General features: G+C 64.5%; 86 protein-coding genes and 1 pseudogene (2 of these 87 running past the window's edge). 74 read left to right on the forward strand and 13 right to left on the reverse strand.

Going from position 1 to position 50,681, the window contains the following annotated elements:
- The 56 genes from ASE48_RS19730 to ASE48_RS32805 all read left to right on the forward strand — a co-directional run.
- On the forward strand, positions 1-153 hold the 3' portion of the coding sequence (locus ASE48_RS19730) for a hypothetical protein (RefSeq protein ID WP_057168830.1). 147 nt of this gene lie to the left of the window's left edge; the window shows 153 of its 300 coding nt (coding positions 148-300); the start codon falls outside the window, past its left edge; the stop codon is at positions 151-153.
- A gap of 1 nt (position 154) precedes the next feature.
- Positions 155-403, forward strand: a complete 249-nt coding sequence (locus ASE48_RS19735; protein WP_057168831.1) for a hypothetical protein — start codon at positions 155-157, stop codon at positions 401-403.
- Positions 400-558, forward strand: a complete 159-nt coding sequence (locus tag ASE48_RS32775; protein WP_156409285.1) for a hypothetical protein — start codon at positions 400-402, stop codon at positions 556-558. Before ASE48_RS19735 ends, ASE48_RS32775 begins: the two co-directional genes overlap by 4 nt.
- Positions 558-923: a hypothetical protein gene (locus tag ASE48_RS19740; RefSeq protein WP_057168832.1), complete on the forward strand. Its 366-nt coding sequence runs from the start codon at positions 558-560 to the stop codon at positions 921-923. Before ASE48_RS32775 ends, ASE48_RS19740 begins: the two co-directional genes overlap by 1 nt.
- Positions 924-1,281: 358 nt before the next feature.
- Positions 1,282-1,539: a hypothetical protein gene (locus ASE48_RS19750; protein ID WP_156409286.1), complete on the forward strand. Its 258-nt coding sequence runs from the start codon at positions 1,282-1,284 to the stop codon at positions 1,537-1,539.
- A gap of 5 nt (positions 1,540-1,544) precedes the next feature.
- A complete protein-coding gene (locus ASE48_RS33700; protein ID WP_268766318.1) occupies positions 1,545-1,673 on the forward strand; it encodes a hypothetical protein in 129 nt (42 codons plus the stop codon).
- Positions 1,673-1,888 (forward strand): hypothetical protein, encoded by a 216-nt coding sequence (locus ASE48_RS19755; protein WP_057168835.1) that lies wholly within the window; start codon positions 1,673-1,675, stop codon positions 1,886-1,888. Before ASE48_RS33700 ends, ASE48_RS19755 begins: the two co-directional genes overlap by 1 nt.
- 117 nt (positions 1,889-2,005) lie before the next feature.
- A complete protein-coding gene (locus tag ASE48_RS19760; protein WP_057168836.1) occupies positions 2,006-2,473 on the forward strand; it encodes a SprT-like domain-containing protein in 468 nt (155 codons plus the stop codon).
- Between the two features lie 127 nt (positions 2,474-2,600).
- A complete protein-coding gene (locus ASE48_RS33165) occupies positions 2,601-2,765 on the forward strand; it encodes a hypothetical protein (RefSeq protein ID WP_200962211.1) in 165 nt (54 codons plus the stop codon).
- Positions 2,765-2,920, forward strand: a complete 156-nt coding sequence (locus ASE48_RS32780; protein ID WP_156409287.1) for a hypothetical protein — start codon at positions 2,765-2,767, stop codon at positions 2,918-2,920. Before ASE48_RS33165 ends, ASE48_RS32780 begins: the two co-directional genes overlap by 1 nt.
- A complete protein-coding gene (locus ASE48_RS19765; protein ID WP_057168837.1) occupies positions 2,917-3,135 on the forward strand; it encodes a hypothetical protein in 219 nt (72 codons plus the stop codon). The genes ASE48_RS32780 and ASE48_RS19765 overlap by 4 nt, the downstream gene beginning before the upstream one ends.
- A complete protein-coding gene (locus ASE48_RS19770; RefSeq protein ID WP_057168838.1) occupies positions 3,132-3,380 on the forward strand; it encodes a hypothetical protein in 249 nt (82 codons plus the stop codon). Before ASE48_RS19765 ends, ASE48_RS19770 begins: the two co-directional genes overlap by 4 nt.
- Positions 3,377-3,616 carry a hypothetical protein gene (locus ASE48_RS19775; protein ID WP_057168839.1) on the forward strand — a complete coding sequence of 80 codons (240 nt, stop codon included), beginning with the start codon at positions 3,377-3,379 and terminating at the stop codon, positions 3,614-3,616. The genes ASE48_RS19770 and ASE48_RS19775 overlap by 4 nt, the downstream gene beginning before the upstream one ends.
- Before the next feature lie 2 nt (positions 3,617-3,618).
- Positions 3,619-3,801: a hypothetical protein gene (locus tag ASE48_RS19780; RefSeq protein WP_057168840.1), complete on the forward strand. Its 183-nt coding sequence runs from the start codon at positions 3,619-3,621 to the stop codon at positions 3,799-3,801.
- 244 nt (positions 3,802-4,045) lie between these two features.
- Positions 4,046-4,555 carry a hypothetical protein gene (locus ASE48_RS19785; RefSeq protein ID WP_057168841.1) on the forward strand — a complete coding sequence of 170 codons (510 nt, stop codon included), beginning with the start codon at positions 4,046-4,048 and terminating at the stop codon, positions 4,553-4,555.
- A gap of 14 nt (positions 4,556-4,569) precedes the next feature.
- Positions 4,570-4,962: a hypothetical protein gene (locus ASE48_RS19790; protein WP_057168842.1), complete on the forward strand. Its 393-nt coding sequence runs from the start codon at positions 4,570-4,572 to the stop codon at positions 4,960-4,962.
- Positions 4,959-5,777 carry a RecB family exonuclease gene (locus ASE48_RS19795; protein WP_057168843.1) on the forward strand — a complete coding sequence of 273 codons (819 nt, stop codon included), beginning with the start codon at positions 4,959-4,961 and terminating at the stop codon, positions 5,775-5,777. Before ASE48_RS19790 ends, ASE48_RS19795 begins: the two co-directional genes overlap by 4 nt.
- A gap of 28 nt (positions 5,778-5,805) precedes the next feature.
- Positions 5,806-6,630: a BRO family protein gene (locus tag ASE48_RS19800; protein WP_057168844.1), complete on the forward strand. Its 825-nt coding sequence runs from the start codon at positions 5,806-5,808 to the stop codon at positions 6,628-6,630.
- Between the two features lie 44 nt (positions 6,631-6,674).
- Positions 6,675-6,989, forward strand: coding sequence for a hypothetical protein (locus tag ASE48_RS19805; RefSeq protein ID WP_156409288.1), 315 nt, complete (start codon positions 6,675-6,677; stop codon positions 6,987-6,989).
- A complete protein-coding gene (locus tag ASE48_RS19810) occupies positions 6,986-7,378 on the forward strand; it encodes a hypothetical protein (RefSeq protein WP_057168846.1) in 393 nt (130 codons plus the stop codon). Before ASE48_RS19805 ends, ASE48_RS19810 begins: the two co-directional genes overlap by 4 nt.
- Positions 7,375-7,641, forward strand: coding sequence for a hypothetical protein (locus ASE48_RS19815; RefSeq protein ID WP_235571352.1), 267 nt, complete (start codon positions 7,375-7,377; stop codon positions 7,639-7,641). The genes ASE48_RS19810 and ASE48_RS19815 overlap by 4 nt, the downstream gene beginning before the upstream one ends.
- A 20-nt stretch (positions 7,642-7,661) precedes the next feature.
- Entirely contained in the window at positions 7,662-7,898 is a 237-nt protein-coding gene (locus ASE48_RS19820) for a hypothetical protein (protein ID WP_057168847.1), read from the forward strand.
- Positions 7,898-8,698: an AAA family ATPase gene (locus tag ASE48_RS19825; protein ID WP_057168848.1), complete on the forward strand. Its 801-nt coding sequence runs from the start codon at positions 7,898-7,900 to the stop codon at positions 8,696-8,698. The genes ASE48_RS19820 and ASE48_RS19825 overlap by 1 nt, the downstream gene beginning before the upstream one ends.
- A 3-nt stretch (positions 8,699-8,701) precedes the next feature.
- Entirely contained in the window at positions 8,702-8,884 is a 183-nt protein-coding gene (locus ASE48_RS32785) for a hypothetical protein (protein WP_156409289.1), read from the forward strand.
- A complete protein-coding gene (locus ASE48_RS19830) occupies positions 8,881-9,270 on the forward strand; it encodes a beta-sandwich lipoprotein (protein WP_235571355.1) in 390 nt (129 codons plus the stop codon). The genes ASE48_RS32785 and ASE48_RS19830 overlap by 4 nt, the downstream gene beginning before the upstream one ends.
- 88 nt (positions 9,271-9,358) lie before the next feature.
- Positions 9,359-9,598, forward strand: a complete 240-nt coding sequence (locus ASE48_RS19835) for a hypothetical protein (protein WP_057168849.1) — start codon at positions 9,359-9,361, stop codon at positions 9,596-9,598.
- A 91-nt stretch (positions 9,599-9,689) separates the two neighbouring features.
- On the forward strand, positions 9,690-9,851 hold the full coding sequence (locus tag ASE48_RS32790; protein ID WP_156409290.1) for a DUF7429 family protein: 162 nt from the start codon (positions 9,690-9,692) through the stop codon (positions 9,849-9,851).
- Between the two features lie 73 nt (positions 9,852-9,924).
- The gene (locus tag ASE48_RS32795) at positions 9,925-10,068 is read left to right on the forward strand and encodes a hypothetical protein (protein WP_156409291.1); all 144 of its coding nucleotides are present in this window, start codon (positions 9,925-9,927) and stop codon (positions 10,066-10,068) included.
- A 16-nt stretch (positions 10,069-10,084) separates the two neighbouring features.
- Positions 10,085-10,513 carry an endonuclease VII domain-containing protein gene (locus tag ASE48_RS19840; RefSeq protein ID WP_235571356.1) on the forward strand — a complete coding sequence of 143 codons (429 nt, stop codon included), beginning with the start codon at positions 10,085-10,087 and terminating at the stop codon, positions 10,511-10,513.
- Between the two features lie 19 nt (positions 10,514-10,532).
- Positions 10,533-10,730 carry a hypothetical protein gene (locus ASE48_RS19845; RefSeq protein WP_057168851.1) on the forward strand — a complete coding sequence of 66 codons (198 nt, stop codon included), beginning with the start codon at positions 10,533-10,535 and terminating at the stop codon, positions 10,728-10,730.
- On the forward strand, positions 10,708-11,091 hold the full coding sequence (locus ASE48_RS33845) for a CHC2 zinc finger domain-containing protein (RefSeq protein WP_082614314.1): 384 nt from the start codon (positions 10,708-10,710) through the stop codon (positions 11,089-11,091). The genes ASE48_RS19845 and ASE48_RS33845 overlap by 23 nt, the downstream gene beginning before the upstream one ends.
- Complete coding sequence (locus ASE48_RS19850; protein WP_442928740.1) at positions 11,018-11,551, forward strand: toprim domain-containing protein; 534 nt, start codon at positions 11,018-11,020, stop codon at positions 11,549-11,551. The genes ASE48_RS33845 and ASE48_RS19850 overlap by 74 nt, the downstream gene beginning before the upstream one ends.
- Positions 11,552-11,554: 3 nt before the next feature.
- Positions 11,555-11,794 (forward strand): hypothetical protein, encoded by a 240-nt coding sequence (locus ASE48_RS19855; RefSeq protein ID WP_057168852.1) that lies wholly within the window; start codon positions 11,555-11,557, stop codon positions 11,792-11,794.
- Positions 11,791-12,069 (forward strand): glutaredoxin domain-containing protein, encoded by a 279-nt coding sequence (locus ASE48_RS19860; RefSeq protein WP_057168853.1) that lies wholly within the window; start codon positions 11,791-11,793, stop codon positions 12,067-12,069. The genes ASE48_RS19855 and ASE48_RS19860 overlap by 4 nt, the downstream gene beginning before the upstream one ends.
- Positions 12,070-12,462 carry a hypothetical protein gene (locus ASE48_RS19865; RefSeq protein ID WP_057168854.1) on the forward strand — a complete coding sequence of 131 codons (393 nt, stop codon included), beginning with the start codon at positions 12,070-12,072 and terminating at the stop codon, positions 12,460-12,462.
- Positions 12,459-12,944, forward strand: coding sequence for a DUF6378 domain-containing protein (locus ASE48_RS33170; RefSeq protein ID WP_200962214.1), 486 nt, complete (start codon positions 12,459-12,461; stop codon positions 12,942-12,944). Before ASE48_RS19865 ends, ASE48_RS33170 begins: the two co-directional genes overlap by 4 nt.
- Entirely contained in the window at positions 12,941-13,708 is a 768-nt protein-coding gene (locus tag ASE48_RS19875) for a metallophosphoesterase family protein (protein WP_057168855.1), read from the forward strand. The genes ASE48_RS33170 and ASE48_RS19875 overlap by 4 nt, the downstream gene beginning before the upstream one ends.
- 152 nt (positions 13,709-13,860) lie before the next feature.
- On the forward strand, positions 13,861-14,544 hold the full coding sequence (locus ASE48_RS19880; RefSeq protein WP_057168856.1) for a hypothetical protein: 684 nt from the start codon (positions 13,861-13,863) through the stop codon (positions 14,542-14,544).
- On the forward strand, positions 14,541-14,753 hold the full coding sequence (locus ASE48_RS19885) for a hypothetical protein (RefSeq protein ID WP_057168857.1): 213 nt from the start codon (positions 14,541-14,543) through the stop codon (positions 14,751-14,753). The genes ASE48_RS19880 and ASE48_RS19885 overlap by 4 nt, the downstream gene beginning before the upstream one ends.
- Entirely contained in the window at positions 14,750-14,944 is a 195-nt protein-coding gene (locus ASE48_RS19890) for a hypothetical protein (protein ID WP_057168858.1), read from the forward strand. Before ASE48_RS19885 ends, ASE48_RS19890 begins: the two co-directional genes overlap by 4 nt.
- Positions 14,944-16,968 (forward strand): ribonucleoside-triphosphate reductase, adenosylcobalamin-dependent, encoded by a 2,025-nt coding sequence (nrdJ, locus tag ASE48_RS19895; protein WP_057168859.1) that lies wholly within the window; start codon positions 14,944-14,946, stop codon positions 16,966-16,968. The genes ASE48_RS19890 and nrdJ overlap by 1 nt, the downstream gene beginning before the upstream one ends.
- An 11-nt stretch (positions 16,969-16,979) precedes the next feature.
- Positions 16,980-17,549: a hypothetical protein gene (locus ASE48_RS19900; RefSeq protein WP_057169012.1), complete on the forward strand. Its 570-nt coding sequence runs from the start codon at positions 16,980-16,982 to the stop codon at positions 17,547-17,549.
- Between the two features lie 116 nt (positions 17,550-17,665).
- A complete protein-coding gene (locus tag ASE48_RS19905) occupies positions 17,666-17,878 on the forward strand; it encodes a hypothetical protein (protein WP_057168860.1) in 213 nt (70 codons plus the stop codon).
- Positions 17,868-18,239, forward strand: coding sequence for a hypothetical protein (locus tag ASE48_RS19910; protein ID WP_057168861.1), 372 nt, complete (start codon positions 17,868-17,870; stop codon positions 18,237-18,239). The genes ASE48_RS19905 and ASE48_RS19910 overlap by 11 nt, the downstream gene beginning before the upstream one ends.
- Positions 18,239-18,430, forward strand: coding sequence for a hypothetical protein (locus ASE48_RS19915; protein WP_057168862.1), 192 nt, complete (start codon positions 18,239-18,241; stop codon positions 18,428-18,430). The genes ASE48_RS19910 and ASE48_RS19915 overlap by 1 nt, the downstream gene beginning before the upstream one ends.
- Entirely contained in the window at positions 18,430-18,996 is a 567-nt protein-coding gene (locus ASE48_RS19920; protein WP_057168863.1) for an RNA ligase family protein, read from the forward strand. The genes ASE48_RS19915 and ASE48_RS19920 overlap by 1 nt, the downstream gene beginning before the upstream one ends.
- Positions 18,993-19,196, forward strand: coding sequence for a hypothetical protein (locus ASE48_RS19925; RefSeq protein ID WP_082614301.1), 204 nt, complete (start codon positions 18,993-18,995; stop codon positions 19,194-19,196). Before ASE48_RS19920 ends, ASE48_RS19925 begins: the two co-directional genes overlap by 4 nt.
- Before the next feature lie 15 nt (positions 19,197-19,211).
- Positions 19,212-20,999, forward strand: coding sequence for a DNA polymerase (locus ASE48_RS19930; RefSeq protein ID WP_057168864.1), 1,788 nt, complete (start codon positions 19,212-19,214; stop codon positions 20,997-20,999).
- A gap of 446 nt (positions 21,000-21,445) precedes the next feature.
- Positions 21,446-21,772 (forward strand): hypothetical protein, encoded by a 327-nt coding sequence (locus ASE48_RS19935; RefSeq protein ID WP_057168865.1) that lies wholly within the window; start codon positions 21,446-21,448, stop codon positions 21,770-21,772.
- Positions 21,769-21,996: a hypothetical protein gene (locus ASE48_RS19940; RefSeq protein WP_057168866.1), complete on the forward strand. Its 228-nt coding sequence runs from the start codon at positions 21,769-21,771 to the stop codon at positions 21,994-21,996. Before ASE48_RS19935 ends, ASE48_RS19940 begins: the two co-directional genes overlap by 4 nt.
- Before the next feature lie 31 nt (positions 21,997-22,027).
- Positions 22,028-22,207 (forward strand): hypothetical protein, encoded by a 180-nt coding sequence (locus ASE48_RS19945; protein WP_057168867.1) that lies wholly within the window; start codon positions 22,028-22,030, stop codon positions 22,205-22,207.
- Positions 22,185-22,598, forward strand: coding sequence for a hypothetical protein (locus tag ASE48_RS19950; RefSeq protein WP_057168868.1), 414 nt, complete (start codon positions 22,185-22,187; stop codon positions 22,596-22,598). Before ASE48_RS19945 ends, ASE48_RS19950 begins: the two co-directional genes overlap by 23 nt.
- Entirely contained in the window at positions 22,595-22,804 is a 210-nt protein-coding gene (locus ASE48_RS19955; protein ID WP_057168869.1) for a hypothetical protein, read from the forward strand. Before ASE48_RS19950 ends, ASE48_RS19955 begins: the two co-directional genes overlap by 4 nt.
- Positions 22,804-23,013, forward strand: a complete 210-nt coding sequence (locus tag ASE48_RS19960) for a hypothetical protein (protein WP_057168870.1) — start codon at positions 22,804-22,806, stop codon at positions 23,011-23,013. The genes ASE48_RS19955 and ASE48_RS19960 overlap by 1 nt, the downstream gene beginning before the upstream one ends.
- Positions 23,010-23,171: a hypothetical protein gene (locus ASE48_RS32800; protein ID WP_156409292.1), complete on the forward strand. Its 162-nt coding sequence runs from the start codon at positions 23,010-23,012 to the stop codon at positions 23,169-23,171. The genes ASE48_RS19960 and ASE48_RS32800 overlap by 4 nt, the downstream gene beginning before the upstream one ends.
- Positions 23,172-23,258: 87 nt before the next feature.
- The gene (locus ASE48_RS32805) at positions 23,259-23,441 is read left to right on the forward strand and encodes a hypothetical protein (protein WP_156409293.1); all 183 of its coding nucleotides are present in this window, start codon (positions 23,259-23,261) and stop codon (positions 23,439-23,441) included.
- Positions 23,442-23,548: 107 nt separating this feature from the next.
- On the opposite strand, the gene ASE48_RS19965 is transcribed toward ASE48_RS32805, so the two are convergent.
- The gene (locus ASE48_RS19965; protein WP_057168871.1) at positions 23,549-23,971 is read right to left on the reverse strand and encodes a DUF2637 domain-containing protein; all 423 of its coding nucleotides are present in this window, start codon (positions 23,969-23,971) and stop codon (positions 23,549-23,551) included.
- Positions 23,972-24,079: 108 nt separating this feature from the next.
- On the opposite strand from ASE48_RS19965, the pseudogene ASE48_RS19970 reads away from it, so the two are divergent.
- The 3 genes and pseudogenes from ASE48_RS19970 to ASE48_RS19980 all read left to right on the forward strand — a co-directional run.
- Positions 24,080-24,466: pseudogene (locus tag ASE48_RS19970) on the forward strand (short-chain dehydrogenase); the annotation flags it as partial.
- 36 nt (positions 24,467-24,502) lie between these two features.
- The gene (locus ASE48_RS19975; RefSeq protein WP_057168872.1) at positions 24,503-25,297 is read left to right on the forward strand and encodes a hypothetical protein; all 795 of its coding nucleotides are present in this window, start codon (positions 24,503-24,505) and stop codon (positions 25,295-25,297) included.
- A gap of 129 nt (positions 25,298-25,426) precedes the next feature.
- Positions 25,427-25,819, forward strand: a complete 393-nt coding sequence (locus ASE48_RS19980) for a nuclear transport factor 2 family protein (protein ID WP_057168873.1) — start codon at positions 25,427-25,429, stop codon at positions 25,817-25,819.
- Between the two features lie 64 nt (positions 25,820-25,883).
- Here ASE48_RS19980 and ASE48_RS19985 read toward each other — a convergent pair whose 3' ends face one another.
- Positions 25,884-27,281, reverse strand: coding sequence for an RNA polymerase sigma factor (locus ASE48_RS19985; RefSeq protein ID WP_057169013.1), 1,398 nt, complete (start codon positions 27,279-27,281; stop codon positions 25,884-25,886).
- A 207-nt stretch (positions 27,282-27,488) separates the two neighbouring features.
- A complete protein-coding gene (gene ppgK / locus ASE48_RS19990; protein WP_057169014.1) occupies positions 27,489-28,271 on the reverse strand; it encodes a polyphosphate--glucose phosphotransferase in 783 nt (260 codons plus the stop codon).
- Between the two features lie 54 nt (positions 28,272-28,325).
- On the opposite strand from ppgK, the gene ASE48_RS19995 reads away from it, so the two are divergent.
- On the forward strand, positions 28,326-29,168 hold the full coding sequence (locus ASE48_RS19995) for an inositol monophosphatase family protein (protein WP_057168874.1): 843 nt from the start codon (positions 28,326-28,328) through the stop codon (positions 29,166-29,168).
- 1 nt (position 29,169) lies between these two features.
- Here the strand turns inward: ASE48_RS19995 and cei are convergent, their stop codons facing one another.
- Positions 29,170-29,823 carry an envelope integrity protein Cei gene (gene cei, locus ASE48_RS20000; RefSeq protein ID WP_057168875.1) on the reverse strand — a complete coding sequence of 218 codons (654 nt, stop codon included), beginning with the start codon at positions 29,821-29,823 and terminating at the stop codon, positions 29,170-29,172.
- Positions 29,824-29,997: 174 nt separating this feature from the next.
- Between cei and ASE48_RS20005 the strand changes: the two genes are divergently transcribed.
- A complete protein-coding gene (locus ASE48_RS20005; RefSeq protein ID WP_057169015.1) occupies positions 29,998-30,300 on the forward strand; it encodes a DUF4193 domain-containing protein in 303 nt (100 codons plus the stop codon).
- Between the two features lie 9 nt (positions 30,301-30,309).
- Here the strand turns inward: ASE48_RS20005 and ASE48_RS20010 are convergent, their stop codons facing one another.
- A complete protein-coding gene (locus ASE48_RS20010) occupies positions 30,310-30,798 on the reverse strand; it encodes a DUF3093 domain-containing protein (protein WP_057168876.1) in 489 nt (162 codons plus the stop codon).
- A 25-nt stretch (positions 30,799-30,823) separates the two neighbouring features.
- Between ASE48_RS20010 and dut the strand changes: the two genes are divergently transcribed.
- The gene (gene dut / locus ASE48_RS20015; protein WP_057168877.1) at positions 30,824-31,288 is read left to right on the forward strand and encodes a dUTP diphosphatase; all 465 of its coding nucleotides are present in this window, start codon (positions 30,824-30,826) and stop codon (positions 31,286-31,288) included.
- Positions 31,264-32,001, forward strand: coding sequence for a DUF3710 domain-containing protein (locus ASE48_RS20020; protein ID WP_057169016.1), 738 nt, complete (start codon positions 31,264-31,266; stop codon positions 31,999-32,001). The genes dut and ASE48_RS20020 overlap by 25 nt, the downstream gene beginning before the upstream one ends.
- Here ASE48_RS20020 and ASE48_RS20025 read toward each other — a convergent pair.
- Positions 31,998-32,699: an alpha/beta hydrolase gene (locus ASE48_RS20025; protein WP_057168878.1), complete on the reverse strand. Its 702-nt coding sequence runs from the start codon at positions 32,697-32,699 to the stop codon at positions 31,998-32,000. The genes ASE48_RS20020 and ASE48_RS20025 overlap by 4 nt on opposite strands.
- A gap of 120 nt (positions 32,700-32,819) precedes the next feature.
- Between ASE48_RS20025 and ASE48_RS20030 the strand changes: the two genes are divergently transcribed.
- Together ASE48_RS20030 and ASE48_RS20035 are read left to right on the forward strand one after the other, a co-directional pair.
- Positions 32,820-33,191 carry an OB-fold nucleic acid binding domain-containing protein gene (locus ASE48_RS20030; protein WP_057168879.1) on the forward strand — a complete coding sequence of 124 codons (372 nt, stop codon included), beginning with the start codon at positions 32,820-32,822 and terminating at the stop codon, positions 33,189-33,191.
- 83 nt (positions 33,192-33,274) lie between these two features.
- Entirely contained in the window at positions 33,275-33,865 is a 591-nt protein-coding gene (locus ASE48_RS20035; protein WP_082614316.1) for a DUF3159 domain-containing protein, read from the forward strand.
- Here ASE48_RS20035 and ASE48_RS20040 read toward each other — a convergent pair.
- Both ASE48_RS20040 and ASE48_RS20045 read right to left on the reverse strand, forming a co-directional pair.
- Entirely contained in the window at positions 33,853-34,518 is a 666-nt protein-coding gene (locus ASE48_RS20040; RefSeq protein ID WP_057168881.1) for a potassium channel family protein, read from the reverse strand. The two genes, ASE48_RS20035 and ASE48_RS20040, sit on opposite strands and share 13 nt — an antisense overlap.
- Entirely contained in the window at positions 34,518-35,189 is a 672-nt protein-coding gene (locus tag ASE48_RS20045) for a potassium channel family protein (protein WP_156409294.1), read from the reverse strand. The genes ASE48_RS20040 and ASE48_RS20045 overlap by 1 nt, the downstream gene beginning before the upstream one ends.
- 111 nt (positions 35,190-35,300) lie before the next feature.
- Here ASE48_RS20045 and ASE48_RS20050 point away from each other — a divergent pair, with 111 nt between their 5' ends.
- Positions 35,301-37,295 carry an APC family permease gene (locus tag ASE48_RS20050; protein ID WP_057169017.1) on the forward strand — a complete coding sequence of 665 codons (1,995 nt, stop codon included), beginning with the start codon at positions 35,301-35,303 and terminating at the stop codon, positions 37,293-37,295.
- Positions 37,292-38,488, forward strand: a complete 1,197-nt coding sequence (locus ASE48_RS20055; RefSeq protein ID WP_057168883.1) for a class I SAM-dependent RNA methyltransferase — start codon at positions 37,292-37,294, stop codon at positions 38,486-38,488. Before ASE48_RS20050 ends, ASE48_RS20055 begins: the two co-directional genes overlap by 4 nt.
- Here ASE48_RS20055 and ASE48_RS20060 read toward each other — a convergent pair whose 3' ends face one another.
- Both ASE48_RS20060 and ASE48_RS20065 read right to left on the reverse strand, forming a co-directional pair.
- Complete coding sequence (locus ASE48_RS20060; RefSeq protein ID WP_057169018.1) at positions 38,489-39,754, reverse strand: HNH endonuclease; 1,266 nt, start codon at positions 39,752-39,754, stop codon at positions 38,489-38,491.
- A gap of 63 nt (positions 39,755-39,817) precedes the next feature.
- A complete protein-coding gene (locus ASE48_RS20065; RefSeq protein WP_057168884.1) occupies positions 39,818-40,363 on the reverse strand; it encodes a TetR/AcrR family transcriptional regulator in 546 nt (181 codons plus the stop codon).
- A gap of 55 nt (positions 40,364-40,418) precedes the next feature.
- On the opposite strand from ASE48_RS20065, the gene ASE48_RS20070 reads away from it, so the two are divergent.
- From ASE48_RS20070 to dxs, 3 genes are all read left to right on the forward strand, one after another.
- Positions 40,419-40,718 carry a hypothetical protein gene (locus ASE48_RS20070; RefSeq protein ID WP_156409295.1) on the forward strand — a complete coding sequence of 100 codons (300 nt, stop codon included), beginning with the start codon at positions 40,419-40,421 and terminating at the stop codon, positions 40,716-40,718.
- A gap of 61 nt (positions 40,719-40,779) precedes the next feature.
- Complete coding sequence (gene nhaA, locus ASE48_RS20075) at positions 40,780-42,051, forward strand: Na+/H+ antiporter NhaA (protein ID WP_057168886.1); 1,272 nt, start codon at positions 40,780-40,782, stop codon at positions 42,049-42,051.
- Between the two features lie 27 nt (positions 42,052-42,078).
- Positions 42,079-44,001: a 1-deoxy-D-xylulose-5-phosphate synthase gene (gene dxs / locus ASE48_RS20080; RefSeq protein ID WP_057168887.1), complete on the forward strand. Its 1,923-nt coding sequence runs from the start codon at positions 42,079-42,081 to the stop codon at positions 43,999-44,001.
- A gap of 33 nt (positions 44,002-44,034) precedes the next feature.
- Here the strand turns inward: dxs and ASE48_RS20085 are convergent, their stop codons facing one another.
- Genes ASE48_RS20085 through ASE48_RS20095 form a run of 3 tightly spaced genes read right to left on the reverse strand, consistent with a single transcriptional unit; the run spans position 44,035 to position 46,419 of the window.
- The gene (locus ASE48_RS20085) at positions 44,035-44,529 is read right to left on the reverse strand and encodes a phosphate-starvation-inducible PsiE family protein (RefSeq protein WP_057168888.1); all 495 of its coding nucleotides are present in this window, start codon (positions 44,527-44,529) and stop codon (positions 44,035-44,037) included.
- Positions 44,530-44,572: 43 nt separating this feature from the next.
- Positions 44,573-45,838 carry an HRDC domain-containing protein gene (locus ASE48_RS20090; protein WP_057168889.1) on the reverse strand — a complete coding sequence of 422 codons (1,266 nt, stop codon included), beginning with the start codon at positions 45,836-45,838 and terminating at the stop codon, positions 44,573-44,575.
- Positions 45,838-46,419 carry a DUF3000 domain-containing protein gene (locus ASE48_RS20095; protein ID WP_057169019.1) on the reverse strand — a complete coding sequence of 194 codons (582 nt, stop codon included), beginning with the start codon at positions 46,417-46,419 and terminating at the stop codon, positions 45,838-45,840. Before ASE48_RS20095 ends, ASE48_RS20090 begins: the two co-directional genes overlap by 1 nt.
- A gap of 79 nt (positions 46,420-46,498) precedes the next feature.
- Between ASE48_RS20095 and hemE the strand changes: the two genes are divergently transcribed.
- The 4 genes in view from hemE to ASE48_RS20115 are tightly spaced (at most 52 nt apart) and all read left to right on the forward strand, a layout consistent with a single transcriptional unit that may run on beyond the window.
- The gene (gene hemE, locus ASE48_RS20100) at positions 46,499-47,548 is read left to right on the forward strand and encodes a uroporphyrinogen decarboxylase (RefSeq protein ID WP_057168890.1); all 1,050 of its coding nucleotides are present in this window, start codon (positions 46,499-46,501) and stop codon (positions 47,546-47,548) included.
- Positions 47,545-48,900, forward strand: coding sequence for a protoporphyrinogen oxidase (locus ASE48_RS20105; RefSeq protein WP_057168891.1), 1,356 nt, complete (start codon positions 47,545-47,547; stop codon positions 48,898-48,900). Before hemE ends, ASE48_RS20105 begins: the two co-directional genes overlap by 4 nt.
- Positions 48,901-48,904: 4 nt before the next feature.
- Positions 48,905-49,597 carry a hydrogen peroxide-dependent heme synthase gene (gene hemQ, locus ASE48_RS20110; RefSeq protein ID WP_057168892.1) on the forward strand — a complete coding sequence of 231 codons (693 nt, stop codon included), beginning with the start codon at positions 48,905-48,907 and terminating at the stop codon, positions 49,595-49,597.
- Between the two features lie 52 nt (positions 49,598-49,649).
- Positions 49,650-50,681 carry the 5' portion of a putative bifunctional diguanylate cyclase/phosphodiesterase gene (locus ASE48_RS20115; protein ID WP_082614303.1) on the forward strand. Its footprint extends 1,302 nt past the window's final position, so the window shows 1,032 of its 2,334 coding nt (coding positions 1-1,032); the start codon lies at positions 49,650-49,652; its stop codon lies beyond the right edge, outside the window.

Genomic DNA, 50,681 nt, shown 5'->3' on the forward strand with positions numbered 1-50,681 from the left:
GAGTACGAATGGCACGGCCCAGAGGGCCGCTACGTCCTGTGGTTCGACGTGAACGTAGACACCACCTACAAAGGCGCGGCTGTCTCGCAGCGCGACTACCTGAGCCACGATCGCGTAGCTGTGAACCACCCATTCACCGGAAGGAAGGCGTGACATGCCCGTCAAAACCGCTCGACTCCTGACCAACTCGGCTACCTATGCGACGGCTCTCAAGCCGGGTGATCACATCATCTTCGAAGGTGTGGCACAGCAGGTAGATTCGGTCACCTACGCCCCGGTCACGTCGGAGGTGGTGTTCTCGACCATCGCACGAGGCTCCAACGGCTCGACCGTCAAGGGGACACATCGTGTCTCTGCTCACGAGAGCTTCCGCAAGATCGAGATCGCGGACGTGGTCCGGTGAAGAAGGTAACGACCGTCACCGTGTACATCGACGGTGCCCGAGAGGGCAACCTCGACACTCCGCTGTTCCACCTGCAGCTCAAGGAGTTGATCGACGGGTTCCTACCCTCTGACGGCATCACCATGATCAGCGCCATCGAAGAGAGTGAGGTCTGATGCGAGTCTTCGTGTACGTCAACCTGCACCAGACACGCCGGAACGGCGACACCTGGTACTCGGTACAAGCCTTGGAAGGAGACTTCAAGGGGCGTGTGCGCCACCACAGCGGGCACGTCCTGCTCGGAGGTGTGAAAGGTGTGGTTCGGCCGGCTGGCCGTCAGCGTGTGCTCACCGAGGGCAGGAAGAACGTCCATGCAGGCATGGTGGGCGAGCTGATCTCGCTACTGCCTCAAGACTTCACAGGCTCGAAGATCACGTACAACCCCTACAAGTACAGCAGCTTCGTTCACTTCGTGACCGAGGCACCGTTCGTAGGCGCTGACCGCGTCTACCTCTCGGACGCTGGCGTCCGCGCAGCTTGACACACACCACCTAACGAAGGGCAAGACATGAGCCGACTAGACATCGAGGGCCGCGTCTATCTCTCTGAGAAGACCGGTCCCGAATACGAGGTGCCATGCCAGTGGTTCGCCAAATGTGAGAACCCGGCGAACGGCCTTCGCTCCCATCCGATACTCACCCAGGTTCCGACCTGCCAACGGTGCGACGACAAGATCGCACGGATCAACGGAGAAGCCGGATGATCACTGCCGCAGATCTCAAGGCAAGGCGTGAAGAGATTGACCTCAAGGAGAGTCGAATGCCCTTCCGAGCTGCCAACGTTCGTCCACGACGACCGATGACCCCGTACACCCACTCTCGACCTCGCTAGGAGATCTCATGCACAAGGCACCAGGGTATGCAATGGCCGCTGTCATGGCGGTGTGGTCGTTCGGCGCCACGATGGCGCTGGGCGAGCTGTACGTCGCTACCGCAGAGGCTCGAAGCCAAGTCGTGACGGTCGACGGTGTCGACTACCCGGTGTGCTCCGAAGAGGACTGCTCCGATCAGGTTGGGCAAGTAGGTGTCTGGATCTCTCCCCGAACTGGGGAGCACTGGCTGTCGCTCGGTGAGCACAGCATTCACATCGAGAGGTGAAGTCCATGAACGAACGTCTACAGGCGCGGCTGGAACTGCGCCGCTCGAATGCTGCTGTGCGGCACAAGAACAAGGCACGAGCCTTGAAGCGCCCCGGCAAGGGGAATCGTCACAACTGGAAGAAGGATTCATAATGCTCCGCAATCTGTTCGCTGCCCTGATCACCGCTGGCGCGGTGCTCGCTCCCACCTCTCTGATCGTCGCTCCGGTGACTCAGGCGGCGCCCTGCCGCGTGATCCCCGCTCCGGGCTGTGATTCCACCATCCAGCCCAACGATCCGATGAAGCCCAAGGAGGCGAAGCAAGGCAAGAAGAGCCCGCGTTCTGCGGGCAACCCGTCGGCTCGATAGCCGACAGCCCTAACGGTTGCCGGATGGTTCTCCACTGAAAGAGGTGGAGCCGTCGCGGTGGCGCGTTCGATTCGCGCCGGGGCGCTATCAGATTCCCAACGACACAAGGAGATTCCGATGACCGCCATGATGACCCGCACCGAGCACATGACGATGGCACAGGCCAGGGGAGAGGCTCGAGCGTTGCTCGCCGAGCATGGGCTCGTGGGATGGACCCTGGTCTTCGACAACGCGAAGAAGCGTGCAGGCCAGTGCAACTACCGAGCCAAGACCGTATCGCTGTCGCGGTACCTGATGGCGACTCGCTCGGCTGACGAGACTCGGATGACCCTCACCCACGAGGTCGCCCACGCTCTCACTCCCGGCCACCACCACGACGCGGTGTGGCAGCGCAAGCATCGCGAGCTGGGTGGCAACGGACACCGTTGCTTCCAGATGGAAGGCGTGGATCCCAAGGCTCCGTGGATTGGCACCTGCAGCAAGGGAACCGAGCACGCCCGCTACCGCGCTCCGAAGTCGCTCACCGGCTGGTCCTGCAAGTGCAACAACTCGGCGAAGCATCCGCTCACCTGGGCTCGACGGTGACGATCAAGGCGAAGTGCAAGCACTGCTCATGGAAGGCGAAGTCGCAAGGCTCCGTGTTCCTCTACGTCGCGATGCACGCGCACCGCGATGCCACCGGCCACAAGGTCAAGCTCAAATAGGAGATGTGATGGACGAGACGATGTACGTGGTCGTGGACTACGACGGACAGAAGTTCCCCTACCTCGCTGAGGGTTTCAATGACGCGCTGCAGAAGCACAGCGATGCGACCGATGCGATGCACGAGGTCGAAGGCATCTTCGGCTACGGCAGCACCCGCGTGGGGTTGATCTGATGGACCCCGACGAGGCACTGCAGATGCTGCTGGCACTCGCCACCAGCGACCTCAAGGAGTTCGGCGATGAGGTACACGAGATGGCCAACCTGGCTCTCGCCCTTGACGGCTGGCTCCGTAACGGAGGATTCCTCCCGAAGGCGTGGCAGCGATGAACATCGAAGACATCGCGAAACTGCAGGCGGCTCTGGAGCGTTGGGACGCGATCATCGAGACGAGGGATCGATTCATCGCGAAGAACGATGACCCGAAGAACTTCCAGCCGCTGTGCGGCTGGGAGGACTACGACGAAGCTCTGACCGACTTCAAATCTGACCTCGTCGACGCAGGCGAGCAACTGGCACAAGCAATCAAGGAGATCCTCGGATGACGCAGACCATCTTCGACTTCGAAGACATCGAAGAGCTTGTCAAGAGCCCTGACCGGGCGAACCGCGTCCACCGCGCAGCGTGGGCGCTCGACCACTACGTGATCCTCTCGGGTCGAGATGTGATCGAGACCGGGATCTCTGACCTGATGGCTGATCTCCTGCACCTGGCCGAGGCGGCTGACATGGACATCGACAGCTTGATCGACTCTGCCCGCACCAACTACGACGAGGAGCGAGACGAGTGAAGGTCAAGGTCGTCACCCTCACGGTCGAGTACTACGACACTCTCGAGACGAGCGTCCACAACGATTCGGCCGGCGCCGTAAAAGAGCTTCGAGAATGGTTTCACTCGAAGCACACTCAGCTTGATCTTGACTTCACCCAGGCCGAACTCGACGCGATGAGCGTCGATGATTTCCGAGAGATGTTGGAGAACTACTCGGTGTCCAACTACATCGCTGAACATGAACTGGAGGTATAGACATGTACGTAGACGACATCTTTGACAAGGACGAACTGTTGGGCCTTCAGGAGGAGGTTCAGCTCAACCTCGACGCCAACCCTGGCAACGAACAGTCACAGTGGGACATGGAAGACATCACCCAGCGCATCAACCAGTTGACGCGTGAGGTAATTTCGCCTGAGCAAGTCTTGGAGGCGAGCTAGCGGTACATCTGTATGGGGTAGCTCACACGACACTCTGAGAGTTTGCTTATGTAACTATCACCACACTATGTTTCAAAAACGCACTGCCCAGTCCCCGCAGCGCACACTCCAACCAACACCCGGTGTCAGACCCCAGCTTTAGGGTTAAGACGCAGCCCAATGAATTGAGAGTTGCCTTGACAAGCACCTACAATCCACCTTGACAAAGTTGGAACAACTGAATCCTTACTCATGGAGGTAAAACATGAGCGGCAAAAACCACAGAGCCCCGCTGGTTTTCAGCGTGGTTGAAGACTTGCGAAGAAGGGGATACAACCAGTCACAGATAGCAGAGATGCACGGGGTAACCCGGCAGGCAGTTTCGTGGCAGAAGAAGACATACGGAGGATCCTTGACCCCACGCCAGATCGTTCAGAAGGCGTGGCCTTGGAAGACCTCCGATGCCCACGGTAAGTCGAAGGCTTACCAGCATCTTCGTAACCACGGTGAGTTCATGGCGACCGGTGGCCGTGACATGAACGAAGACAAGATAAATCGCCTCAAGTCGTGGTGGCAGAAGCTGCGCGACGAGAACGTGGTACTCGAATTTGACCCGAGCATCCCGCCGATCCCCGGCGTGAGCCCTCACGGCGGTTTCAGGTACGTCCCCCGACTGGCGTCGGATGGGGATCTCCTGATCCGGGTCAACGAGCACACCGATCTGTCGGACGAGGGAGAGATGATCTGGTGCTGGCCACCAGACAGCTCTGAATAGAACAGGAACAGATCGTGCCGCTTTCCCACATTGCGAGTCTCTTCGACGGAGTCCACTTCGAACCGGCCGAGGAGATCGTTGACCGGCCAGGGTGGCTGTTGGCGCAGAAATGCAAGTTCTGGTCGGAGTCAGATCCGACTCAACAAGGGACGATGCTTTTTGTGTACCGCAGCCCCCTGATGCCCTGTACACACAAGTGGTACCAGCCTGTAGCAGCCGAACTGCTTGCAGCAGAGAAGATCAACATCCTCGCCGACATGCAAGTCGTGGACGAGGGCATGATGCACGGCTCAGGGCAAAGCCTCATCGTCGGAATAGTCGGCCACGACTTCGTAGGTCCGCACACAGTCGATGAAGCTGTCGCCATTATCGCCGATGCCTACAGCACAGAAAGCGAGGTTGCATGACGGTTGGTAAATCCCTACCGCTGCGCTCGGTGAGCCAGATCAACTCGTTCACCCGGTGCCCGATGGCCTACAAGCTGTCCCGAATCGACAAGGTGTGGCCTCGACCGGCCGCATGGCTCCCTCAGGGAACCGCATTCCACGAGGTCGCAGAGCTCGTCGAGATCTGGGAAGGCTACGGCTTCCCCCTGACCCTCGAAGAGGCGCAGGACATGTTCCGTGTCTTCTACGCCCGCGACATCAACGCGCTGACCGAAGAGACCCCGAACTTCGACTTCTGGTCGTGGTCTGGTCCCTACAACGGCGAGCGAGATACCGAGCGCCGCTACGAAGTTGGGCTCGAACAGGTGGAGAAGTTCTTCGTCTGGCGAGCCTTGAAGGGCCAGGACATCTGGGTCGCACCGGATGGCACGGAAGCGATCGAGCTGGACTTCAAGATCGAGCTCGACGGCATCATCGTCCGAGGATTCATCGACGCTGTCGTGGTGGTCAACGGGGAGCTGCGCGTCCGTGACTACAAGACCGGCAACACGCCGGGCGACGACTTCCAGCTGGGCGTCTACGCCCTGGCGGTCGCGATGAAGTACGGCGTGGAGGCCCCGAAGACCGGGGACTACTACATGGCCGGCAAAAAGGGCAAGAAAGTCGTGGTCACGCACCCATTCGATCTGACTGAGTGGACGCGAGAGAAGATCACGGCGAAGTTCCACGAGGTCGAATTGCTCATCCAGGCAGGCGATTTCGAGGCACTCCCAGAGGCTGACAAGTGCAAGTTTTGCGATGTCAGCTTCTCGTGCCCTGTTTTTAACGCGCAGTAACTTGACACCCACCAACAAGAGAGAAGACATGACCAACACCATCGAGCAGTTCCGCTTCCAGTCCATCCCGTCCGTCGCAGACGGCGGCACCGTCACCGACGTTCAGCTCCGCACCTTGTCCATCGACGGGGAGCCGTGGTTCATCACCCGCGACGTGCTCGACGTGCTCGGTCTCAGCCGCTCGTCCAGCTCCCTGCTAGACCCCTCTGACAAGGGGGTACACAGTGTGGACACCCCCGGTGGCCTGCAGGATTACTCCGTCATCAACGAATCCGGGCTGTACGCCTTGATCCTCAAGAGCCGGAAGCCTGAGGCTGCAGTGTTCAAGCGTTGGGTCACCGCCGAGGTGCTCCCGACCATCCGCAAGACCGGCGCCTACGTCGACCCGGCGAGCGAGCTGGCGCAGAAGATCGCGACCGGCGATGTGGAAGCGATGATGGCTGGCTTCGCGATCGCTCTGCAGACCGCCCAGGACGCTCGTGCGGCCCTGGTCGTGGCAGAGGCTGAGAAGGTCGTGCTGGAAGCCAAGGTCGAGGGCGACGCCCCGTTCGTGAAGGCGGCTATCGAGTTCTTTGACGAGGAAGCCATCTACTCGCTGCGCGACTCGGCGCGGAAGCTCGGCGTCCCGCCGCTGACGTTCAACGACATCCTGCGGTCGTGGGGCTGGATCGATGAGAGCAGCACCGCTGCCAAGTCGTACTCCGTCTCCAACGGCTTCGCGGTGAACCGCGTGTGGATGCACCCCGGCTCGGGAGCAGCCACCACTCAGGGCCGGCTCACCAACAAGGGCATCGAGCGTGCAGCCATCAAGCTGCAGAAAGAAGGCACCTGGACCGGTTACGCCAAGGTCTAGCTTGACTCCCACCCGCATACATCTACTTATATGAGCGAGGAGATATGGCCGCTAAACCGATCAACGGGGTCATGACACCTCGGGGGCTCGCCTTCCTGAAAGAGGGCGTCGGGTACGTCGTACCTGGCGCTGACTACTGGGTGGTCGAGATGGATGCGCTGGACAGGCTGAACGGCCCGTCAGTGCATTGGTTCCCCTCCGAGGTCTCCTCGCTCCTGTTCGCAGTAGGAGAGCGGGACAGAGCCGCTGAGCACGTCTGGCACGACATCCACGGAGCGACCCACACGGGTGTGGATCGTGCCATCAAAGTCCGTCATCCCGACGGCACCTACACCAACTTTGAGAAAGAGAACCGATGACCAAGATCGCCGCTACCGCACTGCTGGAGACCGTCCTCGAGCTGGGCAAGGAAACGCCCGACCAGAAGGCGGGCTGCACCTACTTCAACGACGACAGCACTCCGTGCTGCATCGTCGGACACGGCTTCGCCAAGCACGGCTTCGGCGCCGACACCCTCTCTGTCCTCGGCGATACCTACCACCGCAGGTGGGCTTCGTTAAACCACAGCACCGGGGTGACTCACCACTTCATCAAGGATCACGTCGTGTCGGTGCACAACGACGCCGACGACAAGGCGCTGTCCGCTCTCGCGGACATCCAGAACAAGCAGGACCGTGGGGCTACCTGGGCCGAGGCGGTTGACCCGTCGATCACGTACACCGCCATCGTCGCCAAGTACGACCAGTGACCAAGACCGATCTGGGAGATCCAGACAACCCGAGGGACTGGGATCCGAACCACAAGACGCTGAAGTACCGGTGGGCTCCTCACGAGACCGCTGGCGTCCTGCGGATGCAGCGAGCTGGCTACAAGGGCAAGCAGATCTTGGACATGTTCCCTCGGCTGAAGGGCACCAAGCTGATGCGTGAGCTGCAGAACGCGATGGACGCGGAGTCCACCGCGAACGAGGCTCGTCGCCCTATCCACGATGCTCGCATCTCGCGGACTTGACACCCACCAAGGAGGCTTCAGTGCCTGAGATCAAGATCGCAGAAGAGCTGAGCGGACAGCACATCGGACGTGAGATCCAGTTCCCCTGGAAGTTCCCGCGTTCGGCGGTAGAAGCCAACGTCTGGGGGGAGCTGCGAGAGGTTCACCACGACGCAGGAGACGAGATCGTGGTCTGGCTGGCCAGTCTGAGCGAGGACATGGGCGGGGAGAAGTCTGAGTTCGTCGTTCGACGAGGTACGAAGGTCACGGTGGTCTGATGTACACACCACGGCAGTCGCTCTACATTCGCGGATCGGCCGGTGACCCGCTCCCTCAAGTCTGGGATGCCATCGAGCAGAAGGGGACCACGTTGCGGCGTGGCCAGCTCGTATTGTGTTGCGCCGGTCCAGGTACCGGCAAGTCAGCGTTCGTGCTGGCGTACGCACTGAAGTCGAAGGTACCGACGCTGTACTTCAGCGCCGATTCCGATGCCTTCACCCAGGCTTCGAGATCGGTGTCGGTCCTCACCGGATGGACGCAGGAGCGGTCGACGGTTGCGGTGATGGAAGCCAACATCGGGCCTGTAGCAGAAGAATTGGATGCCATTCCGATCCGGTTCAACTACAAGGCGTCACCTTCGCTCACCACCATCGAAGATGCGATGAGTGCGTACGACGCGCTGTACGAGGACTACCCGGCTCTGGTGGTCGTAGACAACATCACCAACGTCATCACAGACAGCGATGACGGAGACCCGTTCTCGGGGCTCGAGGGGCTGATGGACTACCTCCACACGATGGCTCGTGACACCGGCTCGTGCGTGATAGGGCTGCACCACGTCACAGGTCCGTACAACGACGGCGACAAGCCAATTCCGTTGTCGGGCATCAAAGGTCAGATCGGGCGTGTGCCCGAGATGATCCTCACGCTCCACAGGGTGTCGGAAGGTTACGGCTCTGACTCCCTGAGGGTCTCCACGGTGAAGAACCGTGGGGGAAAGTCCGACCCGTCGGGTCAAGACTTCGCTGAACTCGAATTTGAGGGCAGCACAATGCAAATCAAAGATTACGGAAAGTAGCCAATGCCTTTACTCGCAGTCGTTTTCGTCGTGTTCCTCACGCTCAAGCTCGGTGTGGCAGACACCGTCGTGGAGTCCTGGTCCTGGTGGACCGTCACCTCGCCCCTGTGGGTACCGGCGGCTATCACGCTGGTCTTCTGGGTGGTCGGTACCCTCCTCGTCGTCGCGTTCGGTGACAAGAAGTGAATCGCATCCAGAAAGCAGTCGCAGCAGTAGCTTTCAGCGCCGCTGCCTTCGGCCTCGTCGGTTGTTCGGATGCCGAGGTGGCGTCCAGCAACCTGTCCAAGCAGGCTGACAACTTCGAGATCTCGCGGAACATCGTGTTCTTCAACGGGATCACGGACAAGTACCTGCTGCAGATCAAGGGCTACTGCTCGGTCGAGCCCGACACCGCTGCGCAGAAGCTCGACGTGACCTGCAAGGTTCCGGGAGGCTTCAAGAAGCACTTCCTGGGCCTGTCGGACAACGTCAGCTACTTCGTGGAGCAGGTCGATCCGGGCACGGTGAGCACCGACTTCTACGAGGTCAACTTCAAGCCGTCGGTCATCATCCCCGACTTCGAAGTCCGCTAGTGAACTCTCCCTCGACGGGGCGCGCATGTCGAGGGGTGATCTACAACGCGCACTCAAACTTGACACCCACCAACGGAAGAGAGATCCAATGACCACCCCCAACGCCATGCCGAAGAAGTCCCTCATCGCGGTTCACCAGCACATCCTGGGCAGCCTGCTGGCCCTTCGGCCGGCATCGTGGGTCCACAAGACTCTCGTCCCGGCCACCTCCACCTCGAAGGAGACCGTGGTCAAGACCACCATCTCCCACCAGGAGCTGCGGTTCCCGTTCGCTCAGAACGTCTCTGAGCAGAACATCGACATCGCCGCGAAGCGGTGGTCTCGTTGAGGTACTTCATCCTGCCTCTGTGGACTGCAGCCAGTTTCGTACTGGGCGTCTACGCGGGAGCATCCACCGGGCAGTTCTACGGATTCGACGTATGAAGCTGACACTCAACCTCTTCGGCTACGAGGTAGCCACCGTGGAGCTGCAGGACCGGACGCCGGTCAGCAGCATCGGCGCACCGGCGCCCCGGCCATCCCTGCTCGACATAGGGATCAAGAAGGTCTCAGGCTTCTGGGTCGATCGGATGCGGAGTTGATCAACATGGTCATCGGCGGCGGGTTCGCTGTCCTGCTGGTGGGAGGCACCTGGCTAGTCGGAGAGGTCATCAGATGGGCTATGCGCTAACCATCAACGACTGGATGGCGGTGTTCTTCGGAATCTCGCTGCTGCTCACAGGTTTGAACGCCTGGCTCGACTACGTCGAGGAGGGTGAGCGTGTCGCGAAGGAGAGCGAAAGCGACTACGCGTCCTGACTCTGGCAAGCCTTGTGTGGACTGCCTGGCTGAGGGGATCACCTCGAAGCGCAAGACTCCCTGGCCTGGCCCACGGTGTGCTACGCACCACCGAGGCCGTAAGAAGAAGGTCAGTGCTGGCTCCTGGGGCACGAGAATCATTGCCACGTACGACATCACACCCGATGAGTACTGGGCGATCTACGAGTTCCAGGGCGGTCGCTGCTACATCTGTCAGCGAGCCAACGGCAAGTTCAAGCGCCTCTCGGTCGACCACGACCACAAGACCGGCATCATCCGAGGTCTGCTCTGCACGATGTGCAACAAGTACACGCTCGGCTGGGCGCGAGACTGCATCGAGTTCTTCGAGCGGGCTATCGCCTACCTGCGTAACCCTCCGGCCGTCCAGGTCATCGGGAAGCGCATCGCGCCTATCGAGGCAGAGAAGCTCAAGTCCCAGACTTGACACCCACCAGAAGGAGACCATGAGCATTCCACTGCCGCCCCTGAACTGCCCGGTCATCAAGTCGATCATGTTCGAGACGGACTACGTCAACGACACGATCGAGATCGTCGTGCCGGAATGGGTTGCGGTCAAGACTCGTACGTCCAGCGACGAGGACGGCTGCCGGATCATCATCGAGCGACGATCGAAGCATGATGAACGATACGCCGATCGCTAGGGCGATCCTCCGCTACTACCCGGACTGGGATCCGCCCGACGACGATCACGAGTGGAACAAGTGCCTGTGCCCGTTCCACGGTGAGGGAACCGCCAGTGCCGCAGTCAGTTACGACCTCCAGGGGTTCAACTGCATGGCCTGCAGCGTCCGTGGGGACGTGATCTCAATCATCCGACACGAAGAGGAGGTGAATTTTGCAGAAGCTCTCACAATCGCAGAGGGACTATATGTGGGAAGCCACATCCCGCTACAGAGAAAGCCTGCCCGGAAGCCAGGCCGCAGAGTATTTGGCGAGTCGGGGCATTCCGGTAAACCAGCCGTACGGCCTGGGGTACGTCGGAGACCCTCTCCCTGGGCATGAGATGTACCGGGGATGCCTGGCGATTCCGTACATGCGGAAGTCAGACTGGCGTGGCTGGTCGGTGGCCTCAATCAGGTTCCGTCGCATAGACGGAGGCTCACCGAAGTACTGGACAGTCGAGGGCGATAAGCCTCGCCTGTACAACACCATCGCGCTCACCCGCTACTCGCGGGACATGGCGATCACCGAAGGTGAGATCGACGCCATCACAGCGGAACTCGCTGGCATTCCCACGGTTGGAGTCCCTGGCTCTCAGACGTGGAAGCCGTTCATGAGGGAGCTATTCCTCGGGTATCGGATCGTGAACATCCTCTCGGACGGCGACGACGCCGGGATGGACTTCGCGAAGCAGGTAGCGAAGACGCTGCCGAACGCACGAATCATCCCCATGCCAGACGGCGAGGATGTCAACTCCGTAGTTACTAAGCAGGGCGCTCACGCTCTGCTGGACAGGATCTGAACAATGGGAAAGCTCAAGAATCACCGCACTCTGAAAGCCGGTGACGTTGCGGCAATCACTGGTCCGCTCCGATTCAACGGCGACCACGAGAATGGCTTCTCCGACCGGGTAGATCTGTTCGTCGGTGAAGTGGTGGACGTGCTCGATGATCCCTATGACAACGACATCTGGGTCAAGGGTCGAGTGTCTGGCAACAGCCAGTACATCGACGCGGGATCTCTGACCCGGATCAAGTTCAAATGAGCTCTCTCACCGCACCGATCACGGTGTACACCAGCCCCGGCTGCAAGCCCTGTGAACGGGTCAAGCAGATGCTGGAAGACGCTGGCGTCGAGTACGACGCGGTCAACCTGATGACCAAGGAGAACGAGGACGCGTACGTGTACGTGACCGAGGTGCTTCACGTCCGGTCGACTCCGGTGGTCGTCACCGACACGCACAACCCCATCGTCGGGTACCAGCCCGACAAGATCAAAGAGCTGATCGAGTACTACAGCTCTTCCGAGACAGGAGTCTGAATGCTCACACTGAAAGAAGATCTCGTCGGCCTGGACAAGGCTCTCGACCTCGAACTCGCTGCTGCGCGAACGCGTCTCAAGGGTGCCAAGTCGGTTGTGGCTGAGTCGAAGCGCATCCTGACTTCGGCCGGCGCCAAGAAGGCCGAGGTCGCGAAGGTGCTGAGCACCTTCTACCCGAAGCCTGTGGAGCCTCGCCAGTGGGAGGCTCTGAGCGACGTGCCTGTCGACGTGCGCGTACTCAGCGCAGGCGGGTGCGAGTGGTCGTTCTGGACCGTTGAGCGGGCGAGGGCCGAGGGCAACTTGGGTTGCCGAGGCTGGATGTGGTCGAGCCGACAGGCCAAGAGATCCGACCGCACAGCACCATTCACCGAAGTACTCAAGGAGAGCAAGTGACCGACAACGTTTTGCAGGAGGCCGAGAAGCTCATCTTCGGTGACCGCGAGGAGACCTACGGTGACCCGAGCGAGTCGTTCGCTCGCATCGCCAACCTCTGGACCGCCTACATCGGCAAGCTGATCGAGCCGCAGGATGTCGCCAATCTGATGATCCTGCTGAAGGTCTCGCGTACCAAGGGCACGTTCCACCGGGACTCGTTCGTGGACATCGGCGGCTACGCCGGTCTGGCAGAGCGTCTCCACAAGGCGGACAGCACACCGGCTCCGGTTGGTCGTATCGCTCGTCGGTACGACAGCTTGACCAGCGCAGCGACGTTCCTGACACTTCAGGATCGGCAAGGTCTTCTCTGGAAGAAGGTCCGGGCGGGTCAGGACAAGCTCTGGTGCCGACACAACATGTCGGGCCGCGTCATCGCGACCAAGCCGTACATGAGCAAGGAATACGACCACCTGGGTCCGTTCGTCGAGGTCATCGGATGAGCAAACGCATCGTGATCATCAGCGACACGCAGCTCCCGTTCGATGACCGCAACGCTCTGCGTTCGGTCGTCAAGTTCATCGGGGACACTCAGCCCGACGAGGTCGTCCACATCGGCGACCTGATGGACTTCCCGAGCCCGTCTCGTTGGACGAAGGGAACCAAGGAGGAGTTCCAGCAGCGCATCAAGCCAGACTCAGAGCAGGCTAAGACCCGGCTCCTGGCGCCGCTGCGCGCCGTTTACTCGGGGCCGATCAAAGTCCACCTAGGCAACCACGACGAGCGCCCTGTGGACTACCTGGCGCAGTACGCACCGGCTCTCGTCGAGTTCGCCGATCAGTTCAAGCTGAAGGCTCTGCTGGACTTCGACGGCTTCGGTATCGAGACTCTGCCCGAGTTCCACAAGATCGCTCCGGGCTGGATCTCGACTCACGGCCATCGTGGCGGCATCCGGCTGACTCAGAAGGCTGGTGACACCGCCCTGAACGCCGCTGAGCGGTTTACCAAGAGCGTCGTGATGGGGCACACCCACCGCCTCGGTCTGAAGGGTAAGACGAGCGGCTACGGAGGGAACGGTTCGACGCTGTGGGGCATGGAAGTCGGCAACCTGATGAACATGAAGCTGGCGCAGTACCTCAAGGGTGGCACAGCGAACTGGCAGCAAGGCTTTGGGCTCTTGACTGTCGAGGGAAGCCACGTCAAGCCTGAGCTGGTTCCGATCAACGCAGGCCGATTCTCGGTCGACGGCGAAGTCTGGGAGGTCTAGAACTTGACACCCACCAAGCTGCCGTTCCTGCACCGGAACGCCCGCTCCCGACAGATCACTTCCAGCGAGGTCCGAGAGGTCTTCGCTGCAGAGATTCTGCGGGGGATCCCTGTGGCCCAGCGGGCCGCTTATCTGAAAGCAGTGATGCCTTAGTGGACAAGATCTTCGAGAAGGCCGCTAAGTCAGCACTTTTCAGTTGGGGTCGAGAGGACGGGACGGATGATCTGGTCAGTGACCTATGGGTCTGGTACTTCGAATCGCCTGCGACACAGCGGAAGCTGCAGAACTCTGACGAGTACCTAGCCCGCCGCCTGGTCTACATGCGGTCGATGCAGATCCTCGCGGATCAGGCTCGGGCCAGCGACAGGTTCCACGGCACCAACCCGTACTCCCCGGAGAACGTGAAGGACGCCTTGCTCGAAGTGTCTACCAACAGGTACCTGATCGACATCCTCCCGATGGCGATGGAATCGCTGTCGGAGAAGAACGAGGGGTATGCCGAGGCGATCAGGGTCCGGTACACGGACGGTGTCGTGCCGAAGCGGCAGTCCACCGGGCAGGTCTACCTGTCCAGGGCGATCGTCTCGCTGACAGACCGTGTCAACGACATCACCTACGCGGCCGGGACGGAGCGCGACAAGCAGGGCAACCTCGTTGTCGAGCCCGGTCCTGGCTCTCGTCACGCGGTGTTCCCTGAGTCTCGAAGGTCAAGTGGTGCAGACCATTCCGACCCGACAGCGGACATCGCGATCCTGTTGCTCGAGCACCCCGAGGTGCGAGACGACTACCTCCACGTAACACCCATCCACGAGATTCTGGCAGGACGAGCCGCATGAGCAACGATCTGAATCTGATGGACGCCACGTTCAACGGGCCTTCATCGGAGCTGTACCGAGGGGAGGTGTTCCCAGAGTTGTTCCCCGGCAAGCGAATGATGCTGGAGAACTGGGATCAGCAAGACCTCGAGATGTACGTCGGGGGAGCCTTCACCCCTGGCTACGGCTACAAGGAATACCCGCAGAGGGTTCTGATGGGTCGGCCGTGAAGGCGGGCACCAAGGTGCTCATCCAGCGGGACGAGAAGAAGTACCCAGCTCGCGGTACCTGGAAGCAGTTCCGGGGCAAGAAGGGTGTCATCACCTGCATCAACACCGATGAGTTCGGTGTCTCGTTCGCACCTGGTGGCGGCAACACCGACGCCTACTTCAAAGGGTACGAACTGACTGAAAGGAAATAGTGACTGACGAAATCAAATGGGGCCCAACTGGAAAGCTGGTCTATGACCGGACGTACGCTCGAACAAAGCCAGATGGCTCTAAGGAGTCGTGGCCAGAAACAGTTCAGCGAGTTGTTGACGGCAACCTCGCGCTCGTTCCAGCGCGCTATCAACTCCCAGATGAGCGAGAGCACCTGACCCGTCTGATCACGGAGTTCAAGCTCCTGCCCGCAGGCCGACACCTCTGGGCGTCGGGCGTGCCGAACGCACAGCACCTCTTCAACTGCTGGGTAGCGGGGTGGACCGAGACGATCTCGGAACACTTCTCGTTCACGTTCCTGCGGCTGATGGAAGGCGGGGGAGTCGGAGCTAACTACTCCAACAGCTACCTCGAACGCTATTCCGAGGTCGTGCATCCACTCCGTGTTGAGATCGTCTGCGACCCAGACCATCCCGACTACGAGGCGATGAAGTCCCTAGGGATTCTGTCTGAGCACTACGACGCAGACTGGCCGGGTGCATACCCGATCGAGGACTCTCGTGAGGGCTGGGCTGACGCTCTGACGGACCTTATCGACACGCACTACCGCAAGGAAACGGTCCACTACCAGCGGGTTTACGACGTGAGTCGCATCCGAAAGGCCGGCGCGAAGCTGAAGACGTTCGGAGGGCAGGCCAGCGGCCCGCTCCCGTTCGCTGTGATGCTGCAGAAGGTCTGCGAGATCATCTCAGGCCACTGCGGTCAGAAGCTGGCTGGACTCTCCGCGATGGAGGTCGATCACGCGATCGCTCAGTGTGTGGTGGCAGGCGGCGTTCGCCGGTCTGCTCGGATGTCGATGATGCACTGGGCTGATCCCCAGATCACCGACTTCATCAACTGCAAGGCTGAGTCGGGCGATCACTGGACGACGAACATCTCGGTCGAGGTCGACGAGAGGTTCTGGCTAGCCGTCAATAACGGGTACAACTCCGATAGTACGTCGCAACAGGTGTTGGACGCACTATCCACAGGGGCTGTACGCAACGGTGAGCCCGGAATGTGGGACTCCTCGCTAAGCAACACCGGGGAGCCTAACAAGGTCGTCTGCACGAACCCCTGCGGTGAGATCACTCTCGAGCCGTGGGAGCCGTGCAACCTCGGCCACATCAACCTGGCAGCGTTCGTCACCGAGGTCGGCAAGACCGACTACCTCGACCTGATCCGCGCTCATCGGCTGATGACGCGGTTCCTCATTCGAGCGACGTTCTCTCCGGTTGCCGATCCGAAGAGCCGAGAGGTTCTGGACAGGAACCGGCGCATCGGCGTCGGGCACCTGGGCGTGGCGAGCTACCTGGCCATGACGGGTCGGAAGTACTCGAAGGCACCTGGTGACAGGTACTTCACCCAGTTCCTCCGTGAGATGGCGTCAGAGGTCGACAAAGCGGCCGGGGAGTTCAGCCACGAGCTGCGTATCCCGGTCCCGGTCAAGAAGCGGACGATCGCGCCTACCGGCACGGTCGCGAAGCTGGCAGGAGTCAGCGAGGGGATCCACCCGATCTTCTCGAAGTACTTCTACCGACGGATCAGGTTCAACCAGCACAGCGACTTCGCGGCGCTGGCTGAGCTGGTGGCTGAGGGGTATGAGGTGGAGGACGATCTCTTCGCACCGAACACCGCTGTGGTCACGATCCCGACGAAAGACACTCTGGTGCAAGCCGTTGTGGACATCTACGGGCGGGACGGTGAGGACTTTGTCGAGTCTGCAGACGACTTGACACTCACCCAGTTGATCGCCTTCCAGGCGCTCTACCAGACGTGCTGGGCCGACAACGCGGTGTCGTTCACCGCCAACGTCGATCCGGCTGCGTACACCGCAGATGACGTGGCAGGGACGCTCAAGGACTTCGCAGGGCTCATCAAGGGCTCCACGATCTTCCCGGAAGCGTCGTTCCCACAGGCTCCCTATGAGCGAATCACCAAGCAGCAGTACGAATCTGCTGCAGCACAAGCCGTCGCAGACGGTGTCGATGAGAACTGCACCAGCGGTTCTTGCCCCATTAAGTGAAAGGCACTACATTGTCAGCTCCCTTCGAAGACCCCTTCGCCACTGCACCTGCTGCTGCCCCGGAGCCTGCACCGGCACCGCCGCCGCCTCCCCCGCCGCCGCCAGCTCCTGAGCCCACCCCGGCTCCTGCTCCGGTCGCCGCTTCGGCGCCGGTCGCTGTCCCGGATGGCAATGGCGGTGAGCAGGTCCGCATCACCATGAAGTCCGGTGGTGGTTATGACGATCCGTGGATCACGCTGGACTTCCCGTCCATCGACGTGGCTCACGCTCGCCTGTCCGACGCGGCCCGGAAGGGTCGCCTGGTCGAGGTCTTCCAGGTCACTGCTCAGGCTTCGGCGAAGTTCGCTGAGCTGACCAGTGTCGGTAAGCCGGCCAAGCCCGCTGCTGCCGCAGGCGGCGGTGGAGGTCAGTCTCGCGCTCCGCAGGGTGCTCAGGAAGCACCGAACGGTGAGAAGAAGTACTGCGATCACGGCGAGATGGTCTACAAGTCCGGTGTCTCGACCAAGGGGAATGCCTACAAGCTGTTCTCCTGCATCGCACCTCGCGACCAGCAGTGCAAGGCGCAGTACCCGGCGCGTTAATCAGCACGCCAGCTTGACACCCACCAAGATTGAGGTACCGGAACCAGTGACCGGCTAAGCCAGCGACAGTGCCGCTTGGCCTCAATCTCCCCAACCTATCTCTGAGCGGAGAGCACATGACCAAAGCAACGGTCATCCATATCGACGGCAACGACCACGGGATCATCCTGGCCGGTCAGCCGATCCTCGACACCCAAGAGGGTGTCCTCATCATCCACCGGGAAGACGGTACCTCCCGAACCTACAACTGGGACTTCGTCATTGGCTTCTACGAGCTGGACGAAGACGAGTTCAACACCTACCTGCAGGAGAGCAACAATGAGCACTGAAACCGAAACCATCAGCGCCAGCGCAGATGTCCTCAAGCGGGGAATCGAGATCGTCCTCGACGAGAACGCCAAGCTGTTGGCGAAGAACCGTGATCTGGTGAGCCACCAGGTGTCTCAGGCGCAGCTCATCCTCGACCTGCAAGGTCGGCTGAGTACTGCGACTCGTGTATTCGGCGAGGCGTTCGTCTACGGAGACACCCGTCGCGGCCCGAAGCGGCCGAACCGTCCGAAGCTGTCGGACCAGGAGGCCAAGGACATCAAGGCTGCCTTTCAGGGCGGCATGAAGCAGGTGGATCTGGCCCGCAACTACGGGGTCAATCCGTCCACCATCTCTCGCACCGTCCGGGGGTTCTACAACTGATGGCTGTCGATCGGGATCTTTTCGAGGCGACGGTTCTCGAAGGCTCTGCTATTGCAGCGGCTGCCACGTTGTACGGATTCGCCGCCGCCAATAAGGCGTTCGGGGACGAAGTTCCAAAGGTCGTAGACGAGTTCATCGAGTCTGCGCTGAAACACACCGAGGACTTCATGATCGAGCTGGGACTCAACTGATGTCGATCGAGTTCATCTCCTGGCCCAAGACCCCGCGCCTGTCGGGCGCCGGGATGATCATCACCGAGAAGCTCGACGGCACCAACGCTGCGGTCATCATCACCGAGGATGGCAACATCGGGGCTCAGTCCCGGAACCGGCTGATCACCCCGGAGGATGACAACTACGGCTTCGCCAAGTGGGTCTCCGAGAACCACGAGGCCCTGGTCGATGACCTCGGCCCCGGCCATCACTACGGCGAATGGTGGGGGAGCGGTATCCAGCACGGTTACGGACTTCCGAACGGGGACAAGCGATTCAGCCTGTTCAACACCGGTCGCTGGGCTGCGAAGGCTGACGAGTTCGTCACGCCGAAGCTGGACATCGTACCTCTGCTGTCGCAGCGCCAGCTCGACACCAACGAGATCGCCCGCGTGGTGGACAACCTTCGTGAGATCGGCTCTCGAGCCGTTCCGGGGTTCATGAAGCCCGAGGGCGTCATCGTCTACGTGCCCCGGCTCAAGGGCAATTTCAAGGTGCTGCTGGAGAACAACGACCTCCCCAAGGGATTGGTGATGACTCGATGAAGATCCCACACGTTGAACGATGGACGATTCCGATCCTCCATCCGTTCGGACGGGAGCTGGGCAACACCGACCCCGGCACCAAGGTCCGCGACCTGTACGCGGCTCTGGAGAAGTTGCCTAACGGCGCTCACGTCAGCGTCGACCACGGAGGTAGCAGCCTGCAGGTCACCTACGTACACCCAGACCTAGAGGTCAATTAATCGATAGGAGAGAACGTGATTGAGCTACAGCATGAGGTCGATGGCGACCTTGTCACCATCAACGTGGTCGAGTGTTCAGACGATCTGCCCGCCTTCCGCGACTTCATCAAGGCTCACACGAACTGCCTAGCGGTTGACACTGAGACGACCGGGCTGGACATCTACAGCGACACCTTCCGGTGCCGTCTTGTCCAGTTCGGCACTCAGTCCGAATCATGGGTGCTGCCAGTTGAACTCGACCAGGAGGTTGTTCAGGAGGCGATCGACGCGATCAACGCGCTCGACCGTCTGGTCTTCCAGAACGCCAGCTACGACCTGCAGGTGCTCGACCGGTGCTTCGGTCTCAAGATGGAGGATCTGTGGCCCAAGGTCACCGACACTCAGATCCTGGCCAAGCTGATCGACCCTCGGCCTTTCGAGGCCGGTGGGTTCGGTCACTCGCTGGAAGAGCTGATCGCACAGTTCATCTCGAAGGAGCAGGCCAAGAACGTCAAGGGCCTGATGGTGAAGATCGCCAAGGAATACAAGACGACCAAGGACAAGATCTGGGCCGTCGTTGATCTGTTCCACGAGGAGTACCTGACCTACGCGGGGATGGACACCGTCTTCACCGCACGGATCTGCAGCAAGCTGGCGCCGCTGGTACCTGCTGTGTCTCGTGAGCTGATCGGGTTCGAGCACGAGCTAGCAGCGATCTGCAGCTACGTCGACCGTCAGGGCTTCCTGATGGACGTGCCCTACTCCCAAGAGCTGTCCGACAGATGGCTCGGCGAGATGGAGGTCTGGGAGGCAATCGCTTTCACGGAGTACGGGCTGGAGATGGTCAACTCGACAGAGCAGGCTGCTGATGCTCTGGAGGAGATGGGCGTCAAGATCCTCGGCCGTACCGATACCGGCAAGCGTCAGGTCAACGACGCGATGCTCCAGGCGCTGAGCGACGGCGGCAACGAGCTGGCGGCGATCATCCAAGAGGCGAAGAAGCTGAAGAAGTGGAACAAGACCTGGGTGGCGAAGTTCCTGGCTGTCAGGGACTCCGACGATCGGTGCCACCCGTTCACCAACCCTCTGCAGGCGCGGACCTCGCGCATGTCGGTGGTTGGGATCCCCGCTCAGACTCTTCCGGCCACCGACTCCACGGTGCGCCGCTGCTTCATCGCAGACCCCGGTCATCTCATCGGCTCCATCGACTACAAGACCCAGGAGCTGCGCGTGCTCGCTGCACGCTCCGGGGATCAGACGATGATCGAGGCTTTCAGGAACAACGCGGACCTTCACCAGATCACTGCTGACGCAGCGGGTGTGGCTCGAAAGGTCGGCAAGATGACGAACTTCCTGAAGGTGTTCGGTGGCGGCAAGGACACGTTAGCTGAGCAGGCTGAGATCGACGTGAAGCTGGCGAAGACAGTGCTGGACGCGTTCTCCAAGACCTACCCAGGAGTCGACAGGTTCAGCCGGAAGCTGGCGATGAACGCACGCCGGGACGGCTACATCATCACGGAGTCCGGTCGGCGGTTGCCGGTGGACTCGTCACGGACCTACTCCGCGCTGAACTACGACATCCAGTCGACGGCTCGGGACGTGACCTGCAGGGCTCTGGTTCGCCTCCACAAGGCCGGATTCACCCCGTACATACGACTCACCATCCACGACGAGATCGTGGCTTCACTGCCCGCTGAGAAGGCGCAGTGGGGTGCTGAGGAGATCGGCCGGCTCATGCAAGAGCAGATGGGTCCGGTGCTGATCGGCACCGACCCCGAAGTTGGGAAGCGGTCCTGGGGATCGCTGTACGGAGCGGAGTACTAAATGGCAGACATGCTGCGCCGGAACTGCTCACGAGGATGCTGCCTGGTTGATAACCGGGCTGCTGAGAAGCGCCGAGCGAGGCGCGACATAGACGAGCAGATGGGGCGCGAGCCCTACAGATCCAACGGGACAGAACTCTGCTACTGCGGAGAGGAGTGCGGCAATGTCTGACCACTACTGCATGGGGGACGACTGCTTCACCTGTGAACGAAAGATCGACGAGATCGAGTATGAGCGCCACGTATTCGATGACGACTACCCCGACTACTACGACGGAACCTGATGCTGCCAGTCGAATTTGAAGGCTCTCGATGCCTTTACCAAGGGAACTACTGGGCGGTTCACAACTCAGAGGGCGACTTCGTCTTCTGTACTCAGCTCAAGCTGGGCCGCGTCGAATGGCTCCACCTATCCCAGATCGAACTCCAATACGCAAGGAAACTACGTTGACAATCACCACTTTCGAGAAGATCACCGCCGACGAGCTGCGGATCGCGGCGAAGGTCGCCAACACCGCAGGCGGCATCCACCTGTCTGCTGCAGCTCAGTCCTGGGAGCTGCGAGCCTCCGCACTGGACAGCCGGAAGATCCTCGACCTGCACGTCGACAAGCTGGTCGCTCGGATCAAGCTCCTGGCCGTCGAAGGGCGTATCAATAAGGATCACAGCCCGTTCTCTCGCAGCTCAGGCAGCCAGCCGAACCCGGCTGAGTTCCGCAAGTACGCGAGCCAGGCTCTGACCGAGCTGGGCTGGACTCCTCCGGTGGCCAAGTGAAAGCCGCTGTCGCGCTTCCGGCGCCAGACGGTCTGACCGAAGCTCTCATGGGCAAGGCGATCTACGAGCTGGGCAAGCTCGGCACGATCGAGGAAGGTCCGGTAGGTGGGGCGATCGAGGTCTTCACCATCCCGGAGGCGATGAAGCCTCCCGGCGCCCCGAAGGAACTCCCGTTCCTACGCTTCGTGGCCAGCCTCATTCCGTACGTGGTACCGCGTGCCTGAGTCAATGCGGTTGAGCCCGAACCGACTTCACATGGCTGAGATCTCGGTGGGGAGCCACAAGATCTCGTACGGCTACGAGCTGGACGAGCAGGCTACAGACAACGACATCGCTTACCTGGTCGAGCAGATCACTCAGAAGATGAGGTCTGCGCTTTACCACGTCATCTTCAAGGAGAGGGAGGAAGCACATGCCGACACCCGATGGGCCTGAGGGCACAGACGACCACCAGTTCTTCGACATCCTCTACCAGCAGTTCGCTCTGACCACGGATGCCAAGGATGCCTACTGGGGAGTCGGCTTTGACCCCGACGAGCACCTGCAGTGGCAGGTGTTCTCCGAGGGCCACGAGAAAGGGTCCGAACGGAAGTGGATCGGCTCGTTCAACCACGAGGTTGACGCTGACTTCGCAGCCGGGATGCACGGCGCTCTACCTGATCTGATCCGGCGACTGCACGACGCAGTCGATGAAGCGGAGCGGATGGACACAGCCAGAGACCAAGCCGAAGGCGTTGCCGCAGAGGCGGTTCTGGAGAACATGGGTCTGCAATCGCAGATCACCGAGCTAGAGCGAGAGATCGCATTCCTGAGGGGAACCGGATGAACCAGATCGCATTCATCATCTTGACCGACGCCGACGACAAGGACGCTGTCTACATCAACGTCGACCAGATCGAGGCGTTCTACGCTGGCGTGACGGAGACCATCGTCCGCACGAAATCGACTACGGGCTACCACGTCTCGGAGACTCCTGACGAGATCATCGACAAGATCTGCAAGCTCGCTGAGCTGATCGAGGGTGCCCAGTAGTGGAGCTGATCCAGTACATCCCCGTCGCGGTCTACGAGCACTTCTCCGACCGCTACAGCTTGTGGACCGGTCCTCACGGCCCTCGCACCTACGCAACGCTCCCGAGCGCCCTGCAGTGGCGTGAGCGGCACGGCATGGTCGACGGCTGGAAGATCCTCAAGCTCACCATCCGTTGGGGAGAAGAGCCGATCGCTGAGTGGGTCGCATGATGAAGCTGGCCGAGTTCATCTCGGAGCTGCAGGCATTCGAGTACACCTTCGGGAACATCGACGTAGGTGTCGCGGTCTGGACGACCAACGACGAGGACTTCGGTGACCCCGACATCACAGTCGAGCAGAACGTCCTCGTGATCCGAGGCGACCTCTGAACACGCTCAAGAGGGTCGTCTACTTCCTACGGTGGGCGCACTGGCCTAAGAGGATGCGGAGGCCACAAGCCGGGATAGGATTCCGGGGTGACTCTCCCAGAAGCTAAACCGCTCAACGCGTTCTTCGTCGTGCTGGCGATCCTGTCGTTCGTACCGACAGCGTTCTTCGGCCTGGCGTTCCTGTTCACCGGGTTCTCCGGTGGGATGCTCGCCCTCACCGCGTGGTGCGGGCTCTGGACGTTCGTCTGGTGGTCACTCCGACACCGCTGATCTACAAATCGCCCCTCGGGCTGTCCTTCGGGATGGCTCGGGGGGCCTTTTTTTGTGCCTCCAAACTCCATAGGTTCACTATGTATTCTACTACCGGCCGGGCGGTTTCAAGCAGCGAGAGGTACGGAAGTGAGGTCAGACCCCTCGCCAAACCTCACTTCCGGCTTCTGCCTGGACAGCATCACGGTCAGGTGAGTAGCTGCCAGAAGCCACAGCGGCGGGATCGCCGCGAGGGTCATGCCTACGGCGCCGTGAGGCGCTGCGTGTGCCACGTTCCCGGCTACCGAGACCACACTGCCCAGGATGAGCAGGGTCCACGGATACCAGGAGTGTCGTCGCAACGCGACGGTCGCAGAGGTTGCCACGATGATGCCTCCGTCGACCACGAGCGGAACCATCCACGCCTGTGAGTCGGCCACACCGTTGGCGGCTGCCAGCTCGGAGAGCGCGGTGAACGAGAGAGCGAATGCCAGTCCACCTACCGCGACTGTGCCAGCGGTCGAAACCCTAACGGGGGATAGGATCTTCATTGCACGGGTACCTCCGTGTATCGCCCCTCATCTGTTAGCGCAGGTGGGGGGCTCTTTATGTGGTTGTCGAGGCAACCCTAGCACGGTGTGTCCAGTCTTCTGCAGGACTTCACATACGGCCCCGCCTACGGCGCCCAGAAGGCCGGGATCGACAAGATGGCGGCCGATATGGCCGTCGACTTCAGCAATACCGCCGTGGCGTGCGTGTCCATCTGGATGGGCATCCTGCTGACCGAACGGCTGCGCTCCGCGTTCGCCGGGAAGCCCGACGCGCTGGCGGCAACCGCGCAGCACGCCGAGACCCCGGAGTTCGCCGGGCATCTGATCGATGCGCTGTTCGCGGATCCGGAACTGGCCGCGCTGAGCGGGCACACATTGATCGCCGCCGAATTGGCCACCCGCTATGGGATCACCGACGAAGACGGGCGCCGTCCGCCGTCGCACCGCGAAATGCTCGGTTCGCCAAGGGAACCCAGCTCCGTGGTGATTCGCTGATTAACAAATGCCGATAACTTTGTAAACTGACCCACTGTGGCAATACTGTCCGGCTTCGCGCCGTGGATCGTCTACTGGATTCTGGTCGGCAACGTGCCCTTCACCGCCGCGGTGCTGGTGGCGCTGGCGGTCGCGGTGGCCTCCTACGCGATCGGGCGGGTCCGCGGCACCGCGGGCCGGACACTGGAGATCGGCGCCATCGCCACCTTCGCGGTGCTGACGGTCCTGACGTTCACCGTCAGCCAGGCGTTCATGGAGCGCTGGATCCAGCCACTGAGCAGCCTGGGCATCCTGCTGGTCGCGCTCATCGGCGTGCTGGCCGGCAGGCCGTTCGTGCGCGAGTTCGCCGAAGCCGATCAGCCGGCCGAGGTGATCAAGAGCGAGCTGTTCGGCAAGATCACCACCCTGGTCACCTGGATCTGGGTCGCCGCGTTCGCCGGGATGACCATCTCCTCGGCGATCCCGCCGATCGTGCAGGGCGATGCCACGATCCTTGACACCAAGACCCCGCTGTCGTTCATCTGCTACTGGGTGCTGCCCTTCGCCCTGCTCGGCGCGGCGGTGCTGGGTGGTCGGGTGCTGACGGAACGGATGGTGGCCGAGGCCACCAGCCCGCACACCGTCCGGCGCAGCACCTTCGTCGCGTTCAAGGAACTCGAGATCGACCAGCTGTACTACCTGGCCCGGGAACGGGCCGAGCGGGAGGCAGGCCCCGATCTGGAGGCCTACGACGTGAAGCTGGGCAGCCAGGGCGTGCCGCTGACCGGCGACGAATCCCGCGAATCGTGGCCGATGAGCTACAAGCTTCGCGAACGCCGCGTCAAGCACTGAGTGCGCCGCTTATAGCAAATACTTCTTCACTTGGCAACTAGTGGACTCGTTTTGCCTGTACAGAGGCATGTTTTCGGGCGTACATTCGATGCGGCTCGTGCAATCGGGTCGGCTCGAAAGGAGCGTCAGATGTCTGAGCAGCAGGACAACATCGAACTGATCAAGAAGGGTTACGAAGCGTTCTCCACCGGCGACGCGGAGACGACGATGTCGTTGTTCGATGACAACATCGAGTGGGTGCAGCCCGGCAACAGCACCATCAGCGGCACCTATCACGGCAAGGGCGAGGTCGGCCACTACATGGCCCTGCTCGGCGAGAAGAATGTGTCGGTCAAACTCAATCAGCTGTTGGCCGACGGCGACACCGTCGTGGCATTGACCGAGGTGAGCGTGGGCGAGGACACGGCGCACGACGCGGACGTCTTCACCATCAAGGCAGGCAAGACCACCCGGGTCGAGGTGCACACGGACACCGCGATGATGGAACGGGTGTACGGCACCAAACAGCACGCGGCGCACTGAGCGCCCACACGAAACGGCCGCACCCAGCATGCTGGTTGCGGCCGTTTCGTTGTTCTCACCGAATCTAGTCCAGGTAGTCGCGCAGAACCTGGGAGCGGCTCGGGTGGCGCAGCTTGCTCATCGTCTTGGATTCGATCTGACGGATGCGCTCACGGGTGACGCCGTAGACCTGGCCGATCTCGTCCAGGGTGCGGGGCTGACCGTCGGTCAGGCCGAACCGCAGCCGGACCACGCCGGCCTCACGCTCGGAGAGCGTCTCCAGCACCGACTGCAGCTGGTCCTGCAGCAGGGTGAAGCTCACCGCGTCCACGGCCACCACGGCCTCGGAGTCCTCGATGAAGTCGCCGAGCTGGCTGTCGCCCTCGTCGCCGATGGTCTGGTCCAGCGAGATCGGCTCACGCGCGTACTGCTGGATCTCCAGCACCTTCTCCGGCGTGATGTCCATTTCCTTGGCCAGCTCTTCGGGCGTGGGCTCGCGACCCAGGTCCTGCAGCAGCTCGCGCTGGATACGGCCCAGCTTGTTGATGACCTCGACCATGTGCACCGGGATACGGATGGTGCGGGCCTGGTCGGCCATGGCGCGGGTGATGGCCTGCCGGATCCACCAGGTGGCGTACGTGGAGAACTTGTAGCCCTTGGTGTAGTCGAACTTCTCGACCGCGCGGATCAGACCGAGGTTGCCCTCCTGGATGAGGTCCAGGAACGCCATGCCGCGGCCGGTGTAGCGCTTGGCCAGCGACACCACCAGGCGCAGGTTGGCTTCGAGCAGGTGGTTCTTCGCGCGGTCGCCGTCGCGGCAGATCCACTGCATGTCGCGGCGCTGGGCCGCGGGCAGCTTCTCGCCCTTCTCGGTCAGTTCGGTCATCAGCTGGGTCGCGTACAACCCGGCCTCGATGCGCTTGGCGAGCTCGACTTCTTCTTCGGCGTTGAGCAGCGCCACCTTGCCGATCTGCTTCAGATAGGCACGGACCGAGTCCGCGGAGGCGGTGAGCTCGGCATCCTTGCGCGCCTGGCGCAGTGCCTCGGATTCCTCTTCGTCCCAGACGAAGTCACCGGAGGCCTTGTCCTTTTCGGACGGCTCGGCGATCTCCTCGTCGGCCTTGGCCGGCTTGGCCTTGGCATCGCCCGCGGTTTCCGCCTCGTCACCGTCGGCTTCGGCCTCTTCCGATTCCTCGGCGTCGTCCTCGGTCTCCAGGTCGTCGATCTCCACGTCCTCGACGTCGAGGACGTCGCCGGGCTCGACTTCGATGTCGTCGGTGGTTTCGATGTCCTCGCCTTCGGCGGAGACGTCCTTCTTGGACGCAACACCCTTGGCCGGGGCCTTCTTGGCGGGAGCTTTCTTGGCGGCCCGCTTCACAGGCGCCTTTGCAGCGGCCTTGGCGGGCGCCTTCTTCGCAGGCGTCTTGGTTGCGGTGGGCGTCACCAGCTCATCGGTTGCCGGGCTGGTCTTTGTCGCTGCCACGTACACCCTCTCGGTCTTGCGGATTCGATGGCGCGCGCAGGCGTCACCGAAAGTCGTCGGCTGTCTCGAATATTGGCGTTTGATCTCTGCTCGGATATCCGCCGCTATCTCGGTAGGCGGCCGCCATCAACCATTGTAACGACAGTGTGGGTGTGTACCGCGCCGAGCGGCAAATTTGACTCGGCGCGCGCGTCGTGTTCGTCGGGTTCAGGGTTCGACGTGGATGCCCTGAGCGGCCATCGCGGCGCCCACGATCCCGGCGCTGTTGAGCAGCGCGGCCGGCACCACCGGGACGCGGTTCTTCAGCATCGGGATCCAGCGGTCGGCCTTGCGGCTGATGCCGCCGCCGGCGATGAAGAGGTCCGGCCAGATCGCGTTCTCGACCGCTACCAGCACTTTGGTGACCTCCTCGGTCCAGCGCTGGTAGTTCCACTCCTTGCGTTCCTTCACCGAGGACGCGGCGCGGTGCTCGGCCTCCTTGCCGCCCACCTCGAGGTGACCGAACTCGGTGTTGGGCAGCAGCACGCCGTTGTGGATGACGGCAGATCCGATACCGGTGCCGAACGTCAGAAGCACGATCAGACCGGTGTTGTCCTTGCCCGCGCCGTAGCGTTCCTCGGCCAGGCCGGCGGCGTCGGCGTCGTTGAGCACCGTCACCTCCTGCCCGCCGAGTTCGGCGCTGATGACCTTGGCCGCGTCGGTCCCGATCCAGCCCTTGTCGACGTTGGCGGCGGTCCGCACGATGCCGTTGGTCACCACACCCGGGTAGGTCACGCCGAGTTTGCCGGTCCAGCCGAATTCGCGGACCACGGCGGCGACGGTGGTGGCCACCGCGTCCGGGGTGGCCGGTTGCGGCGTGGCCAGCTTGAACCGCTCGCCGACCAGTTCGCCGGTGTCCAGATCGACGATCCCGCCCTTGATGCCGCTGCCGCCGACGTCGACGCCGAATCCGGTGTTGGTCGATTCGGTCACTGGAACGCTCCTAAGCAGGCGGCGGACAAGGCAATTCGCCACCACATTAACGGTTTGTGGTGCGATGTAGCCATGCCGGATGACAACGATCCCCAGACGCTGCGCGCGGTGGCAGAACAACTGGCCACCGAGGCGGCGGCTTTCGTACGGACCAGGCGGGCCGAGGTGTTCGGCGCGGTGCCGGCCACCGGTGCGGTGCAGACAGGTTCGATTCAGACCAAGAGCACCCCGACCGATCCGGTCACCGTGGTCGATACCGAGACCGAGCGGCTGCTGCGCGAGCGGCTCGCCGAACGCCGGCCCGACGATCACATCCTGGGCGAGGAGGAGGGCGGTTCGGCGGTGGCCGCGCCCGGCGAGCCGGTCTGGGTCATCGACCCGATCGACGGGACGGTCAACTTCGTCTACGGCATCGAGGCCTACGCGGTCTCGGTCGGTGTGCAGATCGATGGCGTCTCGGTGGCCGGCGCGGTGGCCAACGTGGCGACCGGCGAGCTGTATTCGGGCGCGGTCGGTCACGGCGCGAGCGTGACCCGCGAGGGTGTGTCGACCGCGTTGCGGTGCAACACCATCGATGACCTGTCGCTGGCGCTGTTGGGTACCGGGTTCTCCTACGAGGCCGAGCAGCGCCGACGGCAGGCCGCGGTGCTGGCGGCGCTGCTGCCCGCGGTGCGCGATGTCCGCCGGATCGGGTCGTGCGCCCTGGACCTGTGCATGGTGGCCGCCGGGCGCCTGGACGCCTATTTCGAGGACGACGTGCACGTGTGGGACTGGGCGGCGGGTGCGGTGATCGCCTCCGAGGCCGGTGTCGTGCTGCGGTTGCCGGCCTCCACGGGTGACGCGCAGGACGTACTGGTGGCCGCCGCGCCGGGCGTGGCGGCCGCGCTCGACGAGGCGCTGGCGCGCGCCAGGTAGCTCAGCAGGTGGCGCTGTGGATCTTGGTCAGCAGCGACGCATCGGCGGGCTGGGTGGCGTCCGGACGCAGACCCGCCAGCATGGCGTCGATGTCGTCGCTGCGGCTGAACTCGCTGAACTCGGTACCCACGGCGAGGTCCACCGAGTCATCGGAGCGGCCGTCGAGGAACAGTTCGGTGCAGGGTGCGACCAGCCACACCGCGGCCGCGGCGGCCCGCCCGGTCTCACCGAACCGGATCTGGCCCTGGCATTCGAGCCGGCCGTTGGCGTACACGGGGTCATTGGCGGCGGTGGGCTGGGCGAAGCCCAGATCGCGCAGCGCGCCGGACACCTCGGCGGCCTGACCGCCCTGGCCGCTGGCATTGAGCACCTGCACCCGGGTGTCGGCCAGCCGCGACGGCATCACCTCGGCCATTTCGGCGGGGGAGACCTGCTGGCCGAGCACCGGCTGGCTGGCATCGCCGCTCGGCGGGGGCGGCGCGTTGCAGGCCACCGCCTCGGGGACTGCGGTGGACTGATTGAGCGCAATCACCCACACCACGCCACTCACCAAGGCGAGCGCGAGGAACAGGCACAGCACAGGCACATGGTTGCGGCGGCGGAACGGACGACCGTGTTTGTCGAACGCTGTGCCCTCGGTGATGGATGCGACCACCCCTGCACCTTAAGGGCACGCCAGGGCATGCGTTCCTACCAGGGGTTTTGCTCTGTGATATAAATCACAGTCAATCTACGCCGATTCCGGGCACGAATCATTTGGTGTAGGCGTTCGACGCTGGTACAAAGCACTGCTGCAAGGGTGCTGCAAACGGTACCGGAGGGGATGAATATGGCTACCGACTACGACGCTCCACGGCGAACCGAGACAGACGATGTGTCCGAGGATTCGCTGGAAGAGCTCAAAGCGCGACGTAACGAGGCCCAATCGGCCGTCGTTGACGTCGATGAATCAGAGTCCGCGGAATCTTTCGAGCTTCCGGGTGCCGATCTGTCCGGTGAGGAGTTGTCAGTTCGGGTCGTCCCGAAGCAGGCCGATGAGTTCACCTGCTCCAGCTGCTTCCTGGTGCATCACCGCAGCCGGCTGGCCAGTGAGAAGAACGGGCTGTACGTCTGCACCGACTGCGCGGCGTGACCCGAGGGGTCAGCTGCGCAGTGCGGCCAGCACCCGGTCAGGGTGTCGGCAGCTGACCAACCAGTACGGGGTGGGGTCGTCCGGATCATCGAGCACGATGAGCACCATCGGACCGACCCACGCCCTGTGCAGGACATAGGCCGCAGGGTCGAGTTGGCGGCCCAATGCCGCCGACTTGGCCGACCTGGGCACTTCCGCCGACCGTGAGATGACGCTCACCGGAAGGTGGGCCGGGCCCGCCCACAGCTCGACGGCGCCATCGGGCCCATCCCCACTCTGCACCACCCGGATCTCCATGCGGCCCGCCCACATCAGCGCCGCCGCGGCGACCGGCAACAGCACCGCATAGGGCGCCCAGTCCGGCAGGCCCTCCACGCCCATGTTGACTTCGGCGGCGATCAGGGCCGCGAGCCCCAATCCGGGCAACCAGAACCACCACGGCAGCCGCAGGCGCTCGCGGTAGCGCACGGTTTGGGTGATGGCGCGCGTGTCGGACACGTGCCCAAGAGTAATCTCATCCGTCGTGCCCACCTCTCTGGCTGTCGTGAGATTGGATCCCGACCTCCCCATGCCCAGCCGGGCCCACGATGGCGACGCCGGCGTCGACCTGTTCAGCGCCGTCGATGTGGAACTGGCGCCCGGTCACCGGTCGCTGGTTCCGACGGGGATCGCCGTCGCCATCCCGCACGGGATGGTCGGCCTGATCCATCCGCGGTCGGGATTGGCGACCCGCGTTGGGCTTTCGATTGTCAACACGCCCGGCACCGTCGACGCCGGTTACCGTGGCGAGATCAAGGTGACATTGATAAATCTCGACCCGCAGGAGCCGATCGTGGTGCGGCGCGGAGATCGCATCGCTCAGCTGCTGGTGCAGCGGGTCGAGCTGCCGGAGCTCATCGAGGTGTCATCCTTCGACGAGGCCGGGCTGGCCGACACCACCCGCGGTGCGGGTGGGCATGGTTCATCCGGCGGACATTCGAGCTTGTGAAAGAAGGCGACAGCGTGACTGACGAAGCCGAAGACTTCGATGGACCGTTCGATATCGAGGATTTCGACGACCCGGAGTCGGCGAAGCATGCCCGCCTTGACCTCGGGTCCGTCCTGGTCCCGATGCCGGCGGCCGGCCAGGTGCAGGTCGAACTGACCGACCAGGGGGTGCCCAGCTCGGTGTGGGTCGTCACCCCCAACGGGCGGTTCACCATCGCGGCCTACGCGGCCCCGAAATCGGCCGGGTTGTGGCGCGAGGTGGCCGCAGAGCTCGCCGACTCGTTGCGCAAGGACGGCGTCAAGGTCCGCGTGGAGGACGGCCCGTGGGGCCGTGAGGTGGTAGGGGCCAGTACCTCGGCGCCGGAGGGCCAGCAGCCCGGGGTGGTCCGCTTCATCGGCGTCGACGGCTACCGCTGGATGATCCGCTGTGTGGTCAACGGACTGCCCGAGAACGCCGACGCGCTGGCCGCGGAGGCGCGGGAATCCTTGGCGGACACTGTGGTTCGTCGCGGTGACACGCCGCTGCCGGTGCGCACCCCGCTGACCGTGCAGCTGCCCGAAGCGATGGCCGCCCAGCTGCGCGCCGCCGCCGAACAGGCGCAGGCGCAAGCCCAAGCCCAGGCGCAGGGTCAGGTGCCGCCGGAGCCCGCGGCACGGCGCAGCGCCGAAGGTTCGGCGATGCAGCAGATGCGCAGCACCATCACCGGCGGTTAGAGCTCCAGCAGGGCGGCCACACACGCTGCCCCCAGCCGTGACGGGTCGGCGCCCATCTCGTCGAGCGTCACCGTGTGCAGCGACGCGTGCCGGGCCGCGGCGGCCCATTCGACCGCGACATCGGCCGGGTGGACGGGATCGTCCACAGCGGCCGCCAGGCCCATCGGCACCGTCAGCGCGGTCAGTTCCTCGACTGTCGGTGCCACATAGGCGGCGGCCTCGGCCATGGCATCGGGTAGCGCGGGCCACTGGGCCAGCCAGGAGCGGGTCAACTCGGCGGCCAGCCACGGCGGACTACCGGCCTGCATCGCCGCGATGGTGGCGGAAAGCCCTTCCTCGCGCAATTGCTGCGCCGAGTGACGGGCTGTCAGTGCGGCGGGCGCATTGCCGGGTGCACCCGACCAGGCGGGCAGCGCCGCCAGCACCGCCACGGCCCGGCTGGGGTGCTGCAGCGCCCAGGCGGTGGACACCGCGGCCCCGATGGACACGCCGCCGACAGCGATCGGCGCACCGCTGCGCGCGGCGTCATCCAGTGCGGCCAGGTAGCCGGCGATCAGCCGGGACGGTTCCGGCTCGGGTGTGACGACAATCGCACCCAGTTCGTGCAGCGGCCCGGAAAACGCCCGGTAGACGTAGTCGTCATCGGATCCGGTCCCGGCCAGCAGAACCGTTGTCACACCACGCAAGTTGACCGCCATCACACGATGGTGACAGTTCCGCCGCAACGCCCGCGCGCGACGTGGCGAATCGGAACCAACAGGTCTACGGTGGCGTTGGTCAGGTAGTGGATCCACGACGGATCCGCGGCAGGGAGAGGTATGGCTACGGCCGAAGGGTATCTGCGTCGGCTCACCCGCCGACTGACGGAAGACCCCGAGCAACTCGACGTCGAAGAACTCAGCGACGAGGCCGCCGGCACCGGCGCGCAGAAGGCGATCAACTGTCAGCGCGGCCAGGAAGTCACCATGGTCGGCACCCTGCGCAGCGTCGAGTGCAACGGCAAGGGCTGCGCCGGCGGCGTGAAGGCCGAATTGTTCGACGGCACCGACTCGGTCACCCTGGTGTGGCTGGGGCAGCGCCGCATCGCGGGCATCGAATCCGGCCTGACACTGCGCGTACACGGGCGCCTCGGCCAGCTCGACAACGGCACCAAAGCCATCTACAACCCGCTCTACGAGATTCAGAAGTGACGGAGCAGAACTCCGAGCAATCCACCGCCGACGCTGCCGCCGAGGAGCCGCCCAAGAAGGGCGCCCAGGCCGTACTGGAGCAGATGGGCGGCATCAGCGGGCTGATCTACTCCTCGCTGCCGGTACTGGTGTTCGTGCCGGTTTCCACCAACTTCGGGCTGATGCCCGCGATCTACGCCGCCCTCGGGGTGGCGGCGCTGGTGCTGGTCTGGCGGCTGATCCGTAAGGAGTCGCTGCAACCGGCCGTGTCCGGGTTCATGGGCGTCGGTATCAGTGCGCTCATCGCCTACCTGGTCGGCGAATCCAAAGGCTATTTCCTACTGGGCATCTGGTCATCGCTGGTGTGGGCGTCGGTGTTCCTGCTGTCGGTGCTGATCCGTCGGCCCGTCGTCGGCTACATCTGGGGCTGGGTCAACAACCACGACCGCGACTGGCGCAAGGTGCGCCGGGCCGTGCTGGCCTTCGACATCGCGACGCTCACCTGGGTGGCGGTCTTCGCGTCCCGTTTCGTGGTGCAGCGCCACCTCTACGACGCCGACGACACCGGCCTGCTCGGGGTCGCCCGGATCGCCATGGGCTGGCCGCTGACCGGGGTGGCCGCCGTCATCACCTACTTCGCCATCAAAGCCGCGCAGCGGGCGCTACACGCGCACGAGCCCGCTCAGCGCGCCTGAGGATGCAGCAGCAGCTCGCGTAGTTCGTCCTCGGCGTCGGCGGTGGCCACGAACACCAGCTCGTCGCCGCCCTCCAGCGGCTCGTCGCCCTCGGGCACGATCACCCGGGGGCCGCGCAGGATCGTCACCAGGGACGCGTCACGCGGCAGATTGAGCCGCTTGACGGCCTTGCCGCCCCACGGGGTGTCATCGGGCAGGGTGATCTCGACCAGGTTGGCCTGCCCCTTGCGGAAGCTCAACAGCCGCACCAGGTCGCCCACGGCAACGGCCTCCTCGACGAGCGAGGCCAGCATGCGCGGGGTGGACACCGCGACGTCGACGCCCCAGTTCTCGTCGAACAGCCACTCGTTGCGGGGGTCGTTGACCCGCGCGACCACCCGGGGCACCGCGAACTCGGTCTTGGCCAGCAGGCTGAGCACCACGTTGGCCTTGTCGTCGCCGGTGGCGGCGATCACGACGTCGAACTCCTGTAGACGCACCGACTCCAGCAGGCTGAGCTCGCAGGCGTCACCGAGACGCCAGTGCGCGGCCGGGATGGCGTCGACGTCGATGTGTTCGGGGTCGCGTTCCAGCAGCGTGACGTCGTGGCTGGCGACGAGTTCGCGGGCGATGGAACGGCCGACTGCGCCGGCTCCGGCGATGGCGACTTTCATCAGCGGTCGTTGTCCTCGCTCGGCGGCAGGGCCGAAATCGCCAGGGCCTCGGCGATATGGCCGGAGATGGCGGCGATGAACACATGGTCACCGGCCTGGATGACGGTCTTGGTGTCGGGCAGCAGTCCGGTGCCCAGTCGCAGCATGAACGCGACGCGGCCGCCGGTGGCGGCTTCCAGTTCGGTCACCGCGTGGCCCGCCCAGTCTTCGTGCAGTGGTAGTTCGGCCACGCCGACGTTGCCGGACGGGTCACGCCATTTGGTGGTCTCGGATTCCCGGGTGAGCACGTTGAGCAGGCGGTCGGTGGTCCACGGCACGGTGGCCACGGTGGGGATGCCCAGGCGCTCGTAGACGGCGGCGCGCTTGGCGTCGTAGATACGGGCGACGACGCGTTCGACGCCGAAGGTCTCGCGCGCCACGCGGGCGGAGATGATGTTCGAGTTGTCGCCCGAGGACACCGCGGCGAAGGCGCCCGCCTCCTGAATTCCGGCGCGCAGCAGCACATCCCGGTCGAAGCCCATGCCGAGCACCCGTTCACCGGGGAACTCGGGGGACAGCCGGTTGAACGCGGTCGCATCCCGGTCGATCACGGCCACCTCGTGGCCGATCCTGGCCAAGCCGTCCGCCAGCGATGCGCCTACCCGGCCGCACCCCATCACCACTACCCGCACCCTCGGTCCTCTCTGGCCGCTGTCCAGGAATACCGCAACATCGAACACGCCATTCAACCAGCGCACCCGGAACGCTACAGCCAAACCCGGGTGCGCTTACTCTTGGCACTCGTGTCCAAGCTATCGACCGCCACGCGCCGGCTGGTCCTCGGTAGACCGTTCCGCAGCGACAAGCTGGGCCACACGCTTCTGCCGAAGCGGATAGCGCTGCCGGTGTTCGCCTCCGATGCGTTGTCGTCCACCGCCTACGCACCCGAGGAGATCTTCCTGGTGCTGTCGGTGGCCGGGCTGTCGGCGTACTCGTTCGCGCCGTGGGTGGGACTGGCGGTGGCCGCCGTCATGTTGATCGTGATCGCCAGCTACCGCCAGAACGTGCACGCCTACCCGTCCGGCGGCGGTGACTACGAGGTGGTGACCACCAATCTCGGGCCGACGCCCGGGCTGACGGTGGCCAGCGCGCTGCTGGTGGATTACGTGCTGACCGTAGCGGTGTCGATGTCCTCGGCGATGGCCAACATCGGATCGGCGGTGCCGTTCATCGCCCAGCACAAGGTGTGGTTCGCGGTGGTGGCGATCCTGCTGCTGGCCTCGCTGAACCTGCGCGGTATCCGGGAGTCGGGCACCGCCTTCGCCATCCCCACCTACGCCTTCATGATCGGCATGGTCGTCATGCTGGGGTGGGGGTTCTTCCAGATCTTCGTGATGGGCCACGAGCTCAAAGCGGAATCCGCAAATTTCGAGGTGCGGACCGAGCACGGTGAGATCCTCGGGTTCGCGTTGGTGTTCCTGGTGGCGCGGGCTTTCTCCTCGGGGTCCGCGGCGCTGACGGGTGTGGAAGCCATCAGCAACGGTGTCCCGGCCTTCCGGAAACCCAAGTCGCGCAACGCCGCGACCACCCTGCTGCTGCTCGGTGCGATCGCCACCACGTTGTTCATGGGGATCATCCTGCTGGCCAAGGAAACCGGCGTGAAGATGGCCGAGCGGCCCGCCGAACAACTGGTCGGCGCCCCGGACGGCTACCACCAGAAAACCCTGATCGCGCAGTTGGCCGATGCGGTGTTCCACGACTTCCCGGTCGGGCTCTTCCTCATCGCCCTGGTCACCGCGCTGATCTTGGTGCTGGCCGCCAACACCGCGTTCAACGGATTCCCGGTGCTGGGATCGATCCTGGCCCAGGACCGCTACCTGCCGCGTCAGCTGCACACCCGCGGCGACCGGCTGGCGTTCTCCAACGGCATCCTGTTCCTGGCGTTCGCCGCGGTCGCGTTCGTGATCGCTTTCCAAGCCGAGACCACCGCGCTGATCCAGCTCTACATCGTCGGCGTGTTCGTCTCGTTCACCCTGAGCCAACTCGGCATGGTGCGGCACTGGACCCGCTTCCTCAAGATCGAGAACGACCCCGCGACGCGGCGCAAGATGATGCGGTCACGGGTGATCAACGCGGTCGGCTGCCTGTGCACCGGCGCGGTGCTCGTGGTGGTGGTGATCACGAAGTTCCTCGCCGGAGCGTGGATCGCGATCCTGGCGATGGCCGTGCTGTTCGTGATCATGAAACTGATCCGCAGGCACTACGACACGGTGGCCCGTGAGCTCGACGAGCAGGAAGCCGACCTGGAGGATGTCGTGCTGCCCAGCCGCAACCACGCGGTGGTGCTGGTGTCCAAACTGCACCTGCCGACCCGTCGGGCGTTGGCCTATGCGCGGGCCACCCGCCCGGACGTGCTGGAGGCGATCACGGTCAGCGTCGATGACGCCGAGACCCGTGAGCTCGTGCACACCTGGGAGGAGAGTGACGTGAGCACCCCGCTGAAGGTCATTGCCTCGCCCTATCGCGAGATCACCCGGCCGGTACTGGATTACGTCAAACGGGTCACCAAGGAATCACCGCGCACCGTGGTGACGGTGTTCATCCCCGAGTACGTGGTGGGCCATTGGTGGGAGCAGGTGCTGCACAACCAGAGCGCGCTGCGGTTGAAGGGCAGACTGCTCTTCGAACCGAACGTCATGGTGACTTCGGTACCCTGGCAGCTCAACTCGTCGGAGCGGCTCAAGACACTGCAGCCGCAGTCAGCCCCCGGCGATGCACGAAGAGGATTTCTTGATTGACCGCACCCGAGGCTGACCTGATCCTGACCACAGGGCCGGCCGCCAATGGCGGTAGTTGCGTGGCGCGCCACGACGGCCGTGTCGTCTTCGTGCGCTACGCGCTGCCCGACGAGGTGGTGCGGGTGCGTGTGGTGTCCGAACGCGGATCGTATTGGCATGCCGATGTTGTCGAAGTGATCGAGCCGTCACCGGACCGCGTCGAGTCACTGTGCACCATCGCCGGCCGGGACGGCGCGGGCTGTTGTGATCTGGCATTCGCCGATCCGGCCGCCGCCCGTCGCATCAAGGGCGCGGTGGTCGCCAATCAGCTGGAGCGCCTCGGTGGCCACGAATGGTCCGGGGTGGCCGAGGAAGTCGGCGATCGCGGGGCGACGGGGTGGCGCACCCGGGTGCGCCTGGACGTCTCGGAAGCCGGCCGGGCGGGCTTCCACCGCTATCACAGCGCCGAGTTGGCCGACGACTTGAACTGCGCGCAGTTGCCGGACGGGATGCTCGACGGCCTGGACGGGTCGCGCTGGCCGCCCGGGGCGCAGCTGCATGTGGCCCTGGATGACCACGGGCGGCGACATGTGGTGCAGGCCGGTCCGCGTAACGGCGGGCGCAAGGCGAGCACGCAGGTCGTCGAGGGTGACTATGAGGCCGTGCAGGAGATCGACGGTCGGCAATGGCGGATTCCGGTCACTGCGTTCTGGCAGGCCCACCGCGATGCGCCGCGCGTGTACAGCTCCCTGGTGAGCGAGGCGGCCGGTCTGCAGCCCGGTATGACGGCGTGGGATCTCTACGGCGGGGCAGGCGTTTTCGCGGCTGTGCTGGCCGAGGGCGTGGGGGTGACCGGGCGGGTGCTCACCGTCGACACGTCTCGTGGCGCGGCCCGCTCCGCGCGGGCGGCGCTGGCCGATCTGCCGCAGGTCTCGGTGGTGACGGATTCTGTGCGCCGGGCATTGTCGGCGGAGCAGAGCCGGGCCGATGTGGTGGTGCTGGATCCTCCGCGGGCCGGCGCGGGCCGGGAGGTCATCGAGCAGTTGGCCGCCGCCGAGGTGTCGCGCATCATCCATATCGGCTGTGAGGCAGCGTCATTCGCCCGCGACGTGGGGGAGTACCGACGACAGGGCTATGCCGTGGAGCAGTTGCGGGTGTTCGATTCGTTCCCGCTCACCCACCACGTGGAATGTGTGGCGGTACTCAGCCGGTAATCAGGCCGCGCGGTTCACCGTGACGAGATGCACGTCGCGGGTCAGGATGCGCAGACCGCCGGCTATCGGTGGTGCCGTCGATCGGTAGGTGGCTCCGGTGGGAGTGGTGTGTTCGGCCACGTGCCGCCCGTCCGGATCGAAAAGGGTGCGGACTTTCCAGCCCGGTCGTTCCTTGACGTAATTGCAGCGCTCGCACGAGCCCCGACCGTTCCGTGCGTTCGTGCGGTCGCCGCGGGAGTGCGGCGCGCTGTGATCGATATGGCGAATCGGCGCATCGCAGTACGGGGTTCGGCAGGTCTGATCGCGCAGCCGGATGAACTGTGCCAAGCCCTCCGGGAACGCGCGGGCGCGAGAATCCATCGCGACCAACGCGCCGCTCTCCGGGACCGCGTAGAGCCGGCGTAGCTCGGCCCAACCCTGTTCGTCGATGGCCTCGGTGATCATCCTGCGCGCCACGGCGGCCGGGATCGGTTCGTAGTCCTGGACCGCGGCGGCGTCATCGCTGTTCCCCAGCAGGGCCTCATCGGAGATCACCACATTGACCGTGATCGGCACCGGGACGTCAGCCGGGCGTCCGGTCACGCGCTCGATGAGGGTGTCGGCCATGGTCTGGCCGCGTGAGCGACCGTCGGGGTTGGTGTCGGCGGCGCGTTTCAGGCTCGCGTAGCAGGACACGCCCTGCGCCATCGGAAGCAGCGCGGTCAGGTACACCATGTTGTCCGGTGCCGGCCGGCTGGTCACGTTGCGTTCTTCGGGTGCCTTGGCGGCCCGGTCGACGATGGCCTGCGGATCGAGCGCGTAGGCGATGTTCTTGGCCTTGGCGGTGATCCGTTTGTTGCCCAACCCATCGAGCGAGGCGGGGTCTGCGCACATCTGATGATCGAGCCGGCGGCGGTCCTCGACCGTCAGGCACGCCGATTCCCGCACGATCAACGTGGCTCGCCATTCCGAGAGCACACCGGCTTCCAAAGCGGCCAACGTGCAGGGCATTTCATTGACCAACGCCTTCGCGAACCCGAGGTGTTGATCGCCCTTGCTGGTCGAATCGCGGCGCGCGAGCGCGATTTCCGAGGAGAGGCCGCGTCCGCGCCGCTTGGCCGGCACCCCCGCCCGTGCTTCGAGCCGGCGGCGGATGGCATCCCACTCCGCGGTGTCTCTGGCCTGCTCGGCAGCGGCGGCCGACTTCTGTCGTTCCAGTTCCGCGATCCGATCCCGCAGCGCCACCTCACGGGCCTGCAGATCATCGGTCGCCAACTGTTCGAACATGTGTTCGATGATACACGACTCCACTGACTCAACGTTCTGTCAGGGCTGCGCGGATGGTGTCGATCAGTTCGGTAAGGCCGGCCACCACATTGCGATGAGCCGCGACTCCCAGTCGTCCTGCACATGTCCGGTGCGGGCGCGCTCGGCGATATAGGCGCCGACGATGGCGTCTATCAGCATGTCGGGGTTGACGCGCGGGCCCATGTCGCCGTCGCTTTTCATCTCCTCGATCACCGTGACGAGGTCGGCGCGCTGCGCGACGAGGACCTCCCGGAAGAGTCCGCTGAACTCGGGATCCTCCTCGGTCAGCAGGGATGCGAACCCGCCGAACCCGATTCCGTCACCCACTGCGCCGACCGCCTGCCGGATGAGCCAGTGCAAGCGTGCCGTCGCGTCGGTCCGCGGTGGGGCCGGGGTGGTGGTGATCAATTGGGCCAGCGCCGCCCGCAGCATCTCGCGCCGATCTCGATAGCGGCGGTAGATCGTCGTCTTCGCGACCCCGGATTGCGCCTGGACGGCCTGCACGGTGACCGACCGCGGCCCACTGGAACGCAGTAATTGCAGTGCCGTCTCGGCGATCCGGTCGCCGACATCGGGGGGCGTCGTCATGGTGCCATTATGCGCTACACTCGGTGTATCGCTACGCTTCACGTAGCGTAGCGACTTGAGAGAGGTGTTCGGGATGAGAAAGCCGTCTGGAACGACGGTCGTGTACGTCGGTTATCTGTTCTTTCTGCTCGGCTTCGTTTCGCTGGGGCTGTTCGTGGCAGCGCTGGCGTTCGGCAGTTCCCTGGCTGCGTGGGCAGGTGTCGCACTGGTAGGCACTTTCGCCCTTGCCGTCGTCGCGTTCCGCGCCGGTTCGCGCGGGGTGGCGAACATCTGGGCGGAGTCCGTCACGCGCACCGAAGCGGATCGGTACCGGTCGACGTACAGAGGCGAAGCGCGAGCCCGAGCGGTAAGGTGACGCGCGGTGTGCCGGGAAGTCTGGTCGGCGTTCGTGCGACGCTGACCAAGGGAGAAACTCGATGACAGAACGCCGCAGTCGTCTGCTGAGCCTCGGATCCTGGCCGGAAACCCAGCGCGTCAGCGAGGTCCTGCGCAAGGAGACCGTCGGCGGCATCATTCTTCTCATCGCTGCGGCCGCGGCCATCATCTGGGCCAACTCGCCGTGGGCGGAAAGCTATTTCGCGCTACGAGATCTGAAGCTCGGCGGCGAACCCTTCGGGTTTCACCTGGACCTCAGCCTCGGCGCCTGGGCGGCCGATGCATTGCTCGCCATTTTCTTCTTCGTCGTGGGTGTGGAACTCAAGCGCGAGTTCGTCGTGGGTGATCTGCGCGATCCGAGCCGGGCCGCACTGCCGATCGCCGCGGCGATCGGCGGCATGGTGGTGCCCGCGCTGATCTTCGTCGCGCTCGCCTCGCAAGGGGGCGAGGGTGCGCTGAAGGGTTGGGCCATCCCGACGGCGACCGATATCGCTTTCGCGGTGGCGGTACTGGCCGTGATCTCCACCCACCTGCCCGCCGCGCTGCGGATGTTCCTGCTCACGCTGGCGGTCGTCGACGACCTGCTCGCGATCACCGTGATCGCGTTCTTCTACTCCGAATCCATCAACTTCGGCGCGCTGGCGTTGGCGCTGGCACCGCTCGGCGTGTTCACGGTCTTGGTCCAGCGCGGCGTCAAGGCGTGGTGGGCGTTGATCCCGCTTGCCGCGATGACCTGGGTGTTCGTGCACGAATCCGGGGTGCATGCCACCGTCGCCGGTGTGCTGTTGGGCTTCGCGGTGCCCGCCGCGCGGTGCGCAGCTTTCGAGCATCGGACACGCCCGATCTCCGCGGGCATTGCGATCCCGGTGTTCGCATTCTTCGCAGCCGGAGTGAGCCTTGGTGGTTTCAGTGGCCTCGCTTCGGCCCTGAGAGATCCCATCACGCTGGGCATCGTGCTCGGTCTGGTGCTCGGCAAACCCATCGGCATCTTCCTCACCACCTGGACGTTGTCCAAGGTCACCAGGGCCGAACTGGATTCCTCGCTGCGCTGGGTGGACGTGCTGGGCGTCTCGATGCTGGCCGGTATCGGGTTCACGGTGTCACTGCTCATCGGCGACCTCGCCTATGGGCTCGGCTCGGAACGTGACGAATTTGTGAAAGTCGGCGTACTGGTGGGGTCCCTGCTCGCGGCATTGCTCGCCTCGGTGCTGCTGGCCACCAGAAACGCCGCCTATCGGCGGATCGAGCAAGAGGAAACGTCGGACGCCGATCAAGACGGAGTGCCCGACATCTACCAGCCTCGACAGGACTGACGGGTGTTACGTGGCTAAACTGGCGGGATGCTTAAACAGATCCGCGGTCCCGCCGATCTGCAGCACCTGTCCCAGTCGCAGCTCGACGAGCTGGCCGGTGAGATCCGTGAATTCCTGATTCACAAGGTCGCTGCAACTGGTGGACATCTGGGCCCGAACCTCGGTGTCGTCGAGTTGACGTTGGCGCTGCACCGGGTCTTCGATTCGCCGCACGATCCGATCATTTTCGACACCGGCCACCAGTCCTATGTGCACAAGATCCTGACCGGGCGCGCCGACGATTTCGACCAGCTCCGGATGAAGGACGGCCTGTCGGGCTATCCGGCGCGCGCCGAGAGCGACCATGACTGGGTCGAGTCCAGCCACGCCAGCACCGCGCTGTCCTACGCCGACGGTCTGGCCAAGGCCTTCGAGCTGTCCGGGCACCGCAACCGGCACGTCGTCGCCGTCGTCGGTGACGGCGCGCTGACCGGCGGTATGTGCTGGGAAGCGCTCAACAACATCGCCGCCGCCAAGCGCCCGGTGGTCATCGTCGTCAACGACAACGGCCGCAGCTACGCCCCCACCATCGGCGGGCTGGCCGACCACCTGGCCGCCCTGCAGCTGCAGCCCGGCTACGAGAAGCTGCTGGAGAAGGGCCGCGACGTGGTTCGCGGTGTGCCGCTCATCGGCGAGGTCTGCTACCAGTGCATGCACAGCGTGAAGGCGGGCCTGAAGGACGCACTCCAGCCGCAGGCCATGTTCACCGATCTCGGCCTGAAGTACGTCGGCCCGATCGACGGCCACGATGAGCACGCCGTGGAAGCGGCGCTGCGGCACGCCCGCGGTTTCAACGCACCGGTCATCGTGCACGTCGTCACGCGCAAGGGCATGGGTTACGCGCCCGCCGAAGCCGACGAGGCCGAGCAGATGCACGCCTGCGGCATCATCGACCCGCTCACCGGGCAGGCGACCGCGGTGTCGGCACCGGGCTGGACCGGAACATTCTCCGATGAGCTGATCAAGATCGCCAAGCGCCGGCGCGACATCGTCGCCATCACCGCGGCGATGGCGGGCCCGACCGGCCTCGCGGCCTTCGGTCAGCTCTACCCCGACCGGCTCTTCGATGTCGGTATCGCCGAGCAGCACGCGATGACCTCGGCCGCCGGTCTGGCGATGGGTGGCATGCACCCCGTGGTCGCGATCTATTCGACCTTCCTCAACCGCGCCTTCGATCAGATGATGATGGACGTTGCGCTGCACAAGCTTCCGGTGACGATCGTGCTGGACCGCGCCGGCGTCACCGGTCCCGACGGCGCCAGCCACCACGGCATGTGGGACCTGTCGATCCTGGGCATCGTCCCCGGTATGCGGGTCGCGGCACCGCGTGACTCCTTGCGTCTACGAGAGGAACTCGGCGAGGCACTCGAGGTCAAGGACGGCCCGACGGCCATCCGATTCCCACGGGGTTCTGTGGGCGAGGACATTCCGGCTCTCGAACGGCGGGACGGGGTGGACATCCTGGCCAAGCCGGGCACCGGTTCCTCCGAGGACGTGCTGCTGATCGCGGTCGGATCTTTCGCTCGGATGGGCCTCGGGGTCGCGCAGCGTCTGCAGCAGCACGGCATCGGTGTGACCGTCGTCGACCCACGCTGGGTGCTGCCGGTGCCAAAGGCCCTGCACAAGCTGGCCTCCGCGCACAAGCTCGTCGTCACCCTCGAGGACAACGGCCTGCACGGCGGCATCGGGTCCTCGGTGTCCGCTGCGCTGCGTGCGGCCGAGATCGACGTGCCGTGCCGCGATGTCGGCGTGCCGCAGGAGTTCCAGACGCATGGCTCGCGCAGCGAGGTGCTCACCGAGATCGGTCTGACCGATCAGCACATCGCTCGTCAGATCACCGGCTGGGTCGCTGCGCTGAACAATTCCGAACTCGACACCGATGCCGACATGTCGGTGCGGAAGTCCGACTAGGCAACTCGGCTACCGCTGTAAACCCCGTGGCGCTCATTCGCCCTCGTCTTGGAGCGGAGCCGCCAGACTGCGCTGCCTCAGCACCCACGCTGCGACAGCCAGTACCAGTACCAGTGCGCCGAGCACCCCGGTCTGGACGATGGTCCTGGCGAACTCCGGCCCCTGACCCACGAGCTTGGCCGCTTCCACCGACTGCACCACAATCTCCTTGATGCAAGCCAGGATTCCGACGATCAAAAACGGCTCGACGGCTATCTCGTGGGACCGCAGGCTGGTCCGCACGGCGTAGAGCAATTCGACGAAGATGAAGATCAGCAGCACGCCGTCCAGAAGTTCCAGCATGACGTTGGAGGTGGGCGTGTCCAGTAACGAGAACATGGTTTTGACCTGAGCCACGAGCAGGGCCACCGCTCCGGCCACCAGGATGACCGCGATGGCCCAGTACACGGCGTCTTCGGCGATGCTGAGGACGCGGTCGGCGAACCGCTGGCGGTCCTTTTCGTCGTGCGTCTCTTCCTTTTCGGCCACGTTGGGCGTCCTCCAGCTCGCAGGTGTCGAGTGTTCCCGCTCGTCAATCCGACGACGCGTCGGGCGATGTCGTCAATGCTGTCGTCAGCACCGGCACCGTCAGCTCACGCTGCCACGGCCGGGCCTTGGCCTGGACCAGGAATTGCTCGACGGTCGACGCGACGTCCTCGACCGGCTGCCAGTCCCAGCACAGCCGCCGGACGGTGTCGGGCATCAACAGGTTCTCGGTGGGAACCGAAACCTTCTGCGAGAGTTGGGACAAACCGCTGCGGGCGGCCTCCAGCCGTTCGGCGGCCTCCGGCTTGCGCCGGGACCAGCGGGCCGGCGGCGGTGGCCCGGTGAGCGGTTCGGAACCCGTCGGGGGGTCCGGGTCCTGGCGGGCCCTGGCCAACGCGTCGAGCCACACCTGCGCGCTGCGCCGTTGCCGGCTACCGCCGAAAACCGGTAGCGCCACGATCTTTTCGACCGTATCGGGATCCACCGTGGCGGCATTGATGATCGCCGCGTCGGGCAGGATGCGGCCCGGCGCGATATCGCGGCGCTGAGCGATCTGATCGCGCGCCGTCCACAGTTCGCGCACCGCGGCCAGCGCCCGGGGGTCGCGCACCTTGTGAATCCCAGAGGTGCGGCGCCACCGGTCACGCCGGGTCACGGTGGGTTCGGCGGTTCGCAGGAACTCGAATTCCTGTGCCGCCCAATCTGATTTGCCCTGCTCCTCGAGCGCGGCGGCCACCGCGGCCCGCAACTCCAGGAGCACCTCGACGTCCAGCGCCGCGTAGTTGAGCCAGTCCGCGGGCAAGGGGCGCTTGGACCAGTCGGCGGCGCCGTGACCCTTGACCAGGCCCAGCCCCAGCAGGCGGCGCACCATCTCGGCGAGGTTCACCCGCTCGAATCCGGCCAGCCGGGCACCCAATTCGGTGTCGTAGAGGCTCGGCGGCGTCATCCCCAGCTCAGCCAGGCACGGCAGGTCTTGGTCGGCGGCGTGAAGTACCCACTCGTCGGTGGCCAGCACCTTCGCCAGCGGAGCCATCACCTGCAGGGGATCGCCGCCATGGTTCACCGGATCGATCAGCACGGTGCCCGCGCCCGCCCGGCGGATCTGCACCAGATAGGCCCGGTTGGAGTAGCGGAAACCCGAGGCGCGCTCGGCGTCTATCGCAAACGGCCCGGTGCCACCGGCCAACAGCTCGGCCGCCCGCACGATGTCGCTGGGATAGAGAGCGACCGGCGGCACACCGTCGGCAGGTGCCAGTAGGGGAGTCGCTTCCGGTTCGGGTGTGTCGCCGGACTCTTCTTCGGGCTCGGTCATCAGGCGCGGGTGCGGGAACCCAAGCTGGTCACTCCGGCAGGCGGCAGGCCGGCCGCGTGCTCGAGGACCTCGCAGAACGCCTGCACGTGCGGGCCCAACTCGAGGTTGGTGGCCGTCCAGGAGGCGCGGAGTTCGAGTTGATGGGCGCGTGGCGGACCGGAGATATCGCCGTAACGGACGGACGTGGTGGCGGTGACGGTGCCGCCCAGTGCGGTGACGGCCTCGCCGTGTTCGGCGAGCGCGTCCACCAGCCAGCTCCAGGCAACCTCGGGCAGCAACGGGTCGACGGCCTCGGTGGAGTCCAGGTCGGCCTGGATGTAGGCGACCAGGCGCATGGTGCCGTCCCAGGCCTCGGCGCCTTCCGGGTCGTGCAGCAGGATCAGCCGCCCGAAGGCATCGCCCTCGGAGCGTTCCGGCACGACCGGGGCGTCGGGGTGGCGCACTTCGGCGCCCAGCGCATAGCTGTAGGGAGCCAGCCGTTGCGGCGGTCGGATCGGTCCCAACTCGATTTCCGGCCGAACGGTAGCGGCATTCATGGCCGCAACCGCGGTGCGGAACTGAGCCGGTTCGGCGGACGTCACAGTGTGGGACGCTAGACCCATCTCGTCTCACCCGTGCGCAGGCGCGCCGATCTCCGGACACATGGCACCATAGGGCTCGATGAGCACCCGTCGTGACCTGCCAGAGTCGCCGTTTCTCGCCGCTGCCGCCGGCCGCACCCCGAGCCGCACCCCAGTGTGGTTCATGCGCCAGGCCGGACGTTCGCTGCCCGAGTACCGCGCCCTTCGTGCCAACCACAAGATGCTGGACGCCTGCTTCGACCCGGAGCTGGTCTGCGAGATCACCCTGCAGCCGGTGCGCAGGCACGGCGTCGACGCGGCCATCCTGTTCTCCGACATCGTGGTGCCGCTCAAGGCCGCCGGCGTCGCGCTGGACATCGTGCCCGACGTCGGGCCCGTCATCGAGCACCCGATCCGGTCCCGTGCCGATGTCGGCACGCTCAAGCCGCTGGAGCGGTCCCAGGTGGCACCCGTCAGCGACGCGGTGTCGCTGCTGGTCGCGGCATTGGGTGAGGTGCCACTGATCGGTTTCGCCGGTGCGCCGTTCACGCTGGCGTCCTACCTGGTGGAGGGCGGACCCAGCCGCAACCACGAGAAGACCAAGGCGATGATGTTCGGCGAGACCGAGACCTGGCACGCGCTGATGACCTCACTCACCGATCTGACCATCGAGTTCCTGGCCGCCCAGCTCGACGCCGGCGTCGATGCCATCCAGTTGTTCGATTCGTGGGCCGGGACGCTGTCGCTGGCCGACTACCGCAGCCACGTCCTGCCGCACAGCTCCCGGATCTTCGCGGCGCTGGCCGATCGCGGTGTGCCGATGACGCACTTCGGGGTCGGCACCGCAGAACTGCTCGGTGCCATGGGTGAGGCCGGGGCCACCGTGGTGGGCGTGGACTGGCGGACATCGCTGGAAGCCGCGGCGGGCCGGGTGCGGCCCGGCACGGCGCTACAGGGCAACCTCGATCCGGTCGTCCTGCTGGCCGGCTGGCCGGTGGTCGACCGTGCCGCCCGGGCTGTCGTCGAGGACGGCCGCGCGGCTATCGCCGCCGGGGCGTCCGGTCATATCTTCAACCTCGGTCATGGTGTGCTGCCGCCCACCGACCCCGGGGTGGTGACAGAGCTCGTCTCGCTGGTGCATTCATTGTGAAACCCACGTACTGCGTTGTCGGAGGAGGCATTTCGGGCCTCACCGCGGCTTACCGGCTGCGGGTCGCGGCCGGTCCGGACGCCTCGATAACGCTGTTCGATCCGGCCGACCGGCTCGGCGGGGTGCTGCGCACCGAGCAGGTCGGCGGGATGTCGATGGATGTCGGGGCCGAGGCGTTCATCACCCGCCGCCCCGAGGTGACGTCCCTGCTGGCCGAGCTGGGCCTGTCCGGACGGCAGGTCGCCAGTGCCGGCGCCCGGCCGTTGATCTACAGCCAGGGCCGGCTGCACCCGCTGCCGGCGGGCACGCTGCAGGGCATTCCCGCCCACGCCGAGTCGGTGGCCGGGCTGGTCGACGCCGCGACGGTGGCCCAGATCGCCGACGAACACCGCCGCGCCTTCACCTGGCGCCCGTCCGCCGACCCGTCGGTCGGTGAACTGGTCGGTGACCGCTTCGGCGCGCAGGTCGTCACCCGGTCGGTGGAGCCGCTGCTGACCGGTGTGTACGCCGGGTCGGCCGCCACCATCGGGGTGCGTTCGGCGCTGCCGGCGCTGGCCGCCGCGCTGGACCACGGTGCCCGCAGCCTGACCGAGGCGGTCCGAAACGCGCTTCCCGCACCCCAACCCGGCCCGGTGTTCGGTGCCCTCGACGGCGGCTACCGCGTCCTGATCGACGAGCTGGCCCGGCGGGCCGACCTGCGCTGGGCCCACGTCGGGATCAGCCGGATGGAGCGCACCGCGCGGGGCTGGGAACTGATGGACGATGAGGGTGGCCACTGGTCGGCCGACGCGGTGGTGCTCGCCGTGCCCGCGCCGCGGCTGGTCCGGCTCGTCGAGCACGTCGCCCCGCGCAGCGCGGCCGCCGCCCGCCGGATCGGGGTGGCCTCGACCGCGCTGGTGGCCCTCGCGCTACCCGGCGGCACCCCGCTGCCCGATCAGTCCGGAGTGCTGGTCGCCACCGGAGAACAGTTGCACACCAAGGCAATCACCCTGACGTCACGCAAGTGGGGCCGGCGCGGCAACGTGGAGCTGGTGCGGCTGTCCTACGGTCGGTTCGGGGACACGCTGGCGCGTAGCGTCGGCGATGACGAGCTGCTCAACTGGTCGCTGCAGGATCTGCAGAAGGTGTTCTCCATCGCCGCCGACCCGGTGGACTACCGGGTGCAGCGCTGGATCGACGCGATGCCCCAGTACGGGCCCGGACACGCGGATCTGGTCGCCGAGGTGCGGGCCGGTCTGCCGCCGAACCTGGCCGTCGCGGGTGGCTATCTGGACGGCATCGGGGTGCCCGCATGTGTGGGATCTGCCACCAGGGCGGCCGCGAAGCTGGTGACCTCCGGCGTGGCACGATAGGCCCATGGCCAAGCTCGATTACGACAAGCTCAACTCGATGACCCGGTACATGATGATCTCGGTCTTCGCCGTCCAGCCCGAGGCGCTCGATCAGGACCGGTCGGCCGTGATCGATGAGACCTCGACTTTCCTGAAGCAGCAGGAGGACAACGGCGTCGTCGTCCGCGGCCTGTACGACGTCACCGGCTTCCGGGCCGACGCCGACTACATGATCTGGACGCACGCCGAGCGGGTGGAAGACCTGCAGGCCACCTACTCGGCGTTCCGCCGGACCACCCTCGGTCAGGCCAGCGACCCGGTATGGAGCGTGGTCGCGCTGCACCGTCCCGCCGAGTTCAACAAGAGCCACGTCCCGGCCTTCGTCGCCGGTGAGGACCCCGGTGACTACGTCTGCGTCTACCCGTTCGTGCGGTCGCTGGACTGGTACCTGCTGCCCGACGACGAGCGCCGCAAGATGCTCGTCGATCACGGTATGGCGGGGCGTGAGTACCCGGACGTGCGGGCCAACACGGTGCCGGCCTTCGCTCTGGGCGACTACGAGTGGATCCTGGCCTTCGAGGGCCCCGATCTGGGCCGCATCGTCGAACTGATGTGGAAGCTGCGCTATACCGAGGCGCGCAGGCATGTGCGCGAGGAGACGCCGTTCTTCACCGGTCCGCGGGTTGCCGTCGAGCAGTTGCTGGCAAAGCTGCCGTAAATAAGTCACGCCGCTGGGACATCGCGCGGCAGAAGTTTGCTAGCGTCTTGGGATGCCGATAGGCGTCCGGGTCGGGGTGGGGGCTACGGTCGCCACCCTGGCTTTCTGTGCGTGGCTGCTCGGTGGATGGGGCTCGCCGGCCGCGCGGATCGCCGTGGAGGATCTCGGCTTCGTCGTCCTCGCGCTGTTCGTCACCGCCTGCTGCGGCCACGCCGCGTGGCGGTTCCGTGGCCGTCAGCGCCGGGTCTGGATCTGCGTGACGATCGGCATGATCGGCTACGCCGTCGGATCGGCGATCTGGACGTATTACGAGTGGTGGCTGGCTGAATCGCCCTTTCCGACAGCTGCGGACATCGCGTATCTGATGCTGCCGGTGTTCGTCTGCATCGGGCTGCTGATGGTGCCCGTGGGCGCTTCGGGATATACCCACACCCGGCTGGCGCTCGACGGGTTCATCGTGGCGGTCGCGTTCTTTCAGATCGGTTGGTGGACGGTTCTGGGCGAGGTGTTCAACGACTACAGTGACGCCACGCGGTTCGCGGTCGGGGTCGCGCTGGCATATCCGGTGCTGGATCTGGGTGTGCTCACCGTGGCGGTGCTGGTGCTGGGGCGGGCCCGCACTCCGCAGCGGCGGGCGTTGACGCTGTTGGTCAGTGGCATGACGTTGATGGCCGTGGCGGACGGCGTTTTCGTCTACACGAACGCCCACGACGACGTCACCGTGCTCACCTACGGCAGCGTGAGCTGGGCGGCCGGTCTACTGCTGATTGCGCTGGCCGCGCTGAACCCGGAGAAGTGGGTGCGTGGGGCTGCCGAGGCCGACCGCGAGATTTCCCGGATGGCCATGTGGCTGCCGTACGTGCCGCTGGTGTTCGCCATGATCGCCGCGCTGGTGCGGTTTGCTGCAACGCCGGGCCTGCCACCGGCGCTGCTCGCCTCGGTGGTCCTGATCGTGCTGGTGTTGCTGCGGCAGTTCATCGTGGTGGCGGAGAACCGCAGACTGCTCCGGGCTGTGGAAGCGCAGGCCCTGCAGGACCCGCTCACCGGTCTGGCGAACCGCGCGCTGTTCCTGGACCGGTTGACC

Origin of the sequence: Mycobacterium sp. Root265, from assembly GCF_001428895.1 — a bacterium.
Taxonomy (GTDB): Bacteria; Actinomycetota; Actinomycetes; order Mycobacteriales; family Mycobacteriaceae; genus Mycobacterium.

What these genes read in the sequence shown, in the direction of transcription:
- ASE48_RS19735 (WP_057168831.1), top strand. Translation starts at nt 155, where the DNA reads ATGCCCGTCAAAACCGCTCGACTCCTGACCAACTCGGCTACCTATGCG.
- ASE48_RS19740 (WP_057168832.1), top strand. Translation starts at nt 558, where the DNA reads ATGCGAGTCTTCGTGTACGTCAACCTGCACCAGACACGCCGGAACGGC.
- ASE48_RS19750 (WP_156409286.1), top strand. Translation starts at nt 1,282, where the DNA reads ATGCACAAGGCACCAGGGTATGCAATGGCCGCTGTCATGGCGGTGTGG.
- ASE48_RS33700 (WP_268766318.1), top strand. Translation starts at nt 1,545, where the DNA reads ATGAACGAACGTCTACAGGCGCGGCTGGAACTGCGCCGCTCGAATGCT.
- ASE48_RS19755 (WP_057168835.1), top strand. Translation starts at nt 1,673, where the DNA reads ATGCTCCGCAATCTGTTCGCTGCCCTGATCACCGCTGGCGCGGTGCTC.
- ASE48_RS19760 (WP_057168836.1), top strand. Translation starts at nt 2,006, where the DNA reads ATGACCGCCATGATGACCCGCACCGAGCACATGACGATGGCACAGGCC.
- ASE48_RS33165 (WP_200962211.1), top strand. Translation starts at nt 2,601, where the DNA reads ATGGACGAGACGATGTACGTGGTCGTGGACTACGACGGACAGAAGTTC.
- ASE48_RS32780 (WP_156409287.1), top strand. Translation starts at nt 2,765, where the DNA reads ATGGACCCCGACGAGGCACTGCAGATGCTGCTGGCACTCGCCACCAGC.
- ASE48_RS19765 (WP_057168837.1), top strand. Translation starts at nt 2,917, where the DNA reads ATGAACATCGAAGACATCGCGAAACTGCAGGCGGCTCTGGAGCGTTGG.
- ASE48_RS19770 (WP_057168838.1), top strand. Translation starts at nt 3,132, where the DNA reads ATGACGCAGACCATCTTCGACTTCGAAGACATCGAAGAGCTTGTCAAG.
- ASE48_RS19780 (WP_057168840.1), top strand. Translation starts at nt 3,619, where the DNA reads ATGTACGTAGACGACATCTTTGACAAGGACGAACTGTTGGGCCTTCAG.
- ASE48_RS19785 (WP_057168841.1), top strand. Translation starts at nt 4,046, where the DNA reads ATGAGCGGCAAAAACCACAGAGCCCCGCTGGTTTTCAGCGTGGTTGAA.
- ASE48_RS19795 (WP_057168843.1), top strand. Translation starts at nt 4,959, where the DNA reads ATGACGGTTGGTAAATCCCTACCGCTGCGCTCGGTGAGCCAGATCAAC.
- ASE48_RS19800 (WP_057168844.1), top strand. Translation starts at nt 5,806, where the DNA reads ATGACCAACACCATCGAGCAGTTCCGCTTCCAGTCCATCCCGTCCGTC.
- ASE48_RS19805 (WP_156409288.1), top strand. Translation starts at nt 6,675, where the DNA reads ATGGCCGCTAAACCGATCAACGGGGTCATGACACCTCGGGGGCTCGCC.
- ASE48_RS19810 (WP_057168846.1), top strand. Translation starts at nt 6,986, where the DNA reads ATGACCAAGATCGCCGCTACCGCACTGCTGGAGACCGTCCTCGAGCTG.
- ASE48_RS19825 (WP_057168848.1), top strand. Translation starts at nt 7,898, where the DNA reads ATGTACACACCACGGCAGTCGCTCTACATTCGCGGATCGGCCGGTGAC.
- ASE48_RS32785 (WP_156409289.1), top strand. Translation starts at nt 8,702, where the DNA reads ATGCCTTTACTCGCAGTCGTTTTCGTCGTGTTCCTCACGCTCAAGCTC.
- ASE48_RS19835 (WP_057168849.1), top strand. Translation starts at nt 9,359, where the DNA reads ATGACCACCCCCAACGCCATGCCGAAGAAGTCCCTCATCGCGGTTCAC.
- ASE48_RS32790 (WP_156409290.1), top strand. Translation starts at nt 9,690, where the DNA reads ATGAAGCTGACACTCAACCTCTTCGGCTACGAGGTAGCCACCGTGGAG.
- ASE48_RS32795 (WP_156409291.1), top strand. Translation starts at nt 9,925, where the DNA reads ATGGGCTATGCGCTAACCATCAACGACTGGATGGCGGTGTTCTTCGGA.
- ASE48_RS19845 (WP_057168851.1), top strand. Translation starts at nt 10,533, where the DNA reads ATGAGCATTCCACTGCCGCCCCTGAACTGCCCGGTCATCAAGTCGATC.
- ASE48_RS33845 (WP_082614314.1), top strand. Translation starts at nt 10,708, where the DNA reads ATGAACGATACGCCGATCGCTAGGGCGATCCTCCGCTACTACCCGGAC.
- ASE48_RS19855 (WP_057168852.1), top strand. Translation starts at nt 11,555, where the DNA reads ATGGGAAAGCTCAAGAATCACCGCACTCTGAAAGCCGGTGACGTTGCG.
- ASE48_RS19860 (WP_057168853.1), top strand. Translation starts at nt 11,791, where the DNA reads ATGAGCTCTCTCACCGCACCGATCACGGTGTACACCAGCCCCGGCTGC.
- ASE48_RS19865 (WP_057168854.1), top strand. Translation starts at nt 12,070, where the DNA reads ATGCTCACACTGAAAGAAGATCTCGTCGGCCTGGACAAGGCTCTCGAC.
- ASE48_RS19875 (WP_057168855.1), top strand. Translation starts at nt 12,941, where the DNA reads ATGAGCAAACGCATCGTGATCATCAGCGACACGCAGCTCCCGTTCGAT.
- ASE48_RS19885 (WP_057168857.1), top strand. Translation starts at nt 14,541, where the DNA reads ATGAGCAACGATCTGAATCTGATGGACGCCACGTTCAACGGGCCTTCA.
- ASE48_RS19905 (WP_057168860.1), top strand. Translation starts at nt 17,666, where the DNA reads ATGACCAAAGCAACGGTCATCCATATCGACGGCAACGACCACGGGATC.
- ASE48_RS19910 (WP_057168861.1), top strand. Translation starts at nt 17,868, where the DNA reads ATGAGCACTGAAACCGAAACCATCAGCGCCAGCGCAGATGTCCTCAAG.
- ASE48_RS19915 (WP_057168862.1), top strand. Translation starts at nt 18,239, where the DNA reads ATGGCTGTCGATCGGGATCTTTTCGAGGCGACGGTTCTCGAAGGCTCT.
- ASE48_RS19920 (WP_057168863.1), top strand. Translation starts at nt 18,430, where the DNA reads ATGTCGATCGAGTTCATCTCCTGGCCCAAGACCCCGCGCCTGTCGGGC.
- ASE48_RS19925 (WP_082614301.1), top strand. Translation starts at nt 18,993, where the DNA reads ATGAAGATCCCACACGTTGAACGATGGACGATTCCGATCCTCCATCCG.
- ASE48_RS19945 (WP_057168867.1), top strand. Translation starts at nt 22,028, where the DNA reads ATGGCTGAGATCTCGGTGGGGAGCCACAAGATCTCGTACGGCTACGAG.
- ASE48_RS19950 (WP_057168868.1), top strand. Translation starts at nt 22,185, where the DNA reads ATGCCGACACCCGATGGGCCTGAGGGCACAGACGACCACCAGTTCTTC.
- ASE48_RS19955 (WP_057168869.1), top strand. Translation starts at nt 22,595, where the DNA reads ATGAACCAGATCGCATTCATCATCTTGACCGACGCCGACGACAAGGAC.
- ASE48_RS32800 (WP_156409292.1), top strand. Translation starts at nt 23,010, where the DNA reads ATGATGAAGCTGGCCGAGTTCATCTCGGAGCTGCAGGCATTCGAGTAC.
- ASE48_RS19965 (WP_057168871.1), bottom strand. Translation starts at nt 23,971, where the DNA reads ATGAAGATCCTATCCCCCGTTAGGGTTTCGACCGCTGGCACAGTCGCG.
- ASE48_RS19980 (WP_057168873.1), top strand. Translation starts at nt 25,427, where the DNA reads ATGTCTGAGCAGCAGGACAACATCGAACTGATCAAGAAGGGTTACGAA.
- ASE48_RS19995 (WP_057168874.1), top strand. Translation starts at nt 28,326, where the DNA reads ATGCCGGATGACAACGATCCCCAGACGCTGCGCGCGGTGGCAGAACAA.
- ASE48_RS20005 (WP_057169015.1), top strand. Translation starts at nt 29,998, where the DNA reads ATGGCTACCGACTACGACGCTCCACGGCGAACCGAGACAGACGATGTG.
- ASE48_RS20025 (WP_057168878.1), bottom strand. Translation starts at nt 32,699, where the DNA reads ATGGCGGTCAACTTGCGTGGTGTGACAACGGTTCTGCTGGCCGGGACC.
- ASE48_RS20030 (WP_057168879.1), top strand. Translation starts at nt 32,820, where the DNA reads ATGGCTACGGCCGAAGGGTATCTGCGTCGGCTCACCCGCCGACTGACG.
- ASE48_RS20035 (WP_082614316.1), top strand. Translation starts at nt 33,275, where the DNA reads ATGGGCGGCATCAGCGGGCTGATCTACTCCTCGCTGCCGGTACTGGTG.
- ASE48_RS20040 (WP_057168881.1), bottom strand. Translation starts at nt 34,518, where the DNA reads ATGAAAGTCGCCATCGCCGGAGCCGGCGCAGTCGGCCGTTCCATCGCC.
- ASE48_RS20060 (WP_057169018.1), bottom strand. Translation starts at nt 39,754, where the DNA reads ATGTTCGAACAGTTGGCGACCGATGATCTGCAGGCCCGTGAGGTGGCG.
- ASE48_RS20065 (WP_057168884.1), bottom strand. Translation starts at nt 40,363, where the DNA reads ATGACGACGCCCCCCGATGTCGGCGACCGGATCGCCGAGACGGCACTG.
- nhaA (WP_057168886.1), top strand. Translation starts at nt 40,780, where the DNA reads ATGACAGAACGCCGCAGTCGTCTGCTGAGCCTCGGATCCTGGCCGGAA.
- dxs (WP_057168887.1), top strand. Translation starts at nt 42,079, where the DNA reads ATGCTTAAACAGATCCGCGGTCCCGCCGATCTGCAGCACCTGTCCCAG.
- ASE48_RS20090 (WP_057168889.1), bottom strand. Translation starts at nt 45,838, where the DNA reads ATGACCGAGCCCGAAGAAGAGTCCGGCGACACACCCGAACCGGAAGCG.
- hemE (WP_057168890.1), top strand. Translation starts at nt 46,499, where the DNA reads ATGAGCACCCGTCGTGACCTGCCAGAGTCGCCGTTTCTCGCCGCTGCC.
- hemQ (WP_057168892.1), top strand. Translation starts at nt 48,905, where the DNA reads ATGGCCAAGCTCGATTACGACAAGCTCAACTCGATGACCCGGTACATG.